The sequence below is a fragment of the Pseudomonas sp. GW456-L12 genome, assembly GCF_059424045.1.
In genome coordinates, this window is record NZ_JBWKZA010000018.1 from 1 (window position 1) to 56,560 (window position 56,560).

49 protein-coding genes and 1 pseudogene (1 of these 50 cut by a window edge) are annotated in these 56,560 nt (G+C 64.2%); 27 read left to right on the forward strand and 23 right to left on the reverse strand.

Annotation, left to right across the window (positions count from 1 at the left end; all coding sequences use genetic code 11):
• Positions 1–37 precede the first annotated feature (37 nt).
• A complete protein-coding gene (locus AC07Y9_RS20880; protein WP_053261951.1) occupies positions 38–889 on the reverse strand; it encodes a CAP domain-containing protein in 852 nt (283 codons plus the stop codon).
• Positions 890–1,114: 225 nt separating this feature from the next.
• On the opposite strand from AC07Y9_RS20880, the gene AC07Y9_RS20885 reads away from it, so the two are divergent.
• Positions 1,115–1,726, forward strand: coding sequence for a cell wall hydrolase (locus AC07Y9_RS20885; protein WP_053261950.1), 612 nt, complete (start codon positions 1,115–1,117; stop codon positions 1,724–1,726).
• Positions 1,727–1,911: 185 nt separating this feature from the next.
• A complete protein-coding gene (locus tag AC07Y9_RS20890) occupies positions 1,912–2,598 on the forward strand; it encodes a GNAT family N-acetyltransferase (RefSeq protein WP_102680708.1) in 687 nt (228 codons plus the stop codon).
• Positions 2,599–2,610: 12 nt separating this feature from the next.
• Here the strand turns inward: AC07Y9_RS20890 and AC07Y9_RS20895 are convergent, their stop codons facing one another.
• Together AC07Y9_RS20895 and AC07Y9_RS20900 are read right to left on the reverse strand one after the other, a co-directional pair.
• Positions 2,611–4,830 (reverse strand): DNA/RNA non-specific endonuclease, encoded by a 2,220-nt coding sequence (locus tag AC07Y9_RS20895; protein ID WP_102680709.1) that lies wholly within the window; start codon positions 4,828–4,830, stop codon positions 2,611–2,613.
• 111 nt (positions 4,831–4,941) lie between these two features.
• Positions 4,942–5,802 (reverse strand): type 1 glutamine amidotransferase domain-containing protein, encoded by an 861-nt coding sequence (locus tag AC07Y9_RS20900; protein WP_102680710.1) that lies wholly within the window; start codon positions 5,800–5,802, stop codon positions 4,942–4,944.
• Positions 5,803–5,923: 121 nt separating this feature from the next.
• Between AC07Y9_RS20900 and AC07Y9_RS20905 the strand changes: the two genes are divergently transcribed.
• The 5 genes from AC07Y9_RS20905 (at position 5,924) to AC07Y9_RS20925 (ending at position 11,660) form a co-directional block, all read left to right on the forward strand.
• Entirely contained in the window at positions 5,924–6,829 is a 906-nt protein-coding gene (locus AC07Y9_RS20905; protein WP_102680711.1) for a LysR family transcriptional regulator, read from the forward strand.
• A 150-nt stretch (positions 6,830–6,979) separates the two neighbouring features.
• Entirely contained in the window at positions 6,980–9,106 is a 2,127-nt protein-coding gene (locus AC07Y9_RS20910) for a TonB-dependent siderophore receptor (protein WP_102680712.1), read from the forward strand.
• 304 nt (positions 9,107–9,410) lie between these two features.
• Entirely contained in the window at positions 9,411–10,907 is a 1,497-nt protein-coding gene (locus tag AC07Y9_RS20915) for a methyl-accepting chemotaxis protein (protein ID WP_102680713.1), read from the forward strand.
• 230 nt (positions 10,908–11,137) lie between these two features.
• Positions 11,138–11,392 (forward strand): bacteriocin immunity protein, encoded by a 255-nt coding sequence (locus tag AC07Y9_RS20920; RefSeq protein WP_101338550.1) that lies wholly within the window; start codon positions 11,138–11,140, stop codon positions 11,390–11,392.
• Positions 11,393–11,399: 7 nt separating this feature from the next.
• Entirely contained in the window at positions 11,400–11,660 is a 261-nt protein-coding gene (locus AC07Y9_RS20925; RefSeq protein ID WP_101338549.1) for a bacteriocin immunity protein, read from the forward strand.
• 75 nt (positions 11,661–11,735) lie between these two features.
• Here the strand turns inward: AC07Y9_RS20925 and AC07Y9_RS20930 are convergent, their stop codons facing one another.
• Genes AC07Y9_RS20930 through AC07Y9_RS20940 form a run of 3 tightly spaced genes read right to left on the reverse strand, consistent with a single transcriptional unit; the run spans position 11,736 to position 15,792 of the window.
• Positions 11,736–13,031: a cytochrome c gene (locus tag AC07Y9_RS20930; protein ID WP_102680714.1), complete on the reverse strand. Its 1,296-nt coding sequence runs from the start codon at positions 13,029–13,031 to the stop codon at positions 11,736–11,738.
• A complete protein-coding gene (locus AC07Y9_RS20935) occupies positions 13,028–15,322 on the reverse strand; it encodes a xanthine dehydrogenase family protein molybdopterin-binding subunit (RefSeq protein WP_102680715.1) in 2,295 nt (764 codons plus the stop codon). Before AC07Y9_RS20935 ends, AC07Y9_RS20930 begins: the two co-directional genes overlap by 4 nt.
• Positions 15,319–15,792: a (2Fe-2S)-binding protein gene (locus AC07Y9_RS20940; RefSeq protein ID WP_102680716.1), complete on the reverse strand. Its 474-nt coding sequence runs from the start codon at positions 15,790–15,792 to the stop codon at positions 15,319–15,321. The genes AC07Y9_RS20935 and AC07Y9_RS20940 overlap by 4 nt, the downstream gene beginning before the upstream one ends.
• A 357-nt stretch (positions 15,793–16,149) precedes the next feature.
• On the opposite strand from AC07Y9_RS20940, the gene AC07Y9_RS20945 reads away from it, so the two are divergent.
• From AC07Y9_RS20945 to AC07Y9_RS20990, 10 genes are all read left to right on the forward strand, one after another.
• Complete coding sequence (locus tag AC07Y9_RS20945; RefSeq protein WP_102680717.1) at positions 16,150–17,562, forward strand: TolC family outer membrane protein; 1,413 nt, start codon at positions 16,150–16,152, stop codon at positions 17,560–17,562.
• A gap of 132 nt (positions 17,563–17,694) precedes the next feature.
• Positions 17,695–19,833: a type I secretion system permease/ATPase gene (locus AC07Y9_RS20950; RefSeq protein ID WP_102680718.1), complete on the forward strand. Its 2,139-nt coding sequence runs from the start codon at positions 17,695–17,697 to the stop codon at positions 19,831–19,833.
• Between the two features lie 92 nt (positions 19,834–19,925).
• Entirely contained in the window at positions 19,926–21,353 is a 1,428-nt protein-coding gene (locus AC07Y9_RS20955; RefSeq protein WP_102680719.1) for an HlyD family type I secretion periplasmic adaptor subunit, read from the forward strand.
• A gap of 126 nt (positions 21,354–21,479) precedes the next feature.
• Positions 21,480–22,040 (forward strand): hypothetical protein, encoded by a 561-nt coding sequence (locus AC07Y9_RS20960; protein WP_256580982.1) that lies wholly within the window; start codon positions 21,480–21,482, stop codon positions 22,038–22,040.
• Positions 22,041–22,051: 11 nt separating this feature from the next.
• A complete protein-coding gene (locus tag AC07Y9_RS20965; protein WP_102680721.1) occupies positions 22,052–22,648 on the forward strand; it encodes a DUF5625 family protein in 597 nt (198 codons plus the stop codon).
• 309 nt (positions 22,649–22,957) lie between these two features.
• Positions 22,958–23,296, forward strand: a complete 339-nt coding sequence (locus AC07Y9_RS20970) for a hypothetical protein (RefSeq protein WP_143481896.1) — start codon at positions 22,958–22,960, stop codon at positions 23,294–23,296.
• Between the two features lie 631 nt (positions 23,297–23,927).
• Complete coding sequence (locus AC07Y9_RS20975) at positions 23,928–30,005, forward strand: SPM autocatalytic domain-containing protein (RefSeq protein WP_494990231.1); 6,078 nt, start codon at positions 23,928–23,930, stop codon at positions 30,003–30,005.
• A 181-nt stretch (positions 30,006–30,186) separates the two neighbouring features.
• Positions 30,187–30,507, forward strand: a complete 321-nt coding sequence (locus AC07Y9_RS20980; protein WP_256580983.1) for a DUF6124 family protein — start codon at positions 30,187–30,189, stop codon at positions 30,505–30,507.
• Positions 30,508–30,681: 174 nt separating this feature from the next.
• On the forward strand, positions 30,682–31,182 hold the full coding sequence (locus AC07Y9_RS20985) for an Hcp family type VI secretion system effector (protein ID WP_087091693.1): 501 nt from the start codon (positions 30,682–30,684) through the stop codon (positions 31,180–31,182).
• Positions 31,175–31,873, forward strand: coding sequence for a DUF4225 domain-containing protein (locus AC07Y9_RS20990; RefSeq protein ID WP_256580984.1), 699 nt, complete (start codon positions 31,175–31,177; stop codon positions 31,871–31,873). The genes AC07Y9_RS20985 and AC07Y9_RS20990 overlap by 8 nt, the downstream gene beginning before the upstream one ends.
• Before the next feature lie 365 nt (positions 31,874–32,238).
• On the opposite strand, the pseudogene AC07Y9_RS20995 reads toward AC07Y9_RS20990, so the two are convergent.
• Positions 32,239–32,361: pseudogene (locus AC07Y9_RS20995) on the reverse strand (transposase); the annotation flags it as partial.
• 135 nt (positions 32,362–32,496) lie between these two features.
• Between AC07Y9_RS20995 and AC07Y9_RS21000 the strand changes: the two are divergent.
• The 3 genes from AC07Y9_RS21000 (at position 32,497) to AC07Y9_RS21010 (ending at position 36,565) form a co-directional block, all read left to right on the forward strand.
• Entirely contained in the window at positions 32,497–32,994 is a 498-nt protein-coding gene (locus AC07Y9_RS21000) for a sigma-70 family RNA polymerase sigma factor (protein WP_102680724.1), read from the forward strand.
• Positions 32,995–33,037: 43 nt separating this feature from the next.
• On the forward strand, positions 33,038–34,021 hold the full coding sequence (locus tag AC07Y9_RS21005) for a FecR family protein (protein ID WP_102680725.1): 984 nt from the start codon (positions 33,038–33,040) through the stop codon (positions 34,019–34,021).
• Positions 34,022–34,117: 96 nt separating this feature from the next.
• Entirely contained in the window at positions 34,118–36,565 is a 2,448-nt protein-coding gene (locus AC07Y9_RS21010) for a TonB-dependent siderophore receptor (RefSeq protein ID WP_173679805.1), read from the forward strand.
• 325 nt (positions 36,566–36,890) lie between these two features.
• On the opposite strand, the gene AC07Y9_RS21015 is transcribed toward AC07Y9_RS21010, so the two are convergent.
• Both AC07Y9_RS21015 and AC07Y9_RS21020 read right to left on the reverse strand, forming a co-directional pair.
• Positions 36,891–38,051, reverse strand: coding sequence for an MFS transporter (locus AC07Y9_RS21015; protein ID WP_053261926.1), 1,161 nt, complete (start codon positions 38,049–38,051; stop codon positions 36,891–36,893).
• Positions 38,048–38,410 carry a PALP domain-containing protein gene (locus tag AC07Y9_RS21020; RefSeq protein WP_102680726.1) on the reverse strand — a complete coding sequence of 121 codons (363 nt, stop codon included), beginning with the start codon at positions 38,408–38,410 and terminating at the stop codon, positions 38,048–38,050. Before AC07Y9_RS21020 ends, AC07Y9_RS21015 begins: the two co-directional genes overlap by 4 nt.
• Before the next feature lie 154 nt (positions 38,411–38,564).
• Between AC07Y9_RS21020 and AC07Y9_RS21025 the strand changes: the two genes are divergently transcribed.
• On the forward strand, positions 38,565–39,035 hold the full coding sequence (locus tag AC07Y9_RS21025) for an Lrp/AsnC family transcriptional regulator (RefSeq protein ID WP_062825261.1): 471 nt from the start codon (positions 38,565–38,567) through the stop codon (positions 39,033–39,035).
• Positions 39,036–39,226: 191 nt separating this feature from the next.
• On the opposite strand, the gene AC07Y9_RS21030 is transcribed toward AC07Y9_RS21025, so the two are convergent.
• Complete coding sequence (locus AC07Y9_RS21030; RefSeq protein WP_007932743.1) at positions 39,227–39,649, reverse strand: DoxX family protein; 423 nt, start codon at positions 39,647–39,649, stop codon at positions 39,227–39,229.
• Positions 39,650–39,796: 147 nt separating this feature from the next.
• Between AC07Y9_RS21030 and AC07Y9_RS21035 the strand changes: the two genes are divergently transcribed.
• Positions 39,797–40,702, forward strand: coding sequence for a LysR family transcriptional regulator (locus tag AC07Y9_RS21035; protein ID WP_102690484.1), 906 nt, complete (start codon positions 39,797–39,799; stop codon positions 40,700–40,702).
• Here AC07Y9_RS21035 and AC07Y9_RS21040 read toward each other — a convergent pair.
• On the reverse strand, positions 40,690–41,613 hold the full coding sequence (locus AC07Y9_RS21040) for a LysR family transcriptional regulator (RefSeq protein WP_102680728.1): 924 nt from the start codon (positions 41,611–41,613) through the stop codon (positions 40,690–40,692). The genes AC07Y9_RS21035 and AC07Y9_RS21040 overlap by 13 nt on opposite strands.
• Before the next feature lie 98 nt (positions 41,614–41,711).
• Here AC07Y9_RS21040 and AC07Y9_RS21045 point away from each other — a divergent pair, with 98 nt between their 5' ends.
• A complete protein-coding gene (locus AC07Y9_RS21045) occupies positions 41,712–42,704 on the forward strand; it encodes a cyclase family protein (RefSeq protein WP_007932749.1) in 993 nt (330 codons plus the stop codon).
• A 322-nt stretch (positions 42,705–43,026) separates the two neighbouring features.
• Here AC07Y9_RS21045 and AC07Y9_RS21050 read toward each other — a convergent pair whose 3' ends face one another.
• Complete coding sequence (locus AC07Y9_RS21050) at positions 43,027–43,278, reverse strand: hypothetical protein (protein WP_053261922.1); 252 nt, start codon at positions 43,276–43,278, stop codon at positions 43,027–43,029.
• Between the two features lie 92 nt (positions 43,279–43,370).
• Here AC07Y9_RS21050 and AC07Y9_RS21055 point away from each other — a divergent pair, with 92 nt between their 5' ends.
• A complete protein-coding gene (locus AC07Y9_RS21055; protein ID WP_102680729.1) occupies positions 43,371–44,156 on the forward strand; it encodes an AraC family transcriptional regulator in 786 nt (261 codons plus the stop codon).
• Positions 44,157–44,190: 34 nt separating this feature from the next.
• Here the strand turns inward: AC07Y9_RS21055 and AC07Y9_RS21060 are convergent, their stop codons facing one another.
• On the reverse strand, positions 44,191–44,907 hold the full coding sequence (locus tag AC07Y9_RS21060; protein WP_007930610.1) for a FadR/GntR family transcriptional regulator: 717 nt from the start codon (positions 44,905–44,907) through the stop codon (positions 44,191–44,193).
• A gap of 354 nt (positions 44,908–45,261) precedes the next feature.
• Between AC07Y9_RS21060 and AC07Y9_RS21065 the strand changes: the two genes are divergently transcribed.
• From AC07Y9_RS21065 to AC07Y9_RS21075, 3 genes are all read left to right on the forward strand, one after another.
• Positions 45,262–46,614 (forward strand): MFS transporter, encoded by a 1,353-nt coding sequence (locus AC07Y9_RS21065; protein WP_102680730.1) that lies wholly within the window; start codon positions 45,262–45,264, stop codon positions 46,612–46,614.
• A gap of 23 nt (positions 46,615–46,637) precedes the next feature.
• On the forward strand, positions 46,638–47,993 hold the full coding sequence (gudD, locus tag AC07Y9_RS21070; RefSeq protein WP_102680731.1) for a glucarate dehydratase: 1,356 nt from the start codon (positions 46,638–46,640) through the stop codon (positions 47,991–47,993).
• Between the two features lie 76 nt (positions 47,994–48,069).
• Complete coding sequence (locus tag AC07Y9_RS21075; protein ID WP_102680732.1) at positions 48,070–49,062, forward strand: diaminopimelate epimerase; 993 nt, start codon at positions 48,070–48,072, stop codon at positions 49,060–49,062.
• A gap of 221 nt (positions 49,063–49,283) precedes the next feature.
• Here the strand turns inward: AC07Y9_RS21075 and codA are convergent, their stop codons facing one another.
• From codA to AC07Y9_RS21125, 10 genes are all read right to left on the reverse strand, one after another.
• A complete protein-coding gene (gene codA / locus AC07Y9_RS21080; protein ID WP_007930597.1) occupies positions 49,284–50,537 on the reverse strand; it encodes a cytosine deaminase in 1,254 nt (417 codons plus the stop codon).
• Positions 50,538–50,615: 78 nt separating this feature from the next.
• Positions 50,616–51,887: a cytosine permease gene (codB, locus tag AC07Y9_RS21085; RefSeq protein WP_102680733.1), complete on the reverse strand. Its 1,272-nt coding sequence runs from the start codon at positions 51,885–51,887 to the stop codon at positions 50,616–50,618.
• 225 nt (positions 51,888–52,112) lie between these two features.
• Positions 52,113–52,310: a helix-turn-helix transcriptional regulator gene (locus tag AC07Y9_RS21090; RefSeq protein WP_009044678.1), complete on the reverse strand. Its 198-nt coding sequence runs from the start codon at positions 52,308–52,310 to the stop codon at positions 52,113–52,115.
• On the reverse strand, positions 52,307–52,681 hold the full coding sequence (locus AC07Y9_RS21095; RefSeq protein ID WP_009044677.1) for a hypothetical protein: 375 nt from the start codon (positions 52,679–52,681) through the stop codon (positions 52,307–52,309). Before AC07Y9_RS21095 ends, AC07Y9_RS21090 begins: the two co-directional genes overlap by 4 nt.
• 74 nt (positions 52,682–52,755) lie before the next feature.
• Positions 52,756–53,379: an NUDIX hydrolase gene (locus tag AC07Y9_RS21100; protein ID WP_053261915.1), complete on the reverse strand. Its 624-nt coding sequence runs from the start codon at positions 53,377–53,379 to the stop codon at positions 52,756–52,758.
• Between the two features lie 120 nt (positions 53,380–53,499).
• Positions 53,500–54,012 (reverse strand): nucleoside 2-deoxyribosyltransferase, encoded by a 513-nt coding sequence (locus AC07Y9_RS21105; protein ID WP_102680734.1) that lies wholly within the window; start codon positions 54,010–54,012, stop codon positions 53,500–53,502.
• Positions 54,009–54,845 (reverse strand): alpha/beta fold hydrolase, encoded by an 837-nt coding sequence (locus AC07Y9_RS21110; RefSeq protein WP_102680735.1) that lies wholly within the window; start codon positions 54,843–54,845, stop codon positions 54,009–54,011. The genes AC07Y9_RS21105 and AC07Y9_RS21110 overlap by 4 nt, the downstream gene beginning before the upstream one ends.
• 121 nt (positions 54,846–54,966) lie before the next feature.
• Positions 54,967–55,101, reverse strand: coding sequence for a hypothetical protein (locus AC07Y9_RS21115; RefSeq protein WP_256580985.1), 135 nt, complete (start codon positions 55,099–55,101; stop codon positions 54,967–54,969).
• Between the two features lie 97 nt (positions 55,102–55,198).
• Positions 55,199–55,555 carry a 6-carboxytetrahydropterin synthase QueD gene (queD, locus tag AC07Y9_RS21120; protein WP_007930577.1) on the reverse strand — a complete coding sequence of 119 codons (357 nt, stop codon included), beginning with the start codon at positions 55,553–55,555 and terminating at the stop codon, positions 55,199–55,201.
• Positions 55,556–55,652: 97 nt separating this feature from the next.
• Positions 55,653–56,560, reverse strand: the 3' portion of a protein-coding gene (locus tag AC07Y9_RS21125; protein ID WP_037035686.1) for a patatin-like phospholipase family protein. Its footprint extends 172 nt past the window's final position; 908 of the gene's 1,080 nt are visible here — the last part of the coding sequence; its start codon lies beyond the right edge, outside the window; it ends in the stop codon at positions 55,653–55,655.

Sequence of the window (56,560 nt, forward strand, 5' to 3'; positions counted from 1 at the left end):
CCGCTGACGGCGCCCTGGGGCAAGGTCGGTCAGGCCGTCAAGGCGTGCCGAACATCGCGGTCCAGTAGATGCCGGCATCGCTTTTCGGATCGACCGCATAGGACGCGCCCAGCTCGCGATACTGCGGGTTCATCAGGTTGGCGCAATGGCCGGGGCTGGCCAGCCAGCCATCGACCACCTTGCGCACGCTGTCCTGGCCGGCGGCGATGTTCTCGCCGATCTGCTGGCCGGCATAGCCCGCCAGTTCGGCGCGGTCGCCGGGGGTGCGACCGTCGCGGTCCTTGTGATCGAAGAAGTTGTGATTGGCCATGTCCCGGGTATGGTCCTGGGCCGCGCTGGCCAGGGTGGCGTTCCAGGCCAGCGGGGTGGCGGCGGCGAAGATCTGGTTGCCGCACTGGCGCGGCTGCGCGCGGGCGCTGTTGAGGCTTTCCAGAAGCTTCTGGCCTTCTGCCTGCCAGTCGCCGAGGCGCGCGGTCAGCAGTGGCCGGGCGAGGACGATGCGCCATTCCTGGCCGGTGCGGCTGACACCGATATCGACGAACTGCGGGTCCAGCACCACCTGGCAGAAACTTTCCTGCACCGCCTTCATGGCCGCCTGGGCATTGCGCGGTCCGGACAGGCTGATGGCCTGCACATTGACCATCGGGTAGGCGCTGCTGGCCAGGGCCTGTTGCAGATTGCCGATGCTGTTGGCCGGCAGCACCAGGCGCGGGTCGGCGGCCAGCGGCGGCAGTTCCTGGGACACCTGGCCGGCGCAGCGCTGGACCTGGCTGCGGTAGCTGTTGATCGATGTCACCAGTTGCGTCTCGTCGCTTGCCACGGCGGCGGTGGCGAACGCCATGCTCAGCGACAACAGGGTCAGCGGCAGAACGGAGGATAGGCAGCGCATGTAGGTCTCCCTTGAGCGAATTGCGCCCATGATGCGCGATTTTGCCCCGTTCGGCGCAAGGTCTTTTTGCCGAAAACCGGCGCCGTTATCCGTCCTTGCCGTTGCCGGCGCGGTGCAGGTTACGGGCAGACGGCGGCGAACTACACTCAAGTCCAGTCGCTGCCAGCCGGCAGGCTGGCGGCGGCTTTCCCGTGCCCGGATCGGGCTTTTGGCGAAGGTACGAGCATGCGCCCGACAGCGATTGCCGGCGGTTTTCTGATCCTCCTGTGCGGGGGGCTGGCAATGGCCGCGGGTGAAACAGCGGACCCCGAAGTGGCGCAGGACAAGGCCCAGGTCCTGGAACAGAAAGCCGCGGACCAGCAGCCGGCGCCACGCAGCGAAACCATTACCCCTCCCGAGGCCCAGGCGGTGGACCCGGCGGGCGCCGCGCCGCTGGACGACGCCATTACTTGCCTGGCGCGCTCCATCTACTGGGAAGCCAAGGGCGGGGCCGCCGCCGACATGGAGGCCGTGGCCAGCGTGGTGCTCAACCGGCTCGGCCATGAGGGGTTTCCCGATACGGTGTGCGCGGTGGTCAAGCAGGGTTCGGAGCAACGTGCCTGTCAGTTTTCCTGGTGGTGCGACGGGCGTGCGGATCAGGTGAAGGAAGATGAGCCCTACGTCGCGGCCAAGGAAATCGCGCGCAAGGCGCTCAACCAGCAACTCGCGGACCGCACCCACGGCGCCCTGTATTTCCATGACCGGCGCGTGCGGCCCGATTGGGCCAGGCAATACCGCAAGACCGCCGAGACCGGCAAGTTCCTGTTCTACAAGCCGCAAGGCGACAGCGCCCGTTAGCCCGGTTTACCCAGGCCATCTGTAGGAGCGAGCTTGCTCGCGATAGCGTCCGTGCTGACACGCCGCATCGCGAGCAAGCTCGCTCCTACAGGAACTGCGTCAAATTCGCGGGCGGAGTATCATGCCGGCCCGCCGCCGACGCCTGCTGTCCCAGGCGTGCCGCAACCTTTGGAGCCCACCGCGCAATGCCGATCATCAGCCACTTCCAGACCCCGTGCCCGGAAGCCGTCAACAGCCAGATCCTGCAAATGGTGGTCGACTACCTGACCGACATCAGCGCGGTAGCGATCCCGCCCAGCAACCTGCTGTACAACATCTACCAGTACGCCATCGGCTTTGAGGTGCATCTGTATCTGCAGGCCCTGGACGGCTCCCGGGGCATCGCCGTGGAACTGCTGGTGGCCACTGACGAGGACGACCCGCAGCAGGTGCTGGGTTTTGTGCTGTACCTGCCGGTCAAGGACGATCCCGAGGCGTGCGGCGTGGCCTATATGGCGGTGCGTGCCAGCCATCGCCGGCAGGGGATCGCGCGGGCGCTGCTGGCACGGATGCGCGAGCGCTACCCCCATGCCGAACTGACCTGCGCGGCGGGCAAGGTGGCCTGGTTCGAAGCGCTGGGCTTCCAGGTGCTGGGCGTGCGCGGCCCGCAGGTGCTGATGAACACCCGCGATCACGCCACCGACGGCTTGATGGGCTTGTTGGACACGGCGCCGATCTATCGATCCCTGGAGGTGCGGCAGATTCACAGCTACCTGCTGCAAAAGCATGGCAAGCGGGCGATGCTCGATGCCGAAAAACAGCGTGACCGCCACCTCGACCAGATGACCCGCAACGCCCAGGCCCTGGTCCGCGAGCGCCTGGGGCAGGGCTGAAGCCGCTCGGTTTCACCTGCCAGGTTTCAGCCGCCAGACCCCTGGTACCGGGCGGTCAGGCTGCTTGTACTGGTCGGCGGCCATGATCGACGGCGTCAGGGAAATCCCCGTGAGCAGGCAGATGGCCGTGAGCGGCACCTTCTGCTTCTGGAAGGTGTTGGCCAGGTCCTGGACGGCTTCCTTGACGTTGAGGCCGAACTCCTTGATGACCTCGCTCTGATCGAACAGGAATCCGTAGGCCAGCAGCTCCGGGGTGCGCGATTCGTCCTTGGGCACTATGACGATTTTCCAGAAGCGGGTCGGGTAGCGCACCGGGCCCTTGCCGAAGTCCTGTTCCACGCAGGAGGTCTGGTCCAGTACCGGGCCGGCGAAGATGATCGCCTGGCCGCCGCCCGTTTCGATCTGTTCGGCCAGCTCGTTTTCGAAGTAACCCCAGACCCCTTTGCGATTGCGGTATTCGGCACCGTCGGGCGATTCCTGGTTGAACAGCTCGTGCTGCGGCGTGCAGTTGGTCCAGTGGTAGGTGTCGGCGTTGGCGTACTCGGTATCGAGCCCCGGCTGCCCCCAGCAGCTGTCTTCGCGGCGCACGATATGGCCACGATCGAAGTTGCCGGCCGGCCCGTAGATATCGCCGTTGGTGAGCTGGTAGCGGCTCGGCACCCGGCGGTCGAGGCGCCAGCTTTCGCCACCGTACTTCTTGCGCGCGCGGGTATCGCCACGGACCTCGGGCCGGTAGTCGACATTGCAGGCGGTCCACATCGGCATGCGGTAATCCTTGTTCATCACCAGTGAATAGTGGTGGTAGGGCAGGGCCAGCGGCGCCTTGTCATCCAGGCCGGCAAGCGGCACTGGCGGTACGTTGCGGGCCGAGGCGAGGTGTTCGCGGTAGTCGCCGACCCGGTAGAGCTGGGCCAGCCGCATGCCCTCGATAGCGGGCGGCGGGACGGGCACCCCAAGAAAATCCGGGTCGTAGCCTTTGCGGGCGGCGTAGTCGAGGTCGAAGGTCAGGGTCTTTTCCAGCGCCGCGGCTGCCGGAGCCGGCGCGGCAGGCACCGGCTCGGCAGGCGCCAGGTTGAGGATGGGCATGACGCTGGCCGGGCTGTCCGCGGCGTGGCTGACGATGTTGATGGTGGTGGGGCCGGAGATATGAAAGATGTTCTGCGACATATCGGGCGCTCCTGGGCGGTGTGGTGCCGCGGGCAGGGTTTCGTTGGTGCTGAGCACGGCTAGCGGGTCGGGGGTCAGCTCCATGAGCTGGGCCAGCAGCTCGGCCGGCCTGCCACTCAGTTGCAGGGCCTTGAGCGCGCCAATGATGCTGCTGACCCGGGTGCCCTCGTTGGCCACCCAGTCCACCGTGCTTTCCTCGTCCCCTTCGGCGTTCCAGATGCTGTGGTCGATCTTGAGGATGTTGCCGGCTTCGTCGGTCCTGGGGATGCCGCAGTGGTGCAAGGCGATCAGCTCCCAGTTGTCGCTGAACACCGGGGAGCCGGAAGCGCCTTCGGCGGTGTCGGTTTCGTAGTGCAGGAAGCCCTGGTCGAGGATGTCCAGCAGCCGGTTGTGGGTGGTGGCGTACTGGCGCGGGCCGCCATCGGGGTGCTGGATGATGTTCATCGGCCGGCCACGCAGGGTCTTGCCGGTGGCTTCGATCAGGCGGATGCAGCCGTAGTCCGACAACGCCTCGCCGCGTGAGCCCTGCGTGGAGATGGCCACCAGGCAGAAGTCCAGCGCCTCGTCGGCGAAGTAGAACTGGTCCGGCTGCAGGTTGAAGTAGGTGCCTTCGTTGATGCCGCGCTCCTGCCTTTCGTAGAGAAAGTTGGCGGCGCAATCCACGGCATCCACATACCGAGGGAACACATGCTGGTTGGTCAGCAACAGGCTGGGCGAGACCAGGAAGCCTGTGGCGAAACCCTCGACCACCGTGCCCGGGCGTGGCGCATTCACCAACCGCGCCACCGGCCTTGCCGCCTGGCGGGCGGCCTCGCTGGGGGCGTAGAAGGTTGGGTCCCAGGTGCCGATCCGGCGTTCCAACCCGGCCCGGGTCAACAGGGCACGGGCGTTCTCGCGGGCGATCCACTTGGCCAATTGCTGCGGTGAGTCGCCGGCGCCCGGGCCCAGTTCGCGGATGCGCGACTGCGATTCGCTGCGTGCTCCGGCCTGCTGGTTCCAGCGTTGCAGGGCTTTGGCCATGTTGCTTCGGCGGGCAGTGGCAACGGCATCTGGCGTCTTGCTCATGGGCAGCTCCTGGCGAGTACGGGATTCCTTTCAGGCTAGCCATTTGAGCGTAGACAACCAGCGCGCTAGCAGACGGCTGGCGGCATGCCGGCTCGTCGGATCCACCGGCCTTTACGCGCCTTTGCCGGCGCGCTCCTGCAAGCGTTCCAGCAACACCTTGGCCACGCCCTGGGCCGAGCCCGGGTTCTGCCCGGTCACCAGCTCGCGGTCGATCACCACGTTCTCGCTCCATGGCGAGCGGTTGCTGCGGTACAGGCCGCCGGCCTGTTCCAGGGCGGTTTGCGGGTAGAAGCGCATGGCGCCGCCACCCAGCAGGCCCTTGGCCAATTCCTCTTCCTGGTTGCTGATCACCGTGAACCGGTAGCCGGCGTAGATCCAGCCCGGGGCGCTGGCCTTGCCGCCGCTGGCCAGTTGCCGGGTGAAGTCCTGCGCCTGGGGCAGGGTCGACAGCAGGGCGATCGGGCCGTGGCAGACCAGGGCGGTGGTCTTGTTGTTCTGATGGAAATTGCTCAGCAGCCGGCCCAGCTCGGGGCTGTGCAGCAGGTCCTGCATCGGCGCGTGGCCGCCGGGCACATACAGCGCATCGAAATGCTCGTAGCCGATCTGCTCGACCCGGGCCAGGCTGATCACCGGCGATTCGCCGGGGGAAGTGATTTTCAACTGGTCGAGCAGCGCCTGGTGCGCCTGCAGCGCGGCGACATCGTTGTTGAAATGCATCTTGTCGGTGGACGAGCGGTCCAGGGTCGGCGCCTTGCCCTGCGGGGTGGCGAAGGTCACCGAGTGGCCGGCGTCGAGCAGCTGTTTCACCGGCTGCATCAGTTCGTTGAGGTAGAAGCCGGTGGCAAACACCTTGCCGTCCTTGAGGTCGAGGTGGTCGGCGTCCGAGAGCACCACCAGGACGTTTGCGGCCTGGGCGTTGAAGGTGGCGGCGGTGATGCTCATGGCAAGAGCGAGGGTGCTGAGTGGGTGCATGGCGGTTTCCAAAGTGTGAGGTCAGGGAGCCGGCGGTGGCCGACGGGTGATTCACTGTATTCATGCCTTTGTGGGCGATAAACTCGCGCCACTGGAAATCACTTGTTCCCTGGAGATAAAGGTGAGCCGTCGATTCGATTATCTGGCTGACGTCGAGGTATTCGTCAGCGTGGTGGAAAAGGGCTCGTTGAGCGCCGGTGCGGTGGCCTTGGGCACCACGCCTTCAGTGGTCAGCCGGGCGATTTCCCGGCTGGAGGCGCGCCTGGGCGTGCAGTTGCTACGGCGTACCACCAGGCGCCTGAGCCTGACCGAAGCCGGCCTGTTGTACCTGGAGCAGTCGCGGGCGGCGTTCGAGCTGATCGACGGCGCGGAGCGCAGCATCCAGGGCCAGGACGGCGAGCTGAATGGGCGGGTGCGCCTGAGCGTGCCGACCACCTACGGCCATTACCGGCTGCCGGCGCTGCTCGGCGGCTTTGCCCGGCACTACCCGCAGGTGCGCATCGAGCTGAGCATCAGCAACCGCAATGTCGACCTGGTGGCCGAGGGTTACGACCTGGCGATCCGCCTCGGGCCACTGCCCGACAGCGGCCTGGTCGGGCGCAAGCTGGAGGACGCGCCGCTGTGCCTGGTGGCGTCCCCCGACTACCTGCGCCGCGCCGGCACGCCACGGCGCCTGGAGGACCTGGCGGCCCATGCCTGCCTGCCGTTCATCATGCCCAGTAGCGGCCGGGTCGGTGCCTGGCTGCTGCGCGAGCAGGGGCGGGACCTGGAGTGGACGCCCCAGGCGAATATCCAGGTGGCCGACGATGTGCTGGGCATCGTGTCCCTGGCCGAACACGGCATGGGCATTTGCCAGACCTACGAATTCATCGTCCGCGAGCGGATCGCCAGCGGCCGCCTGGTGGAACTGCTGCCGCAGGCGAACGGTCGTTCGCGGCCTTTCTCGGTGATCTACCCACCGCACCGCCAGCTGTCGGCGGCGGCGCGGGCCCTGATCGATCACCTGACCCAGGCTGTGGCGCAGTGACAGGCCGGCTGGCCATCAGTCCCGCCGTTGCTCGGGAGAAGGATTAAAAAAGCGCCAACTCCCGTGGGGTAGGGGATTTACTGAGAATCAGGCGCTGATTACAATGATAATCATTGCTATTCATGTCCTTCCCTCCCTTGAGTGCACACCTTGAAGTCATCCTGTCCGCGTGCCCGCCGTAAAACCCTGATCAAACGCCTGTTGCCGACACTGTCCTGTTGTCTGGTCGCCAGCCCGCTGTGGGCACAGGAGGCGGTCGAACTGCCGACCACCGATATCCAGGCCGATCGCCTCAGCCAGGACACCGGCTACACCACCTCGCAAGCCAGCACGGCGAGCAAAAGCAATGTGCCGATCAAGGAGGAGGCGCAGTCGATCAACGTGGTGACCCAGCAGACCCTGGCCGACTATCAGGTGCACTCGCTGAGCGACGCGATGAAGTTCGTCAGCGGCGTCAGCCAGGGCAACACCCTGGGCGGCTCCCGGGACTCGCTGGTCAAGCGCGGTTTCGGCACCAACGACGACGGCTCGATCCTGCGCGATGGCGTGCGTTCCAACCTGGGGCAGAACTTCAGCGCCACCACCGAGCGGGTCGAGGTGCTCAAGGGCCCGGCGTCGATGCTCTACGGCGCCCTGGAACCCGGCGGCCTGGTGAACATCATCAGCAAGCAGCCGCAGTATTCCCAGAGCACTACCCTCAGCGGCTCGGCCTACAGCGAAGGCGGCGGCAGCATGGCCCTGGACACCACCGGGCCGCTGGGCGATACCGGCCTGGCCTACCGCCTGATCGCCGAGCGCGGCCATGAGGACTACTGGCGCAACTATGGAGTCAACGAGCACACCCTGGTGGCGCCATCGCTGACCTGGACCGGCGAGCGCGCCAGCCTGACCCTGAACTACGAATACAACGACTACTCCAGCCCCTTCGACCGCGGCACCGTGTTCACCAACGGGCACCCGGCGGACATCGACTACGACAAGCGCCTGGACGAACGCTGGGCGAAAAGCGTGGGCATTCGCGAAGTGGCCAGCGCGCGCTTCGAGTACCAGTTGAGCGACGCCTGGAAAACCCGCGTCACCTACGGCTGGAACAACGACCGCTACAGCCTGTCGATCGCCCAGCCCAACAGCCTGACCGGCAACACCCTGCGCCGGGCCGCCAACGGTGCCCACTACGACGATGAAACCCGCTACGCCAGTTGGGACTTCATCGGCCAGCAGGAGCTGTTCGGCCAGCGCCACGACCTGCTGGTGGGCGTCGACAGCGAGCACTCCGACCAGTACCGCGGCAAGACCTACCGCAACACCGTCCAGGGCGGTTTCAACATTACCGCGCCGGTCTACGGCAATCTGGCCGAGCCGAGCCTGGTCAGCGCCGCCCAGAGCAACCTGCGCAACCAGCTGACTTCGAGCTCGCTGTACTTCAAGGACAACTGGCATTTAAGTGAACAGTGGATCCTGGTGTTCGGCGGTCGCCAGCAGCATTACGACCAGTACAGCGACCAGGGCCTGGGCAAGAGCTACAAGGTCAACCGCGACAGCAACGGCGACACCTTCGTGCCATTCCTCGGCCTGGTGTTCAAGGCCACCGACAGCCTGTCGCTGTACGGCAACTACAGCCGTTCGTTCAAGCCCAACACCGACGTCGACGACGCCGGCAACACCTTCGATCCGGAAGAGGGCCGCAGCTACGAGGTGGGCGCCAAGTACGATCCGCTGCCGGGCCTGAACATCAACCTGGCGCTGTACGACATCGAGAAGAAGAACGTGGTGACCACCACCACGGTCAATGGCGTGAGCCTCTCGGAAGCCGCCGGCAAGGTCGGCTCCCAAGGCGTGGAACTGGATGTCACCGGGCGCATCGCCGAGCGTTGGGACCTGATCGGCACCTACGCCTACAACCACACCGAGATCCTCGACGACCCGAGCAATGAAGGCCACCGCCTGGCCAACGCGCCCAAGCACACCGCCAGCCTGTACCTCAGTCATCACCTGAACGTACCTGCGGAATTTGGTGCCTGGCATGCGGGCGGCGGTGCCCGTTATGTCGGCGAGCGCGCGGCCAACAACGCCAACGACTTCTGGCTCAGCAGCTACACCGTGGCCGATGCCTTCGTGCGCTGGGAATCGCCGCTGTTCGGCTACCAGACCAGTTTGCAGTTCAACGTCGACAACCTGTTCGACAAGCAGTACTACCCGTCGTCCACCGGCAGCCAGCTGCAGGTCAACGTCGGCGAGCCACGCACCGCACGCCTGAGCGCCAGCGTGACCTTCTGACAACCCCCGGACCGCTGCGCGTCGCCCTGCGGGGTGGCGCGTCGGCGGCACTCGTTTTGCCGCTGCCTTTATTCCCCCCGAACATTTCACTCTTCATGGCATTCCCGCCAATCTCCCGGCTTTGCCCACCCGCGGCCCGACTCCCCGCGGCCCGGCGTCAAGAAAGCCCTGGCCCGGTCGATAGTTGAAAGGCGAATTGGGCTATTTGCCACTATCGTTGCTGACTGAACCGCTCGCCGAAAGCGGTCACCCCGTTTTGCCCTCTGCCGTTTTTCTTCCCGCCCCGTACATGGAGTAAGAGTGCATGGCTTTCCCCCCACGTTTTCTCGAGCATTACCGTAAAGCCGACCGCATCATGATGGGCCTGATCTGGCTGATGTTCGCCTATGCGCTGGGCCTGGCGTTCTGGCACGACACCTTCACCCAGGCGCTGCTGGTGGGCGGTGGCACCACCCTGGTCCTGAGCCTGCTGTACCGCGCCATCAGCGGCACGCGCCTGATGCGCTGCTGCATCGCCATCGGCTTCATGCTCATGGCGGCGCTGCACATCAACCAGGCCAAGGGCCTGATCGAAGCGCACTTCGGCATTTTTGTGCTGCTGGCGGTGCTGACCTTCTATCGCGACTGGCTGCCGATCCTGCTGGCAGCGGTGACCATCGCCCTGCATCACGTGCTGTTCCATGTGTTGCAGCACCAGGGCTTTCCTGTCTACGTCATGGCCCATCACGGCGGTTTCGGCATGGTGGCGGTGCACGCCTTCTATGTGGTGGTGGAGACGGTGATCCTGCTGTACCTGGCCCTGCACAGCCATGCCGACGCGGTGGAGAGCCAGGACATGCTGGACAAGATGCTCGCCGCCACCTCCCAGCTGACCGTCGAGGTTCATCAGGGCGAAAGCGCCAAGGTGCATGTGTCGCTGGCCCAGCGTTTCGACCACTTTATGCAGCAGATCACCGCCCTGGTGGATGGCGTGGTGCGCGACACCCACGGCTTGCGCGAACTGGGCCAGGACCTGGCGAAAACCAGCCAGACCCTGGAGCAGGGGGCCCAGCACCAGTTGACGGAAATCACCCAGATGACCGGCTCCATGCAGCGCATGGGCGATGCCATGGGCGACATCGCCGTGCATGTCGAGCAAGCGGTCGAGCGCGCCGGCCAGGCCAGCGCGCAAATCAGCCGCGGCCAGCAGAGCGTCGATCGTGCCCAGGCGGAAATCACCCAGTTGGCGTCACGCATCAACGGCACCAATGAAACCGTGCAACGCCTGGCGGGGCAGGCGCAGCAGATCGGCAACGTGCTGGAAGTGATCGGCAGCATCGCCGCCCAGACCAACCTGCTGGCCCTCAACGCCGCCATCGAGGCCGCCCGCGCAGGCGAAGCCGGCCGTGGTTTCGCCGTGGTCGCCGATGAGGTGCGTAACCTGGCCCAGCGCACCGCGCTGTCCACCCAGGAAATCAAGACCATCATCGAAGCCCTGCAACAGGGCAGCCGCCAGGCCGCCGAAGCCATGCACGACAGCCACGAAGGCGCCCAGCGCTGTGTCGAAGACAGCCGCCAGGCCTCGGCGATGTTCCAGGCCGTTGGTGCCGACATCTCCCATATCGACCAACTCAACGGCCGCATCGTCAGCACCACCCGCGAACAATCCAGCGCCAGCCTCGACATCGTCGGCCGCCTGCACTCGGTCCAGGCCATCGCCCAGAACACCGCCGACGACATGGGCAACCTGGCCCTGAGCAGCCAGCGCCTGCCACCGATCGCGATCCGGTTGGAGGCGTTGGGGCAGACGTTTCACAAGTAACGGGGGAGGGACGCCTGTTTGCCGATAGGCAGCGGGCGCCATCACTGCTGCTGGTTCGCAGGCCCTGACTGGAGTCCGGACTACAGGTCATTCAGACCGGTCAACGTCAATCTCAGAGTTCTCCAAGTTTCCAAGGGCGAGCCGTTTCGCCAACTTGAGATATCGACAACCTGAGTGTCGTTACACCGAAACATCACATCGACATTCACGGAGATGGATGACGTTTATCAATGAAGAACAACATCACTGACTTTACCGAAGACGAATTTGTCAGCTATCTGAAAGAACTGCTCACCGCTAACAAGACCGCAACCGACGATGTACTTGACGACCTTCTAGAGAAGTTCTGCGAGATTACCGGTCATCCAGACGGCACCGATTTGATTTACTACCCGGAGGACGGTTCAAGGGGAACCGCTGAAGACATCACGCGCGTTGTGAAAGCATGGCGTGCCGCGCATGGTTTGCCGGGCTTCAAGGGTTAAGGTGCTTATGAAAAACAACTTCTCTGATTACACAGAGTCCGAGTTCATCAAGCTTTTGGAGGAGCTTCGTAGAGCAGACGAGGAAGATGAAACAGACGCTCGTGCGGACGTGCTTTTGTTGCACTTCAAGAAAGTCAGCCAGCACCCGGCAGGCTCCGACCTCATCTACTACCCCGAAGAGGGTGCAGATAACTCGCCCGAAGGTGTCACGCAAATTGTAAAAGCATGGCGTGCCGCGCATGGTTTGCCGGGCTTCAAGGCGGGATGACTTAGCTGGTTGAGCACCAAGTAGAAACGAAAAAAAGCCCCGCTCATGCGGGGCTTTTTCATGGCCGGGAACGGGTCAGCCCGGAGGCAGGCTGGCGCGTATCTGGCTGACGCGTTGTTTCACGTCTTTCCAGGGCGCCTGGCCCGCCAGATCCTGGCGCAGGAAGCGCAGCAGGTCGGCGATCTGCTGGTCGTCGAGGCTGTGGCGGAAGGCGGGCATGTAGCCCAGTGCCGGGTTGGCCGGTTGGGCGATGCCTTCGAGGATCACGCGGATCGCGTTGTCGGGGCTGTCGGCGTAGAGGTTGCTGTTGAGGGCCAGGGAAGGGCGCACGCCGGTCAGGGTCGGGCCTTTTTCCTGGGCGTGGCAGGCCATGCAGGCCCCCGAGAACAGGCGGGCGCCGGGGGAGCTTAGGGGGTCGGTGCGTTGCTCGGCCTGGTGGTTCAGGGTGGTGGCGCTGGCTTGCGGGGCGCTGTCCGGCTGCAGGCTGGACAGGTAATGGGCGATGGCCTGCAGGTCGGTGTCCGGCAGTTGCGCCAGGCCTTTGTGGATCACCGGCGCCATCGGGCCGGCGGCGACGCCATGGCGCTGGCTGTAGCCGTGGCGCAGGAAGTCCAGCAGGTCCTGTTCGGTCCAGGCTAGCGGGGCATTGCCGCCGACCAGGGCATGGGCGCTCCAGTCTTCGGCAACGCCGCCGCTCAGGTGGCGCCGGCCGCCGCGTTCGCCAAACAGCGGGTCGCGGGGCGAGTGGCAGGCGCTGCAATGCCCCAGGCCCTCGCTCAGGTAGGCGCCACGGTTCCACTGGGCGCTGCGCCCGGGATCGTCGGCCATGGCGCCGGGCCTGAGGTAGAGCCAGTTCCAGGCGAGGATGCCTGGGCGGATATTGAAGGGGAAATGCAGGTCGGTCGGCGGTGGCTGGTGGCGGACTGGCGGCTGGCTCATCAGGTAGGCGTAGAGCGCCTTGAGGTCTTCGTCGCGGGTCTTGGTGAAGGCGGTGTAGGGGAACGCCGGGTACAGGTAGCGCCCGCTGCGGTCGATGCCGTGGCGCATGGCGCGCTCGAAGGCCGGATAGGACCAGCTGCCGATCCCCGTCTCGGGATCGGGGGTGATATTGGTGCTGTACAGGGTGCCGAACGGGATGCGCATAGCCAGGCCGCCCGCGTTGCGTGCCCCGCCCGGCGCGGTATGGCAGACCGCGCAATCGCCCACGGCCGCCAGTTGCTCGCCCCGGGCGACTTGCTCATGGCTGAAGTACTGGGTGTCGTGATTGTCCAGCGGCGCGATAGCTGGCTGCCAGCTGAGAAAGGCGCCTGCGGTGGCAACCAGGCTCAAGGCGGTCAGGCTCCAGCCGGCGATGCTCTTGAATTTGCTCATGGGCGGGCCTCCTGGCCAGGGCGGTCAGTCTCGGGAGCTCGCTGCAAGGCTTGCAACACCCGCTCCGGGGTAAAGGGCACTTGCCGCAGGCGCACGCCGACTGCGTCGAAGATCGCGTTGGCGATGGCCGCCGCGCTGGGTACCGAGGCCGACTCGCCGGCGCCCATGGACGGTTCTTCCGGGCGGTCCAGCAGTTGCACATCGACCTCGGGCAATTCGTCGAAGCGCAGGATCGGATAGCCGCCCCATTCCAGGGAGGTGCTGCCGGAGCGGTCGAAGCTGACGTATTCCTTGAGCACCCGGCTGCACGACTGGACGATATTGCCGTGCACCTGGTGACGCACGCCGGCCGGGTTGACCATGCGCCCGCAGTCGTGGCTGACGAAGATCTTGTTCAGGCGAATCTGCCCGGTGCGCCGGTTGACGCTCAGGTCGCAGACCCACGCGGCCCAGGCGGCGCCGAAGCCGGGGAACTTGCTGTGGAAATACCGGGCATAGGCAAAACCCCGGCCCTTGACCCATTCCTGCGAGGCCGGCGCGGGGTGGCGGTGGGCGCTGCTGTCCTGCCAGTCGGCCTGTTTTTTCAGCGCCTCGATCAGCGCCAGGGCGCGCGGGTCATCCAGGTAGCGCAGGCGGAAGGCGATCGGGTCCTGCTGGGCGATGTAGGCCAGCTCGTCGATCCAGGACTCATGAGCGAAGACATTGGGCAGCGCGGAGACCCCGCGCATCCACGAGGCGCGAACGATCGGCGCGGCGTCCTGGCAGACGATGCGCATCTGTGGGAAGCGGTATTGCGGGATCGCCGTGCGGTCGCCCATCTGCTGGATGTCGGGGCGGTTGGCGACGGTGCCGGTGAGCAACAGCGCCAGGGTGCGGGCGTTGTTCGAGGGGTAGCAGGTTTTCAACTCGTAGGCGGCCACCTCGCGTTTGCCGTCGAGGCCACCGCGGACCTGCATCAGCTGCGCGGTGCCCTTGGGTTCCCAGCCGGCCTCCTGCTCGCGCATCAGTTGCACCCGTACCGGGCGCCCGACCGCCTGGGAGAGCAAGGCGGCGTCGGCGGCCACGTCGTCGGCGCAGTTGCGTCCGTAACAACCGGAGGCTTCCATGCGATTGATCTGCACCTGTTGCGGTGTACGCCCCAGCAGCAGGGCGATGTCCTTGCGCAGGTCATGGGGGTTCTGGCTACCGGTCCAGACCTCGGCGCGCTCGGCGTCGATCATCGCCACCGCGCAGGACGGGCCGATGGAGGCATGCAGGTGATAGGGCCAGACATAGTCGACATTGAGCGGGCTGTTGAGCGTGCCCAGGCTGCTGTCGATGCCGGGATCGTCGTGCAGCACGCGGTCCTGCTTGGGGTGGGCCTGGAGCGTTTCATGCAGGATGTCCGGCCGCAGGTCGGGCAGCGCGTCCCAGGGTTTCCACTGGACCTTGAGCTGGCGCATGGCGTCGATGGCCTGCTCCTCACGCTCGGCGACGATGCCGACAAAGTCACCGATCACCACCAGTTTGACGATGCCCGGCAAGTGCGCGATGGACGCCGCGTCCACCGCGATCAGTGCGTGGCCCAAGGGCGCGCTGGCGTCGGCACCGGGGTAGGGCGGGCGTACCACGCGGCCGTGGAGCATGCCGTCCAGGCGCAGGTCGTGGACATAGGTCAGCTGGCCGGTGACCTTGGCCGGGATGTCCACGCGCGGGGTGGACTGGCCGACATAACGACCGGCGCCGACCGCCTTGAGTTCGACGCGTGGGTCCAGGGGCAGGTGCAGGTCCTGCCCGCGGGCCAGTTCGGCGTAGCTCAGGCGTCGTGTAGGGCGAGCGCTGACGTAGATCTGTCCGCGCTCGACCCGCAACCCGGCAATCGGCTGGTCGAGGATTTCCGCCGCGCCTTCCAGCAGCCACTGGCGCAACTGGGCGGCGGCCTGGCGCAGGGGCAGGGCGCTGACCTGCAGGGTCGCGCTGGCGATGGTCGGGCCCTGGTCCGGGGTTCTGGCGGTGTCGCCGAGGATCATCCGCACTTGCTCGAAGTCGACATCCAGTTCGTCGGCGACGATCTGTGCCAGCGCGGTGCGTACCCCGGTGCCGAGATCGACATGACCGCAGAACGCGGTGACGTGGCCGTCGGCGTCCAGGGCGATAAAGCTGTCGACGTGGTCCGGCGTCGGGTCCGCTGGCAATGCGCTCGAGTTAAGAATCTCGGCCGTGGCCAGCAAGGGTTTGGGCAGCAGGGTGCTGATCATGATCAGGCCGCCGGCCTGGAGCAGGCGGCGACGGGTCAACGGCAGGTCGTTCATGGCCGACCCCGCTCTGCCAGCAGCTGGCGGGCTCGTGCCGCCGCTTGCAGGATCTCGAAGTGCGCGCCGCAGCGGCAGAGGTTGTAGGCCAGCTCGTTCTTGATTCGTTGCTCGTCGGCCTCGGGTTCGCGCTCGAACAGCGCCACCAGGGTCATGATCATGCCGTTGCTGCAGTAGCCGCATTGCGCGGCCTGCTCATCGATGAATGCCTGTTGCACCGGATGCGGGCGCTCTTCCTGCACCAGGCCTTCCAGGGTGGTGACCTGTTTGCCTTGCACGCTGGACAGCGGCAGGGTGCAGGAGCGGGCGGCGATGCCGTCCACCAGCACCGTGCAGGCGCCGCATTGGCCCAGGCCGCAGCCGTACTTGGGGCCATTGAGGCCGAAGTCGTTGCGCAGGGCATACAGCAATGGGGTGTTCGGCGGCAGCTGATCCAATAAAAGGTGGCGGCCGTTGAGGGTAAAAGTCATGGCAGCTGGGGTCCTGTGGGTGAGTGGCGTGGCGCGCGACATGCGCGACAGCGGTCAGGGCAGGTTTGAGCCGGCAACGGGCTTATTGTCAGGGGCTGGACAACAAGGTGGCGCTCAGGTGCTGTGCAGATTGGCGGGGGCGAAGCATGCGGGGTTTATGGTGGGTCGATAAATAAGACGATTCTGGTTTTTTGTAGGCCTAAGCCAGGGAGTAATTCGGTTTTATCTGAGCAGATTCCTGAGAAAATGATGGCTAGTAGCCATAATTGTCGCTTGTGACAGCCTTGGTCACGGCGTAGGATGCGCGCCCTGATCAGCCTGGCTGAACCGTTTTACCCGAATGCGACATGGATTGTTATGACCCACTCCCCCCGTTTTTTCTCGCCGTTGCTCATCCTGGCACTGGCGACGATGCCGGCTTTCGCCGATCCCGGTGCCCAGCGTGCCGAGCTGCTGCAGGTTTACCGCCAGGCCGTCGAGCATGACGCCCAGCTGTCCGCGGCGCGCCACGAGTACCAGGCCCAGCGCGAAAGCGTCCCCCAGGCCCGGGCCGGTTTGCTCCCCACACTCAATGCCGGCAGCACCCTGGAGTCGGTGCGCCTGGAGCGCGATGAGCCCGGTTTGACCCGCACGCGCAGCACCAGGGTATTCCAGGCCAATCTCAACCAGCCGCTGTTTCGTGCCGATCGCTGGTTTCAACTGGAAGCCGCCCATGCCAGCACCGCCCAGGCCGAGCTTGAATTGAGCGCGAAGGAGCAGGGGCTGGTGCTGACCACGGCCCAGGCCTATTTCGAAACCTTGCGCGCCCTGGACCTGCTCGCCGCCTCCAAGGCCGAGGAAGCGGCGCTCAAGCGCCAGCAGCAACAGGCCCAGGCCCGCCTGGAAAACGGTGCATCGAGCATCACCGATGTGCTCGACGCCCAGGCCGCCCATGACAACGCCGGGGCCAATCGCAAACTCGCCGAGCGCAAGGTCGACGATGCCTTCGAGGCCTTGTCCCGCCTGACCCGCCAGGACTATTCGACGATCGAGGGCATTCAGCATCAGCTGCCGGTGGAACTGCCGGTGCCCAACGATGCCAACGAATGGGTCAGCCGCGCGGTGCGCCAGAACCTGGCGTTGCAGGCCAGCAGCTACGCGGTGCTGGCCGCCGAACAGACCAACCGCCAGCGCAAGGCCGGTTATGCGCCGACCGTCGATGCGGTGGCGTCCTGGCGCAAAGGTGAAAACGACAGCTTCGGCTACAGCAACCCCACTGATTTCGGACGCGATGGCTATCGGGGCAATGTCACGCAAAGCAGCATCGGCCTGGAGCTGAATATTCCGTTGTACTCCGGCGGCATGACCCGCTCGCAGGTACGCGAGGCGACCGAGCGGCTGGCCCAGAGTGAAGACGAGCGCGAGGACCGTCGCCGTGAAGTGGTGCAGAACACGCGCAATTTCTACCGCGCGGTGAATTCCGATATCGAGCAGGTCATTGCCCGGCGGCAGACGATTCGTTCCGGCCAGGCCTCGGTCAAGGCCAACCAGGTAGGGCGGGACCTGGGCTCGCGTAACACCGCGGATGTGCTCAATGCCCAGCGTCAGCTGTACAACGCGGTGCGTGAGTACAACAACGCGCGCTACGACTACATCATCGACACCCTCAAGCTCAAGCAGGCGGCGGGAACCCTGAGCCCGAAGGACCTGAGCGACCTGGCGATGTACCTGACGAAAGACTACGACGCCGATCGGGATTTCCTGCCACCGCAGGAGCGCAAGGCGCTCTGACGGGTGACTCATACAAATGAGTGAAATAAATCTCAATCAATGATGTCGTATTGATACTAATTGTTTCTTGTTTGATATAACATCTTGAAATATTAGGACTTTACGGCCGTAACGCGGCATGCATGGAAGCTTATGAGCGAACAAGGAAGGGGCGCCGAGTCGCCCACGCCAGACACTGGCCTGGTCTGTCTGGTGATGCTGGCCCGGTTTCATTCGGTGGCGGCGTCCGCCGAGCAACTGGCCCACGAATTCGCTCCAGAGAACCAGCCGTTCACCCAGCGCGAACTGCTGCTCGCCGCCCGCAAGCTGGGGCTCAGGGCCAAGTCGGTCAGCACCTCCATCGCACGCCTGGAGCGCACGCCATTGCCGGCGATCGCGGCCGATGGCGACGGCAGGTTTTTCATCATTGCCAAGCTGGACCAGGGCCAGGCGCTGATCCAGGACCCGCGTGCGGATCGGCCTGAGGTGATCTCCTTCGAGTCCCTGGCCGCGCGCTGGACCGGCAAGCTGGTGCTGCTGCGCTCCGAAGCCGGGTTGCCGGGGGAAACCTCGCGGTTCGACTTCACCTGGTTCATTCCCGCTATCGTCAAATACCGCAAGTTGCTCGGCGAAGTGCTGCTGGTGTCCTTTGCCCTGCAGCTGTTTGCCCTGGTGACGCCATTGTTTTTCCAGGTGGTGATGGACAAGGTGCTGGTGCACCACGGGCTGACCACCCTGGATGTCATCGCCGCCGGGTTGCTCGGCATCATGCTGTTCGAGTCGGCCTTGAGCGGCTTGCGCAGCTACGTATTCGCCCATACCGCCAGCCGGATCGATGTGGAGCTGGGCTCGCGCTTGTTCCGCCATCTGATCAACCTGCCGCTGGCGTATTTCCAGGCGCGCCGGGTCGGCGATTCGGTGGCCAGGGTGCGTGAGCTGGAGAACATCCGCAGCTTCCTGACCGGCAACGCCATTACCTTGTTGCTGGACGTGCTGTTCTCGCTGGTGTTCATCCTGGTGATGTTCTACTACAGCGGCTGGCTGACCCTGGTGGTGCTGTTGTCGCTACCCCTGTACGTGCTGGTCTCGCTGTTTGTCACCCCGCTGCTGCGCGCCCGCCTGCAGGACAGTTTCACCCGCGGCGCGGAGAACCAGGCATTCCTGGTGGAGACGGTGAACGGCATCGACACGGTGAAATCCATGGCCGTCGAGCCCCAGGCGATTCGCAAGTGGGACAACCAGATGGCCGCTTATGTCGCGGCCGGGTTCAAGACCCAGACCTTGTCCACCATCGCCAACGAGAGCGTGTCGCTGATCGGCAAGCTGGTCACGGTGGCGACCCTCTGGCTGGGCGCGCGGCTGGTGATCGACGGACAGCTTTCGGTGGGCGAGCTGATCGCCTTCAACATGCTGGCCGGCCGGGTCAGCGGCCCGATCATGCGCCTGGCGCAGTTGTGGACCAGCTTCCAGCAGACCGGCGTTTCGGTGCAGCGCCTGGGCGATATCCTCAACACCCGTACCGAGCTTTCCCAGGCCACCCGCAGCGCCTTGCCGCCGCTCAGGGGGCAGATCGAATTCGACCAGGTGCATTTCCGTTATCGCGCCGACGGCTCGGAGATCCTGCGTGGGATCAACCTGCAGATCGCCGCCGGCGAGGTGATTGGCGTGGTGGGGCGTTCCGGCTCGGGCAAAAGCACGCTGACACGCCTGCTCCAGCGCCTGTACGTGCCCGAGCGTGGGCGGGTGCTGGTGGACGGCATGGACCTGGCGCTGGCGGACGTGTCCTCGCTGCGCCGGCAGATCGGCGTGGTGTTGCAGGACAACATGCTGTTCAACCGCAGCATCCGCGAAAACATCGCCCTGAGCGATCCGGGCGCGCCGCTGGAAACGGTGATGCATGCCGCCAGCATGGCCGGGGCCCACGAATTCATCCTGGAGTTACCCGAAGGCTACGACACCATGGTCGGGGAGCATGGCACCTCGCTGTCCGGCGGCCAGCGGCAACGTATCGCCATCGCCCGGGCCTTGATCGGCAACCCGCGGATCCTGATTTTCGACGAGGCCACCAGTGCGCTGGACTACGAGTCCGAACGGATCATCCAGCAGAACATGCAAAGCATCTGCGCCGGGCGCACGGTGATCATCATCGCTCACCGGTTGTCGGCGGTACGCGACGCCAATCGCATCCTGGTGGTCGACCGCGGGCAGATCGTCGAGCAGGGCAACCATGCCGAACTGCTGGCGCACCAGGCTGGCCACTATTCGCGCCTGCACCGCATGCAGCAGGGCTGAACACCGCCCGATTCACAGGTTATTTGTTCGGCCAACGCCCTCGCCGCAGGGGGCGGGGCTGGATGCCATCCGGATTCAAGGACCGATTGCCCATGAGCGCCACTCCTTCGTTATTGCAGCGCTACCGCGACGCCTGGCAGCACGCCTGGCGCCAGCGCAAAAGCATGGACAGCGTGCAGCGCCTGCCCCATGAGGCGCAGTTTTTGCCCGCCGCCCTGGAGTTGCAGGACACCCCCGTGCACCCGGCGCCGCGGATCTTTATCTGGAGCATCCTCGGCTTTGCCGTGCTGGCCTTGCTGTGGGCCTTTATCGGCAAGATCGAAGTGGTGGCGGTGGCGCCGGGCAAGATCGTGCCCAATGGCAAGACCAAGCTGATTCAGTCCAGCGAAACCGCGGTGGTCAGGGCGATCCATGTCAGTGACGGCCAGGCGGTGAAAGTCGGCGAACTGCTGGTGGAACTCGACCCGACGGCGGCGGATGCCGACGTCAGGCGGATCCAGAGCGAGCTGCTGGCGGCCCGCGTCGACAGCGCCCGGGGCGCGGCCATGCTCGATGCGATCAACCAGCAACAGCCGCCGGCCTCGCTGCTCGGCCCGCTTGCCAACGCCGGCGCCAACGCCAACCCGGAGCAGGTGCAGAGCGCCCAGCGCTGGTTGCAGGGGCAGTACCAGGAATACCGCAGCAACCTGGAACTGGTGGACGCGGAAATCCTCCAGCGCAGCGCCGAAATCCAGTCGGCCCAGGCCCAGGTGGCCAGCCTGCGGCAAACCGTGCCGATCGCCACGCAATTGGCCGAGGACTACCGGCGGTTGCTGGAGCAACAGTACGTGGCGCGCCACGAGTACCTGGAAAAGGAGCAGGCGCGCCTCGACCTGCTGCGCCAGCTGAGCGTGCAGCAGGCCAGTGTCTTGCAGTCCACCGCCGCCCAGGCTGAAGCGCGGCGCCGGCGCGAAGGCGTGGTCGCGCAGAACCGCCGGGCCATGCTCGACCTGCAACAGGAAGCCAATCAGAAAGCCGCGAGCCTGGTCCAGGAACTGGCCAAGGCCCGTTACCAGGAAACCCTGACCAGCCTCAAGGCCCCGGTGGACGGCACCGTGCAACAACTGGCGATCCACACCGTCGGCGGCGTGGTCACCCCGGCCCAGTCGCTGATGGTCATAGTGCCCGCCGACCAACCGGTCGAAGTCGAAGCGATGCTGGAAAACAAGGACGTGGGCTTCGTCCGCGCCGGCCAGCCGGTCACGGTGAAAGTGGAAACCTTCACCTTCACCAAGTACGGCACCGTCGACGGCGAAGTGCTGAATGTCTCGAACGACGCCATCGAAGATGAGAAGCGCGGGCCGATCTACAGCAGCCGCATTCGCCTGAAGTCCGACCACCTGATGGTCAATGGCCAACGCGTGGCACTGTCGCCGGGCATGTCGATCACCGCGGAAGTGAAGACCGACCAGCGCCGGGTGATCGACTACTTCCTGAGCCCCTTGCAACAGCATGTGGATGAGAGTTTGCGCGAGCGCTAGGACGGTTGAAGTGAAGTTCCCGGCGTATCGCCAGGCATCAATGATTTTTTCAGTGTGTGGGGAATAACCGGTATGGCCAGATCCGTAAGTCGAAGTCTGTATTGGCTGGGTGCGGGAGCGGCAGTCGTGCTGCTTCTGTACTCCTTGCTGCCAACCACGCAAGACAGCCCCTATATGAAACTTCACTCAACGGGGGAGGGCAGTGTTTTTACCGGGTGTGAGTTTTCATCCATCCAGCACGACGTGCCTGCCTTTCGATTCTCCATGAGCCCGCAGGCCTGTCGCCTGGTGCGTTATGACGGCAGCAGCGGCATCGAATTCACCCTCGAGTATCCAACGGCAGAGGTGGTCAGCGACGACGCCAAGGGCAGCCGTTACCCGATAGCCTTGTTTATCCAACGTATCTCCATGGAAGGCTTCGACGCCGATAGGCACCTGCGCGGCAAGCATCCCGTGGCGCTGTCGGACGGGGTCGAGGGTTATGAGGTCGGTGGTTTCCAGGAGCGCAAGTTCACAGGGAAAGATGGTGTCTCGGTGTATGTCTCGGACTATGTGGCGACGGTCCGGGCGAACCGCCTGTATGGCAGCGGATTATGGGTTTTCTACCAATACCCAAAGGAACTTACGGATGTAAGGGTCGTGGACGATTTTGTTCTCGGTACCCTCGGTAAGGTATTGGCTGGATAAGGAGGTGGTGTGTGGAATTGATCGCATTTAATGACGACCAGCTACAAGGGCCTTCGCGTTTTTTGGATAAAAAATATTATTCGGTTGGCAAGGTTCTTAATGTTGCTTCAAGGGTCGAGGTCTGGCTCAAGTTCTTGATTTTTTTCAGTTGTATCTGGCTGTCGGCATGCTCCGCACCGGTATGGGTGGTCAAGCCCATTGATATTTCACAGGTCGAACAAAGAGTCACAGCAGACTTTGTAGTCAGCAAGTCGGCTGACTATAGATTCGCTTTGCTGTTTATTCAGGGAAACACCTTGGCTGAAATAATCAGCCGGGAAGAAATCTGGGGCACCAGCCACAAGGAAGGTGTCGCGATTCCTGTGCATCTTCGGGTCTTGAAAGATGGAACACCGGTGTTTGACGAGGACATAGTGACCACAGGGATTTACTGGGGGCAGACGTTTGATTATCAGGGGCAGCGAATCAACACGACGGTGCGTTTGATCAAGACATTGGAATTGTCGCCTGGGAGATATTCGGTCGAAGTCGGTACTCTTGGGGAAGTACAGGCATTTCGCAGTATTGAGAGCTACGTAGAGTTTAGTTATTACAATCCCAAACATTGAATCGTTTTTGTAAGTTGGTAACGCACTGAAGGGACAGATTTTTTTTAGGTGAATCCAGCTCTGAAAAATAAATCTATCCCCATTGACTAATTATTAAGGGATCAGGAGATGTTATCGATAATCCACGTTCAACGCAGTTTGCTGATCGCTGTAATCCTGTTGTTTTCTGCTTCGGTTACTGCGTCCTGCAGGTTTGAGGGGGGAAGGGATGGTCGTCACTCATATGAGCTGAATCTTCCTGAGTCCGAATGTCGCTGGGTGGACAATGGGGGCGGTGAAGTCATGACGCTTTCAATCGAGTACCCCAGCATGAAAGTCGTAAAGCCGCGAGTAGGGAACTCAGTTATCACGATTCGAATGTTCCCGATTTTACGACCATCTTTTCGGGAAGGGGCATTTTTAGACGGGGTGAAACCGTTCAAGGTTGTTGAGGGAGTCGAATTCTACGACTACGGGGGATTTATTACCCGCACATTTGACGGAGGTGAAGGCGAGACTGTATTTGCCACTGATCATGAGCGCTTCTGGCTGGCTAAGCGTTTGTTTAAAGATTTGCGGGTGTCTTATCAGTATGCGCGTAACTATGAAGACATAAAGTTTATGGACAGGTTTGTAATGAGTTTTCTTGAGCAGGTAATAGTTAGGTAAGGGTTTAGGGATGAATGTTGTTAACTTTAGTTCGGATGAGCTGGTAAAATTGCAGCAATTGCAGCAGCAGAAAAATTATCCTGCTGTGTACGGATATATGCATGAGATTGTGACTCGAGAGATAAAAAGTTCGCAGGATCCCACAGCCCTTGCGGAAATGAAGTCCATTGCCACATGGCTGGATGCAGCTAAGTCGATCAACTCGAACGACCGAACCTTTCAAAGCGATGTGGTTCGCGGCTCCATGAAATTTGCAGTGGCGACGACAGGGCGACTCTTAACGGATGCCGACTTCCAAAAGGCCTCGGACGGATTGGCACTTGAAGTGTCTGCGCATGTGCTGAGTGCCAAAGGAATGCCGCCGATCCAGCAGATTATTAACGCAGACGTCAATTCAGCTGTGCAGGGGCTGGATCTGAACCGCTGGAACTGGGCGGGGACTATTGGCGACGTTCTTTGGCCAATGTTTGGCGGGCTGGGGCATGATTATGTGCAGATAACCGGCGACTCCAAGGCCGAATACAGCAAGCATCTTGTTATCGCTGTTCTGCAGAACTCTGCAGGTATCAACCGGTTTCTGGATAGGGATACGCCACTCGATTCTTATCCGAAATGGAAGTTTGCCCGCGAAATGGGCAAGTTGCTTCCAGATGTTCTTTACCGTCTTTTTGAGGGGACGGGGGACGCGTCTGTCAGTGTGCCTGTAAATCCGACACCCACAGACCTGATTCATATTGACATCAACCCTTCCCCCCAACCCCAACAACACATTCAGGGCGAAAGCAAAGCCCAGCAGGACGTCGCCAACGGTTATATCCAGAACGCCGCGACGCACAATATCTTTGCCGTTGGCGGCATCCTCAACAAAACCGACTTCACCTCGACCCAGATGGCCAGCCTGGCCTCGGGCGGTATTCGTCCCGGTGAGATGCAGCTCGACCTCAACGCCCGGCCTAACACCTACCTGTCGAATTTCTACCAGGCCCCGGACAGCACCAAGCCGGACTTCAGCCTGCGCAATGCCGTGACCCTGAACGGTCTGTCGGCCATGACCACCTTCAACACCTACGTCGATCCGCTGCTGCTGGACCTGACCGGCAACGGCGTGCACATGACCGACATCCGTGACGGCGTGCTGTTCGACACCGACCACAGCGGCACGCTCAAGCGCAGCGGCTGGGCCGATCGCAGCACCGGCATGCTGGTGATCGACGATGGCAGCGGCCAGATCAAGGACGTCAGCCGGATGTTCTCCGAGTACTACGGCGGCAAGGCCGGCGTGAACGGCGCGGCGGGCGAGGTGAAGTTCAAGGACGGGTTCGCCGCCCTGGCCAGCGAGGATGGCAACAAGGACGGCGTGATCGATCAGCGCGATCCGATCTGGAGCAAGCTGCGGGTCTGGGTCGATGGCACCCATGACGCGAAAGTCGATGCCGGCGAACTCAAGACCCTGGCCGAGCTGGGTATCACCCAGATCAACGTGCGGGCCGCGGCGTCCACTCAAACCGAAGTGCGGGACGGCAATCGGGTGCTCGCCACCGGTTCGTTCACCATCAATGGCAAGAGCCAGGAAGCGCTGGCGGTGGATTTCCTCGGTGACCCGGTCAGCAACACCTTGAGCGCCCAGGGCGCGGGCACCAAGGTGACCTCGACCAGCAACGGTATCACCACCACCGCCTATGCCAGCCAGAGCACCACGGGCGAAACCCTGGACGCGGCGCAGCTGGGCGTGGGCAACCTGTACGGCGGCAGCGGCAACGACACGCTGATTGCCGCGCCGGCCGGTGGCTGGCTGGTGGGTGGTGGCGGCAGCAACACCTATGTCGGCGGCAAGGGCGACGACGTGTTTGTGGTCAGCGCCTCGGACGACATGAAGAACCTCCACGGCAACGGCGGCCACGATACGGCGATCGTCGTCGGCGACAAAGGCGTGGTGCTGAACATGGCCCAGGCCGGCCTGACCATTGCCCAGGGCGGCAGCGGTGACGACACGATCATGAGCGGCGGCAACGGCAGCGCCTTCATCAAGGGCGGTTCCGGCAATTCGACCCTGGTGGGCGGTGGCGGCAGCGACGTGCTGGTCGGTGGCAGCGGCCACAACACCATCATCGGCGGCAGCGGCAAGGCGGTGATCTACGCCGGGCCCCAGGGCGACGTGATCTACGCCGCCGAAGGCGGCAGCATCATTCACGCCGGTGGCGGCGCCGACCGGATTTTCGGCGGCGCGGGCAATGACGTGATCGAAGTCGGCCACGGCAACGCAACCATCGACGGCGACGGCGGGATCAACCTGGTGACCCTGCACGGCAACCATGGCGACTACCGCATCACCCGCACCGCCAGCGGCTATGAGGTGGCCGACAAGGTCGCCGGGCGCGACGGTACGGTGACCCTGAAAAATATCCAGAAGCTGAATTTCTCGGATATCTCGGCGGTCGATCTACAAACGCCTAATGCCATGCCGGTGGCCGACGTGCTGAGCCTCGACCAGGACGGCAAGGCCTTCAACCGGACCCAGCCTCACCGGATTGCCGCGCAGAGCCTGCTGGCCAACGATCAACACCTCAACAGCCAGGGCGCGCTGCGTATCGCCAACGTCGGCGACGCGGTCGGCGGCACTGTCAGCCTCACGGCCCAGGGCGATGTGCTCTTCACTCCGGATGCCCACTACACCGGCCTGCTCAGCTTCAAGTACGGCGTAGTCGATGCCGCCGGCAACCTGTCGGCTTCGGTGGTGGACCTGAGCAGCGGGCAGACCGCGCCGATGCGCGCCGGGGTGACCTTGCTGACCCCGGAAGTGCCGCTGGACCCCTTGGCGGCCCAGGAGTGGTACCTCAGCGATACCAACGTGCTGCCGGTCTGGCAGGACTACACCGGCAAGGGTGTACGCATCGGCCAGTTCGAGCCGGGCGGCCAGTTCGCCACCGCGCCCGAGATCTTCGACATCGCCCACCCGGACCTGGCCGCCAACGTCGATAAGGCCTGGCTGCAGACCCAGCAGAGCAACGGCAGCTTGCCGGGCCTGGTGTCCAACCACGCCACCATGGTGGCGGGGGTGATGGTCGCGGCCAAGAATGGCACGGGCGGAGTAGGGGTGGCCTACGGCGCGACGCTGGGCGGCTACTACCTGGCCAACAGCGGCGCCGACCTCGCCGGGCTGGGGCATATGGTCAGCTTCGACATTGCCAACAACAGCTGGGGCTTCACCAACGATTTCGCCCTCAGCAGCTTCCAGGACGGTTTCGTCAACACCGCCACGGCGCTGAGCATGAATGCCCAGTACGCCGCGAGTAACGGTCGCGGTGGCCTGGGCACGATCATTGTCGCGGCCGGCGGCAACAGCCGCGCGACCGGCGGCAATGCCCAGGGCTCCTTGACCAACAACAACCGCTTCTCGGTGGAAGTCGGCGCGATCAATGCCCAGGGCGACTTGTCGACCCTGCAGATCGGCTCCTCGCCGTTCTCCAACCCGGGCGCCAGCCTGCTGGTGTCGGCGCCGGGCAGCAACGTGGTGTCCACCAGCCATATGCTGGAAACCGACCGTGGCTCGACCTTCGGCAACGACTACACCAGCATGCAGGGCACCAGTTTTGCCGCGCCGATCGTCTCCGGCATCGTCGCGCTGATGCTCGAGGCCAACCCGAACCTGGGCTACCGCGACGTGCAGCAGATCCTCGCGTTGTCGGCGCGCCAGATCAACGACCCGTCCACGCAGTGGAGCGACAACGCCGCCCACAACTGGAACGGCGGCGGCATGCATACCAGCAACGACTACGGCTTCGGCGAGGTCGACGCGCGGGCCGCGGTGCGCTTGTCCGAAGCCTGGATGACCCAGAGCACCGGCGCCAACGAGTATGTCTACAGCGCCTCCAGCGGCGCCCTGGGCAAGAACCTGGCGGCGGGGGGCACGCTGAGCACGTCCATCGCCATGAATGCCGGCCTCAATGTGGAGCACGTCGAGATCGATTTCGACGCCCAGGTGGGCCGCCTTGGCGACCTGACGCTCAAGCTGATCTCGCCCGACGGTACCCAGAGCGTCCTGCTCAACCGCCAGGGCAAGGTGCCGGACGGCATGCCGGGGGCGAGCGCCACGGACCTTGGCAGCACGCAGTCGGGGTCGTTCAAATACACCTTCATGACGACCCATGATTTCGGCGAGCGCTCGGCGGGCAACTGGACCTTGCAGGTGAGCGATTCGGCTTCCGGCCTGCCGGTCACGCTCAATGCCTGGTCGCTGCGCTTGTACGGCAGCAAGAGCACCCCGGACGACACCTATTTCTACACCGACGAATACCTCAAGTCAGTGGTCGGGCATGCCAACCGTGGCGTCCTGGACGACGCGGTCAACGGTGTCGCGGGCGGGCGCAATACCCTCAACGCGGCGGCGGTGTCGGGAGATAGCTCGGTCAACCTGCTGACCGGTGTCGCCAGCCTCGGCGGCGCGGCGTTGACGGTGAAAAATCCGGCGAGCATTCAGAACATCGTCACCGGCGACGGCAACGATGTGCTGGTGGCTGGCAATGCCGATGCCTTGCTCGACGGCGGGCGTGGCAACAACAGCCTGACGGGGGGCGCGGGCAAGGACTTCTTCGTGGTCCATCGCCGCGATGGCGGCAGCGATGTCATCAACCACTTCGAGGCCGCCCGTGGCGAGATCATCGACCTGGTGGGTTTTGCCGGGAAGAAGTTCACCGACCTGGTGCTCAGCCAGCAAGGCGCGGACGTCAAGATCGACCTGGCCAAGGGCCAGAGCATTGTCCTGAAGAACCAGCTGCTGGCCGGGATCGGCGCGGCGAACTTCAAGTTCCAGGACACCTTTGTCGCCCCGACGGCCTACGTCAACAGCGACGCCTCGGCGGTCAAGCCGCAGGAAGGCCTGGGTACCGTGCTGCTCAACGGCGGCGGCAAGGGCGTGATGTACAGCAGCGACGCCCAGGGCAAGATGGTCGCTTCGCTGAGCGGCACTATCTACAGCCATGACAGCGCGACTTCGGATGTGTTCGTGGTGGCGGCCCAGTCGGGCGTCAAGGACTACAACAACGCCCTGCGCGGCTTCCGCCATGGCATCGACAAGATCGACCTGCGCCAGACCGGGGTGACCGATTTCAGCCAGCTGACCCTCGAGCACAAGAATCGCGCGACCCTCAACGGCCTGACGCAGATTCATGGGGTGTATGTGACACGTAACGGCACCCAGGGCGCCGACTCGAACGTCAACCTGCTGTACCTGGATGCGCTGGATGTGGCGCAGGTCAGCGCCTCGGACTTCATCTTCGCCGAGCATGCGCCGCAGGTGGTGGCGCCAGTCGGCCCGGTGGTGGCTCCGGTGGAACAGCCGACGGTGACTGTACCGGGTACGCTGACGCCGATTGTCGAGCGTCCTGGTGTCGACAAGCCTGTCGTGGTGCCGCCGCTGCCGCCTGTCGATCTGCATCCGACCGTCAGCGTTCCAGTGGTCGATCCGGTGCTGAAACCTTCGGTGACGATCCCGGACATCACCCTGCCGGAACACAAGACGATCGAGCAGATCCTCGCCGAACGGGGTATCGACCTGAACCCGAAAGTGCCGGAACACAAGACCATCGACCAGATCCTGGCCGAGCGTGGCGGCAACCAGGGGCCGACGGTTCCCGAGCACAAGACCATCGAGCAGATTCTCGCCGAGCGCGGCATCGGTTCGCTGCAGCCGTCGAAGCTGCCGGATATCGGCCCGGTTGGGCGCGATCAAGGGGGACGCACGCCGGTGGATGTGCCGAGCCCGCGGCCGATTGTGATTCCCGATATCCCGGTGGTCGATACGAGCCATCGCGACCTGGATATTGTGAGTCGTCCGCGGGTTACTGTGCCCGATATCCCGACGGCGTCGAACCCGTGGCTCAAGTTCGATGACCCGGTGCCATCGGTGACTGACACCGAGGATTTCTCGTACGCTTCGATCCGCGACAGAATCCGTTCGCGTCCAACGCCCACCACCGTGGATCCGGTGACCAGCTCGTCGCGCGACCCGCTCACGCTGAGCCCGTTGCCGAGCGTCGATCCCGCGCCCGTGGCCAGCGATCCCAACACCATGACGGTCAAGGGCTTCTTCGCCAACGTCAGCCTGGGCGACGAAAGCAAGACCATCAACGTCGAGGCGTCGAGCGCCAAGCTGGTGGCCGGCAACGGTGACAACAAGGTCAACGTGACGGGCAGCCGCGCCGAGATCACCCTGGGCAACGGCAACAACGTGATCGCCGGCGACATCAACAAGCTCACGGTCGGCCATGGCAACAACAGCATCACCGACAGCGGTTCCTTCGCCACGGTGAAGCTGGGCGATGGCAACAACAAGGTGCTGGTCAGCGGCAGCATGCCCACCGTGGAAGTCGGGCACGGGGTCAACGACCTCGAGTTCAGCGGCAGCATGGGCCAGCTGGTGTTCGGCCAGGACATCAGCCCCGAGCGCCTGTGGTTCCAGCACGAAGGGCAGGACCTGCAGATCTCGGTGATCGGCAGCCAGCAGGAGGTCACGCTGCATAACTGGTACGCCGCGACCCCCGAGCGTCCACGGGACATCATGGCCGGCGACCGTCATCGGTTGCTGGAGCGCAATGTGGAGAACCTGGTCCAGGCCATGGCGGCGTTCGCGCCGGCAGCACCGGCGACCATGACCTTCGGCGCTGCCGAGCAACAGGCCTTGCAACCTGTGCTGGCGGCCAACTGGACGTGACCGCGTAACGTGACTCACTAACAGGGCCCGCGATGGAGATCGCGGGCCCTTTTTTGTTTTTGGTTGGGAATGGGCGGGTAGGTAAGCCGTCATTAATCCCTGGATACAAACAGGCGCCGTTTGCAACGAGGCGCCTTTTTTCGGCCTACGCTTCCAGGGCGGTCGTGCGTAGGGCGCATTCGTGCGCGCCGGGTTCCTGCTGCACCGGTCTACCAACCTGCATACGGTCACCTTCTTTTCGTTTGGTCGCGAGGGTGACGTCCCCGTTTCTCGCAACCGCCCGGGAAAGCTGTTCCGAGTGAACCCCAACCTGAGTACCGAAGAAGCATTGAGCAACGCTTGCGAAATCCTCGAGTCGCCAGCAAGCGCCACTTATCAATCTACCGAAGACATGCCCGCGACCAGCCACAAGGTGGTATTGGCAGGCGTGCGCTTGATTGAGATGGCGCAGGTGCTGGTGGAGGCGGTGTTGGAGTGGGAGGAGGGGAGAAGTTGTAGGTAGTCGTGAAAGAGCCCCGCGGATATGGAGCTCTTTTTTGTTCGTGGTCAGACAATGGCATAGCCTCCGTTTTCTTTTTGTAAATGAGATGGAGCTCCGATTTATTAGGACTTCTCTGATAGCAGGCTTGGTGCTTTCTTCATCAGTCTAGCCCTCCGAAGATAAGGAGTGGTACGGATGGCAAGTCATAGCTACATGAGTATTTCCGGTAAACGACAAGGATTGATTTCTTTCGGTTGCTCGGGTCCAAGCTCTATCGGTAACAAATGCCAGATCGGTCACCAAGACGAAATCATGGTGCTGGCTTACACACACGACATGATGACGGGCAATGATGGCAGCGTGGCAGGTGGTCGTGGTCAGCATATGCCTATTGTAATAACCAAGGGTATAGATAAAGCATCGCCACTATTGGCGAGTGCGCTACATGAGCGAGAAGAAGTGGAGTGCACGATCAATCTTTACCGAACTACGCCGACTGGGGGGCAGGAAAAATACTATTCAATACACCTTGCAGGTGCGCGTATTGCGCATATCAGCCAACAGGTCCCTCACGCTATTCATATGAATGATGCGGAACCGCAAGAAAGGGTGTCCATTCGGTATAGAGACATTACTTGGGTGCACATTCCAGGGGGCACAAGCGCGCAAAGTACATGGGGGAGTGAGCGTGAATGAGACTTCATGCGACATTCACGACGTGATCAAGGCTGCATCCGATCTAGTTTCAGTCGGATGCGATATAGGTATGACGCATTTCCTTGACGGGTTTACGCGACTTCAATTTGGCTCGATTATTTCAGACTATGCCAATGAGATTATCCGTGCTGTTGATAATGAAGTAATCAGTGCGTGGCAGGGACTACAAGAGATCAGAGCCGAGTATGCAGAACTATCGTCCACGGCGCTTTTTTATGCTCAAAACGGCGTAGGGGTCTTGGCTGGGGGGATGCAAATTGAAGCAGGTATCGCGATTACAGGAGCATCAGGCGGGATTGGGATTGTGCCCGGAGCGCTTCTAGTCGGTCATGGGGCTAACAACATTGCCGAAGGTGTGGCGAATATCTATAACGGCCCCAATATGCTAGGCGCACAAGGGCCTATGAGGCGCGTCTATCAAACCCTTTTCAGGGATACGTATAAAGGTGATAAGGCGTACTACTCTACAGACTTGTTTTTGTCGGGGTACGGCATGTTCAGATCGGTACGAGCGCCAGGATCGGTACAACTATTTAGATACGACCCAGTCAGCAATGAAAAAGCCTACCAACAAGCCGGAAAGCTGGCCTTGTTTTTCGAGGGGTTGGTTGATGCGATAACGTTGAACTCTATGGTCAAAGAAGAAAGACCAATGTTGGGAGACAAGTGATATTGTGCGGCATAACAAATATTATGCCGTGCCACGTAGTCTTGGGATATAGAAGCGTAAACCAAATGTAACGACAAGAATGTATGTGATTGCGTATGTAATCTTTAATGCGCTTCCATCTAGCGGGATTATTTCTGTGATAGCCCAAACAATTACTCCCATAATTGGGATTGAGCAGCCGAAAACCAAAAGGGATACAGATAAATAGTAACGAATGTTTTCTAGGCTCATGACTGTCATATTTCTGGGGTGTGAACTTAGATTAGTATAGTTTTTCGAAATAATGCAACTCCCCTCCTTTTTAGCGACGAGAGCTTTTCAGTGGAAGGTAGGTAGCAATACCCATTGTTACCCAACTTTCTTTCCTCGCTGTCCCGGTAACCGTACGCCATCCGCTTGATGACCTTTATTCGATTGTCTATGCCTTCCATATGCCCCGTGTACATCGGCCAGCGTACGCTGCTAATGATGCCCCGCCAGTAACCCTTCCACGACGAGTGCTCCTGTCACCAGCCCACCCACCGACAACCATCTAACCCCCTTCAACTCCCAGCACCCGAATCCATTGCCGCCTTTAACAAGAAGCATTACCATTTATGCCTCCCCACCCTCAGCACAGCGCAATGACCCCCAAGCCTCCCCGCCGACCAGGCTTTTTCGAGCACTACGAAGAGTTGATCGGCACCTGGACGCGTCGGCTGAAGAACCGTTCGCAGGCGGAAGACCTGGCCCATGACACCTTTGTCCGGGTGCTGGAGTCGGATGCGGCGGCGGTGCAGCAGCCGCGGGCGTATCTGCACCAGACGGCGCGCAATATCGCGGTGGATGCCTATCGCCGCGAGGATCGGCGCGGCGCCATGGAGGCGGAGGCGATGTATCCAGTTGCGTCGCCCGGCGGCGACCCGGAGCATTTCATGCATGCGATCCAGCTGGCTGACTCCATCGAACGGGCCCTTGGCGAGTTGCCGTTGAACTGCCGCAAGGTGTTCGTCTGGCAGAGGCTCGAAGGCCTGACCCAGGCCGAGATTGCCGAGCGCCTGGGGCTGTCAAAAAACATGGTGGAAAAGTATATGATCCGCACCCTGCGGCATCTGCGCGAGCGTGTGGACGGGCCGCGGTGATGAATGCCATGACTTTTTCACCCCCAGCCCAACAGGATGTTCCATGACGCAGACTCGTGAGTGCGCGTGCGGGCAGGCGACGGTTCGCGATGAGGCGGCGCTGTGGTTTGTGCGCCTGCAAGAACCGGCGATCGATGCCGAGGAGCGGCAGCGTTTCGACGCCTGGCTGGCGCAGCACGACGCGCATCGGGATGAATTCCAGCTGCTGCACACCCTGTGGGCGGCCACGGATCTGGTGCCCAAGGCGCGTTTGCAGGCGTTATGCGCAACCCCGAACCCGAGCATCCGGCGCCGCCCGCTGTTGCGTTATGCGGTGGCGGCCAGTGTGCTGGCGGTGGCCGTGGGCCTGGGATTGTTCAGCGGTTTGAACCCGCCTGCGCTGTACAGCGCCGAGTTCGCCACGGCCCTCGGCGAGCGCCGCCATGTGGCCTTGCCCGATGGTTCCCAGGTCGATCTGAACAGCCGCAGCCGCTTGTTGGTGCGTTATGAACAAGGCCTGCGCAGCGTCGAGTTGAGCGAAGGCGAGGCAATGTTCAGTGTCGAGCACGACAGCAGCCGGCCCTTTGTGGTGGCGGCCGGGCCCGGCAAGGTCACGGTCACCGGCACGCGCTTCGATGTGCGCCGCGATGCTGCCCAGACCCGGATCGCGGTGGAGCAGGGCACGGTGCGGGTGCAGGGGCGCGACGCCGCCGACAGCGACTTCGTCAACCTGACCGCGGGCCTGGGCACCGCGGTCGATGCCCGGGGCCAAGTGGCCGCGGCCTACGCGGTGGATCCCCAGGCGCTGACCGCCTGGCGCAGTGGCAAGCTGGTGTTCAACAACGCCAGCCTCAACGAGGTGGCCGCCGAGGTGTCGCGTTATCGCGAGCAGCCGCTGCGGGTCGGCAGCGAGGCGGTGGGCAGGCTGCGCCTGACCAGCGTGTTCAAGGCCGACGACACCGACGCGCTGCTCAAGGCCTTGCCGAGCATCCTGCCGGTGGCGGTGAAGACCCACGCCGACGGTAGCCAGGAAATAATTGCGCGATAGATTCAGGTTTTTTTCGAGTTCTTCGTCTTCTTGTCCAACTGCAACTGGTTTGCATTAACAGACGCATCTTCTTGCGATCAACAGGACTGCTCGAACTTGAAACGCCTCGACCTGAATAACAACAATCCTTGCTCGCCTTCCACCCGCTGGCTGCCGCTGGCCCTGGCCCTGGCGGTCAGTGCCGCGCTGCCCCAGGCCCATGCCGAGCAGGCGCCGAGCGCTATCCACATCCAGGCCCAGCCGTTGGGCCAGGCCCTGAGCCAGCTGGGGCTGCAAACCTCGCTGCAGGTGTTTTTCAGCCCTGAGCTGGTGGCCGGCAAGCAGGCCCCGGCGGTGGACGGCAAGCTGTCGCCGGAGCAGGCGCTGCGCCAGCTGCTGCAAGGCAGCGGCCTGCAATACCAGATCGACGGCGGTTCGGTGACCCTTAGCCCGGCGCCGTCGGCGGCGGGTGACGGCCCTTTGGAACTGGGCGCCACCAGCATCAGTGTGGTGGGTGACTGGCTGGGCGACGCCAACGCGGCGGTGGTGCAGAACCACCCCGGTGCGCGTACGGTGATCCGCCGTGAAGCCATGCTCGAGCAGGGCGCGATGAACGTCGGCGACGTGCTGCGTCGGGTCCCGGGCGTGCAGGTGCAGGACGCCAACGGCACCGGCGGCAGCGATATTTCCCTCAACGTTGGCGTGCGCGGCCTGACGTCGCGCCTGTCGCCGCGTTCCACGGTGTTGATCGACGGCGTGCCGGCGGCCTTCGCGCCTTATGGCCAGCCCCAGTTGTCGATGGCGCCGATCTCCTCGGGCAACCTCGACAGCATCGACGTGGTACGCGGCGCCGGTTCCGTGCGTTATGGGCCGCAGAACGTCGGCGGGGTGATCAACTTCGTGACCCGGGCCATCCCGGAAAAAGCCACCGGGGAAATCGGCACCACCCTGGAAACCTCCCAGCGCGGCGGCTGGAAGCACATCGACACGGCCTTTCTCGGCGGCACCGCGGACAACGGCATCGGCGCCGCGCTGCTGTACTCCGGGGTCAACGGCAACGGTTATCGCGCCAGCAACAACGGCAACGACATCGACGACGTGATCCTCAAGACCCATTGGGCGCCCACCGACCAGGACGATTTCAGCCTCAACTTCCACTACTACGACGCCAAGGCCGACATGCCCGGCGGCCTGACGCAAAAGCAGTACGACGCCGACCCCTACCAGTCGGACCGCGACTGGGACAACTTCAGCGGCCGCCGCAAGGATGTGTCGTTCAAGTACCTGCGCCAGATCGACGACCGCACCCAGTTCGAAGTGCTGACCTACTACTCCGACAGCTTCCGTGGCAGCACCATCGCCGCCCGCGACCAGAAGACCCTGGTGTCCTATCCGCGCACCTACTACACCTTCGGCATCGAGCCGCGGGTGTCCCATGTGTTCGACCTCGGCCCGACCACCCAGGAAGCCAGCGTCGGCATGCGCTACCTGAAAGAAGGCATGCACGAACAGGCCAGCCGCCTGGCCCTGGTCAACAACCAGCCGGTGGTGCGTCCGGGCTCCGACGGCCATGTGTACCAGGACCGCACCGGCGGCACCGAGGCCACGGCCTTCTACATCGACGACAAGATCGACGTCGGCAACTGGACCATCACCCCGGGGATCCGCTTCGAGAACATCCGTACCGAATGGCACGACCGCCCGGTGGCCGGCACCAATGGCGTGCCGGTGCAGGAGAAGCGCCGCGAGATCAACAGCAACGAGCCGCTGCCGGCGCTGAGCGTGATGTACCACCTCTCCGATGCGTGGAAACTGTTCGCCAACTACGAGACGTCGTTCGGCAGCCTGCAGTACTTCCAGCTGGGCCAGGGCGGGGTGGGCGACCAGACCGCCAACGGCCTGAACCCGGAGAAGGCCAAGACCTACGAGATCGGTACGCGCTACAACGATGAGGTGTGGGGCGGTGAGCTGACGGCGTTCTACATCGATTTTTCGGACGAGCTGCAATACATCAGTAACGATGTCGGCTGGACCAACCTCGGCGCGACCAAGCACCAGGGGATCGAGGCGTCGGTGCACTACGACCTGGCCGCGCTGGACCCGCGCCTCGACGGCCTGACCGCCAATGCCGGTTTCACCTACACCCGCGCGACCTATGAAGGGGGCAGCTCGGCGTTCAAGGATCGCGACCTGCCGTTCTACTCGCGCCAGGTGGCGACGCTCGGCCTGCGTTACGACATCAACCGCTGGACCTACAACATCGATGCCTTCGCCCAGTCCAAGCAGCGCTCGCCAGGCAGCATGGTCAACGCCGACGGCAGCTTCAACGACAACTACATCACCGAAGGCAGCGCCGACGGCCAGTACGGCGATATGCCGGGCTACGTCACCTGGAATGTGCGTGGCGGTTATGACTTCGGTTCGCAGCTGTCGAACCTCAAGCTCGGCGCCGGGGTGAAGAACCTCTTCGACAAGCAGTACTTCACCCGCTCCAGCGACAACAACTCCGGCATCTATGTCGGCGCGCCACGGACCTTCTTCGTCCAGGCCAGCGTCGGCTTCTGACCGACCGCGTCGCGCCCATCGCGGGCAATCGAGCGTCGACCGGCCGCTCCTACAGAAGCGAGGCTTGCCCGCGATTTTTATGCCCGGCGCAAACCCCTGTAGCCGCTGCCGCAGGCTGCGATCGAGCGGCACGCTCGTGGGGATCTTGCGGGCGCTGGAGACCCTGCGGGTCTATCGCAGCCTCGCGGGCTCGGCAGCGGCTACAGGAGGGGGGACACCCTCGATATTCCGCTCAGGCCCGATGTTTGTGTAGCCGCTGCCGCAGGCTGCGCAAAGGCCCGCAGGGCCTTCCTGCGATCTCGAAAACGATTGCCCGCGAAGGGGCTCAGACCTTCAACACTTTCCCACTGGCCGCCACGCCAATCAGCATCACCGCGATCAGGCCGAAGGCGATGCTCAGGCTGCTGCCGTGGGCGATAAAGCCGATCAGCGCCGGGCCGGCGAGGATGCCGGCGTAACCCAGGGTGGTGATGGCCGGCACGGCGATGGCTTCGGGCATGACGGTCTGTTTGCCCACCGCGGTGTACAGCACCGGCACGATGTTCGAGCAGCCGACACCCACCAGCGCGTAACCCACCAGAGCGGCTTCCCAGGCCGGCGCCAGGGTCGCCAGCAGCAGGCCCGCGGCGGCCACCGAGCCGCCCATGACGATCACCCGCGTGGCCCCCAGCTTGTGCACGATGGCATCGCCGGTCAGGCGGCCGACGGTCATGGTCAGGGCGAAGGCCGCGTAACCCAGGCCGGCATAGGCGGCATCCACCTGGCGCTCGGCGCTGAGGAACACCGCGCTCCAGTCCAGCACCGCGCCTTCGGCGAGGAACACCACGAAGCACAGGCAGCCAATGAACAGCACCACGCCGTGGGGCACGGCAAAGGCCGGGCCCGAGCTCTGGCTGCCGTACGGCAACATGTGCGGCGCGGCCTTGAGCAGGGCGACGACCAGCAAGGCCACCACCACCAGGGTCGCGCCCAGCGGCGACAGGCCCAGGCCGAGCATGGCGCTGACCCCGGCCGCGCCGACGATGCCGCCGAGGCTGAACAGGCCATGGAAGCCCGACATCATCGGCCGGCCGCTGGCCCGTTCGACGATCACCGCCTGCAGGTTCACCGTGGAATCCACCGTGCCCAGCCCGGCGCCGAACATGAACAGCCCGGCGATCAGCAGCGGCACCGTGCTCACCGTGGCCAGCAGCGGCAGGGCCAGGCAGATCAGCAGGCTGCCGGCGGCCATCACCCGCCGGCAACCGAAGCGCCCGGCCAGCACCCCGGCGATCGGCATCGCCAGGATCGAACCCACGCCCAGGCACAGCAGCAACAGGCCCAATGTGCCTTCATCGAGCCCGGCCCGGGCCTTGGCGTAGGGCACCAGCGGCGCCCAGGCGGCGATGCCGAAACCGGCGATGAAAAAAGCGATGCGCGTGGCCATCTGTTCCAGGCGGCCGGGGCTGATCTGTTGCTCTGAGGTGTGGGTGTTGAGGGCTGTCATAAAAATCCTTGGCGGTCAGCTCCAGGCGCCTGTCGGGCAATCGGCGGTTGCCGCTGGAGGACCGGGCCGGCCGTTTCACCGACCCGTTGTTGATACACCGCCGGCGACATGGCGCCTTCGGTGTGGATAAGCAGGACGCACGAGTGGGCGTCGAGGTGCGCGACTTTGCGCCGCGCGCCATCCTTGCACATCAGGCTCGGTCCCGCGAGACCCGCGGCGGCGGATTCGCCGGCCAGCAGGGGAATGTCCCGGGCGCTGCCGGTGGCCAGCTGGCACATGGCGCCGGCGGTGAGCGCGTCGGGGAGTGTGACCAGGCAATCGTTCGAAGGTTGCAGGAAGCGCCAGGCCGGGCCAGCCATCGACGAGTCCAGCGCGCCACTGGCCAGGCCCCGGCTCGCAGCCCTGGAAATAATATTGCGTGGCTGGCGAATTTGTTTCGCATAATCGCCAGCCTTTGCACAATTTCATTCCATTGATTGCCCACCACTGATTGCCCGCCCATGGATTGCCCGCATGACCACCAGCCTGGATGCCTACGACCTGAAACTGCTCGCCGAACTGCAACGCGATGCGCGCACCCCGCAAAGCGAGTTGGGGTTGCGGGTGAACCTGTCCACCGCGGCGGTCAACCGGCGCCTCAAGCGCCTGAGCGATGAAGGGGTGATCGAACGCTACAGCGCGGTCATCGCTCCCGAGGCCCTGGGCTATGAGCTGAGCATCATTGTCGAGGTGGAGGTGGAGAGCGAACGCATCGATCAGCTCGATGCGCTCAAGCGCAGCTTCCAGGCCTGCCCGCAGGTGCAGCAGTGCTACTACGTGGCGGGCGAGTGCGATTTTGTGCTGATCTTCGCCGTGCGCAATATGGCCCAGTACAACGAACTGACTCGTGAGCTGTTCTTCGAGAACAACAACGTCAAGCGCTTCAAGACCCTGGTGGCCATGAGTCGGGTCAAGGTCGGGCTGGATGTGCCGACCACCCCTTGAAACACCTTAATTCCCTGTAGGAGCGAGCTTGCTCGCGATCAGCCGCCAGGCTGAAAGACATGGCGGTGCATGCGGGATTTTTATCGCGAGCAAGCTCGCTTGTATGTCTTAAGGTGGGCAAGGGGGCTCTTATCACGAAACAAAACGACAACGCGGCGCCCTTGGGCGCCGCGTTGTCGTGGGGCGGCCGATCAGCCCTGGCGGCGGGCATCCAGGCTGAAGCGACCGGCGCCGAAGGCCACCACTTGCAGCAGGCCACCGGCCATGGCGATGTTCTTGAAGAAGTGGATGAACTGGTTCTGGTCGCCCAGGTTGTTGTGGAAGGCCAGGGCGGTGGCCACGCTGAACACGGCCAGGCCCAGGGCTACCAGGCGGGTGCGGTAGCCGGCGATCAGCAGCAGGCCGCCACCCAGTTCCACGGCGATGGCGATGCCCAGGGCCAGTTGCGGGAAGGGCAGGCCGACCGATTGGATGTAGCCGACCATGGCGGCCGGCGCGGCGATTTTCGAGAAGCCGGAAAGGATGAAAATGGCGCTGAGCAGGACGCGCCCGATCAGGCTGATGCTGGCGTTGCTGTTCGAGGTAGTGGACAGGCTGTTGGTCAGTGTGGACATGCTGGATTCTCTCAGTGGGTTCGGCCTCACCACCTTGGTGCGCCGCGATGGAGAGAAGTTTGCCACTGGCGTTATGAACGTAATAGCCGAATAATTTCGAGTGTCAGATTCGATTTTTTAGAACGTAGCCTTTGCGAGAACAGCCCCATGTCCAGCAACCCCGGTACGCCCACCCTCGATCAATTGCGCATCTTCCTCACCATCGTCGAGGTCGGCAGCTTTGCCGGCGCGGCGCGCAAGCTGCATCGCGCTACCTCGGTGATCAGCTATTCCATGGCCAACCTGGAGCTGCAACTGGGGGTCAGCCTGTTCGACCGCAAGACCACCCGCAAACCCCAGCTCACCGAGGCCGGGCGCACGGTGCTGGCCGAGGCGCGGAGCATCTATAACGGCATCGACGGCCTGCGGGCCAAGGTCAAGGGGCTGCTGCAAGGCCTGGAAGCAGAGGTTCACCTGGTGATCGACGTGATGTTCCCGGCGGCGCGCATCGTCGATGCGCTGAAAAACTTCCGCCGCGAGTTCCCCACGGTTCAGCTGCACTTGCACATGGAGGCCCTGGGCGCAGTGGCCGAGATGGTGCTGGCGGGACGCGCCGCGGTGGGTGTCAGCGGCATGGTGCACCGCGATCTGGGCGGTATCGAGCGGGTGCAGGTGGGGTTCGTCCAGCTGATTCCGGTGGCGGCTCCGGAGCATCCGCTGGCGCAAGCATCGGTCAACCTGCCGGGGGCTGGTCGCGAACATGTGCAGCTGGTGCTGTCGGACCGTTCCGAGCTGACGCGCAACCAGGATTTCGGCGTGGTCGGCACCCACAGCTGGCGCCTGGCGGACCTGGGCTCCAAGCATATGCTGCTCAGGGAAGGCATCGGCTGGGGCAACATGCCGGCGCCGATGGTCGAGGAGGACCTGGCCAGCGGGCGCCTGGTGCAACTCGATCTGCCGGGCAGCCAGGGCCTGCCTTATGGCTTCGACGCCATCTACCGCCTCGACACGCCACCGGGGCCGGCGGCGTCCTGGCTGATCGATTGGCTGGTGGCCCAGGCTCAGTCCGCCTGAGGCATTGCCTGATCGGCTTCCTGGAGTGGGCCGAGGGCCTGGGCCAGGAAGTCGACGAAGAAGCGGATCTTCTGCGACACATGGCGATTGCTGGCATACACCGCGTAGATCGTCCGGCGCGGCATGGAGTGACAGGGCAGGACCCGCTGCAACTGGCCGCTGTCGAGCAGCGGCTGGGCGATGAACGAGGGCAGGGCGCCAATGCCCAGCCCGGCCTGGAGCATGTCGCTGAGCATCAGGCTGTTGTCCACGGCAAAGCGCACCGGCAGTTCCAGGCGGCTGCTGCCTTGCGGGCCTTCCAACTGCCAGTGGCCGGGGTGTTCGGCCAGGCGATAGGCCAGGCAGCTGTGCTCGCGCAGCTCATCGACCGTCTGTGGGCTGCCCTTGGCCTGCAGGTAGGCCGGGGCGGCGCAGATCACCTGTTCGATTTCCCCCAGGCGCCGGGCGATCAGCGACGAGTCGCTCAACTGTCGGCGTATCCGCAGCGACACGTCGAAGCCTTCGCTCACCACATCCAGCAGGCGGTCGTCGAGGGTCAGGTCGATGCGAAATTGCGGGTAGCGTTGCATGAAGTCGGCCAGGATCGGCGACAGCACCTTGAGGCCGAACGACAGCGGCGCGTTGACCCGCAGGCGACCGCCGGGCTCGCGGGTGCCGGCTCGGGTCGCGCATTCCAGGGCCGTTAGTTCGTCGAGCAGGTGGCAGCACTCGCTGAAGTAGGCCTGGCCGGCGTCCGACAGGCTCATGCGGCGCGTGGTACGCAGCAGCAACAGGCTGCCCAGGTGTTCCTCCAGCTGGCGCACCTGCTTGCTGACCGCGGCGGTGGATTGCCCCAGGTCGTTGGCCGCGAGGCTGAAGCTGGCGCGCTCCACCACGCGGCGAAAGGTGCGCATGGCTGCCAGCACATCCATATTGTTTCTCCTGGGTTGAATATGTCTTAACGAAACGCCTGATTATCGCCGAATTGTTAATCCATACCATGGGCACTTCATTTCACAGGAGTGTCGTCATGGCTGTTTCCCGTTTGTTGCCTGTCATCCCCGGCCTGGCCGCCTTGTCGCTGTTCAGTGCGCTGTGCGGCGCCGCGCCCCAGGCCGAAGTCGGCGTCAGCCCCTGGGGGCCGAAGGATGAGATCGGCCGCCTGAACCTGATCACCGAGCAGTCGCGGGCGGCGATCATGGCCCGGGTCAGCGGCAGCCAGGCCTACGACCTGGCGGTCGAGTACTTCGTCGGCATGCCCAGCTGGCAGGCGGCGGGCGATCCGCCGTACCAGATGTGGATGACCCACACCCCCCACGGCAATGTGATCGCCGACCCGATGCAGGTCGGCGAACCGATGAACCGGCATGTCAGTTACACCGGCTCGGCGGTGTCGATGTATGCCCACATGGGCACCCATATCGATGCGCTCAACCACTTCGGCCTGGACGGCAAGATCTGGAACGGCTTTCGCGCCGACCAGCACCTGGGCGACCGCGGTTGGAACGTCACCGGTGCGGAAAAACTGCCGCCGATCGTTGCCCGCGGGGTGCTGATCGACGTCGCCGCGGCCAAGGGCGTGGACATGCTGGCGGACAATTACCGGGTGACCCGCGCCGACCTGCAACAGGCGCTGAAGGCGCAGAAGGTCAGCCTGGAAAAGGGCGACGTGGTGCTGATCCGCACCGGGCGCATGCGCGACTATGAAAAGGCCCAGGCCTATATGGCCAACCCGCCGGGCATGAGCCTGGACGCGGCGAAGTTCCTGGTGGAGGAGGGCGGTGCCATGGTGGTGGGCGCCGATAACCTCAGTTTCGAGACCTTCCCGTCGGAGGTGGAAGGCAACTACTTGCCGTTGCATACCTACCTGCTGGCGATGCAGGGCGCGCCGATCCTGGAGCTGGTCAACCTCGAAGGCCTGTCGCGGGACCGGGTGTACCAGTTCGCCTTTATCGGCGCGTCGTTGAAGTTGCGCGGTGCCGATGCCGCGCCGATTCGGCCGATTGCCTTGCCGATTCGCTAGCCGCCTGCCGTGCGACCTGTAGCCGCTGCCGCCCGCTCAGCCCCGATGCTTGTGTAGCCGCTGCCGCAGGCTGCGATCGAGCGGTACGCTCGCGGGGATCTTGCGGGCGCTGGAGACCCTGCGGGTCTGTCGCAGCCTCGCGGGCTCGGCAGCGGCTACAGGGATGGGGATATCCTTATATTCCGGTCAGGCCCGATGCTTGTGTAGCCGCTGCCGCAGGCTGCGATCGAGCGGCACGCTCGCGGGGATCTTGCGGGCGCCGAGACCCTGCGGGTCTGTCGCAGCCTCGCAGGCTCGGCAGCGGCTACAGGGGCTGTCGGCGTTAGTCTTGCTCGCATAACGCCCGCAGGGCCGGGTCGCGCACTTGCATCAGTTCGAACAGCCCCAGGGCCCTGAGCGCCGGCAGGGCGGCCAGTAGATCTTCCTCGGCCACGCGGCGCTGCTGCGCCGAGGTGTCCGGGTCGCTCCACAGCCGGGCATTGATCAGAAAGGCCCCCACCGTCCCCTTGCGTACCCGAGTGCCGTTGAAGTCGCCATGGTTGAGTTGATCGGGTAACAGGTCTTCGGCGCGCATGGATCGATACTCGTGTGAATGAGCGCTCAGTCTGCGGCCTGGGGATTGGCTAAACTGCCTGGTTCTTGCCATTGAATAACGTGAAACAGCCAATGTCCCAACCTTTGGTTTCCCCCTTGCTCGCTCAAGCCCAGGGCGGCCCGCTGCTGGTCGCGGCGTGGCAACACAGCCCGATCGAACGGCAGACCGCCGCCCACAGTCACGCTCGCGGCCAACTGCTTGGCGCCCGGCGCGGCCTGTTGTCGGTGACGGCGGCCGACAGCCAGTGGGTGGTGCCGGCGACCCATGCGGTATGGGTGCCGCCGCGCTGCGAACACGCCCTGCGTTCCCATGGCCCGTTCGACGGCTGGAGTGTCTACATCGAGCCCGAGGCCTGCCACGAACTGCCGGCGCAACCACGGATCATTGCCACCTCCGGCCTGTTGCGGGAGGCGGTGATGCGTGCGGCGAGCTGGCCACAAGGCGCGCTGGATGAGCCGCAATTGCGCATCGCCCGGGTGATCCTCGATGAACTGGGCAGCCTGCCGGTGGAACCGTTTGGCCTGCCATTGCCTGTGGACCCGCGGTTGCGGCGGATCTGCCAGGCGCTGGCCGACGACCTGGCGGACAGCCGCGGCCTGGAGGCCTGGGCGCAGTGGGCGGGGATCTCGCCACGAACCCTGGCCCGGCGTTTTGTCGCCGAGACCGGCTTTGCCTTCAGCCAGTGGCGGCAGCGCGCGCGATTGCTGCGGGCCCTGGAGCGCCTGGCGGCGGGCGATGCGGTGACCCGGGTGGCGCTGGACCTGGGCTACGACAATGTCAGCGCCTTTATCGCCATGTTCCGCCGTCAGTTCGGGGTGACGCCGGGGCGCTATTTCGCCCGGCACGGAAAAGGCTGAGCGCCGCTACCCCGGTAGACGCGGGCGCATGCCCTCACCCCGCCGAAAACCGCTCCCGGCTGTTGCTCAGGTGGGTCCACATCGCCGCCCGCGCGGCATCCGGGTCCTGGCGGCGGATGGCGGCGTAGAGGGTTTCGTGTTCCTGGTTGGCCAGGGTCGCCAGTTGCGCCAGGTCGACATCGCCGCGCTCGGCGTCGCGCACCCGGGTCCGGGGGATCAGGGCGTTGCCCAACGATTGCAGGATCTGCACGAAATAGGGGTTGCCGGTGGCTTCGGCGATCAGCAGGTGGAAACGCTGGTCGGCCTCCACGCAACTGTCGTTGTTGGCCAGCAGTTGCTGGTAGTCGTCCAGCGCCTGGCGCATCTGCGCCAGTTGCTCGGCGCTGCGCCGGCGGGCGGCGAGAGCCACCGCCTGGGTTTCCAGGCCCAGGCGCAATTCGAGGATGTCGCGCACGCTCAGGGCGGTATCGACGTTCAAGCGCAGGCCGTGGGTGTCCTGGCGCTCCAGGACAAAACTGCCGACGCCATGGTGGGTTTCCACCCAGCCGGCGGCCTGCAGTTTGGAGATGGCTTCGCGCACCACGGTGCGGCTGACGCCATGGGCGCGGACGATGGTGCTTTCCGACGGCAGCTTGTCACCGGGCTTGAGCAGGCCGCGCATGATCTGTTGGGTCAGGTCGCTGACCAGGTCATGGGCCAGGTTGGTGGAAGGGCGACGGCGGCCCGGGGCGATATCGGATTCGGTGCTCATGGCAAGGTCGCGCGGGGAGGAAGCAAAAAGCTTATCACCGAAGTGGCCGGGCAGGGCTCAACTTGTCTGACATGTATGACAAGTTGTCGGATAAGTCACTTCAGGGTTCAGTGCAGGTTCTCAGCGCGAGCGCAGCCTGAAAAATATTTCTGTGCCTGTGTTTTTTATTTATATGAATTAAATCAATCAGTTAAATTTATTTCTCAACATTCTCTTCGATCAGTAGAGCCTCGCGTACTGACTTCTGCGACGAGTCTGCGCTTGTGACGCTATTTTTCTACTTGTATGATGACTGTCAACTAGGGCGCTCGCCCAGTCACCCGCACACAACAACAAACAAGTGGGAGAGGCATCGTGAATACCACCCTCAATCCGGCCGGCGACGATTCCCTGCTGGCCATCGCCGTGGCGAAGGTCAAGCGCCATGTGCTGCCGCTGTTCGTCATCATGTTCATCGTCAACTACATCGACCGGGTCAACATCGGCTTCGTCCGCACCCACCTGGAACATGACCTGGGCATCGGTGCCGCGGCCTACGGTTTTGGCGCCGGGCTGTTCTTCATCGGTTACGCGCTGTTCGAAGTGCCGTCCAACATGCTGTTGCAGCGGGTCGGCGCTCGGATCTGGCTGACCCGCATCATGTTCACCTGGGGGCTGGTGGCCACGGCCATGGCCTTCGTGCAGAACGAAACCCAGTTCTATGTACTGCGCTTCCTGCTGGGGGTGGCCGAGGCCGGGTTCTTCCCCGGGGTGATCTACTACTTCACCCGCTGGTTGCCCGGGGTGGAGCGGGGCAAGGCGATCGCCATTTTCCTAAGCGGTTCGGCCGTGGCTTCGCTGGTCTCCGGCCCATTGTCCGGAGCGCTGTTGCAGATCGAGGGCCTGGGCTGGCACGGCTGGCAGTGGATGTTCATCGTCGAGGGCATGGCCTCGGTGCTGCTCTGCGGTTTTGTCTGGTTCTGGCTCGACTCCACGCCCCGCGACGCCAAGTGGCTGAGCGCCGCCGAGCAAGAGGCGCTGGTGCAGGTGATCGACAGCGAACAGCGCGAGCGCGAAGCGGCGATGCCGGTCAAGCCGTCGCTCTGGACCCTGCTCAAGGACCGGCAGATCCTGCTGTTCTGCCTGATCTACTTCTGCATCCAGCTGACCATTTACGCCGCGACCTTCTGGCTGCCGAGCATCATCAAGAAGATGGGCGACCTCAGCGACCTGCAGGTGGGGTTCTTCAATTCCATTCCCTGGCTGATCTCGATCATCGCCATGTATGCCTTCGCCGCGGCGTCCGGCAAATGGAAGTTCCAGCAGGCCTGGGTCGCCAGCGCCTTGCTGGTGGCGGCCGCGGGGATGTTCCTGTCCACCACCGGCGGGCCGGTGTTCGCCTTCGTCGCCGTGTGCTTCGCCGCTATCGGCTTCAAGTCGGCATCCGCGCTGTTCTGGCCGATTCCCCAGGCCTACCTGGATGCGCGCATCGCCGCCGCGGTGATCGCCCTGATCAACTCCATCGGCAACCTCGGCGGCTTCGTCGCCCCGGCCACCTTCGGCCTGCTGGAGCAGCGCACCGGGTCGATCCAGGGTGGCCTGTACGGCCTGGCGGCGACCTCGATCATCGCCGCGATCATCGTGTTTTTCGCCCGCACCCGGCCCAAGGCCCATGTCATGCCGACGCCCTTGGACGATGCACGCCCGCTGCTGGACAAAACCCACTGACCTTTGCCGACAGGAACCGACCCATGACTCTCGACACCACCCTCAATCAGCCCGCCCAGACACCGCTTGTCACCCGACTGCAAGTGGTGCCGGTGGCCGGGCATGACAGCATGCTGCTCAACCTCAGCGGGGCCCACGGCCCGTTTTTCACCCGCAATATCGTGATCCTTACCGACAGCGCCGGTAACACCGGGGTCGGTGAAGTGCCGGGGGGCGAGCGGATTCGCGCGACCCTCGAGGAGGCCCGGGAACTGCTGGTCGGCCAGCCCATCGGCCATTACCAGAAGCTGCTCAACCAGGTGCGCCAGCGCTTTGCCGAGCGCGATGCCGGCGGGCGGGGCCAGCAGACTTTCGACCTGCGCATCGCCATCCATGCGGTGACCGCGCTGGAAGCGGCGCTGCTCGACCTGCTCGGCCAGTTCCTCGGGGTGCCGGTGGCGGCGCTGCTCGGCGAAGGCCAGCAACGCGAATCGGTGAAGATGCTCGGCTACCTGTTCTACATCGGCGACCGGCACCAGGCCGACCTGGCCTACCGCAACGAAGCCGAGGCCGACGATGCCTGGCTGCGCCTGCGCCATGAACCGGCGCTGAATGCCGAGAGCATCGTGCGCCTGGCCGAGGCGGCCAAGGCGCGGTATGGCTTCAACGACTTCAAGCTCAAGGGCGGCGTGCTGCGCGGCGAAGAGGAAATGGAGGCGGTCACCGCCCTGGCCGAATGCTTTCCCAAGGCGCGCATCACCCTTGACCCCAACGGTGCCTGGTCGCTGAAGCAGGCGATCGCCCTGTGCCGCGATCAACACCGGGTGCTGGCCTATGCCGAAGACCCCTGCGGCGCGGAAAACGGTTACTCCGGGCGCGAGGTGATGGCCGAATTCCGCCGCGCCACCGGGCTGCCCACGGCGACCAACATGATCGCCACCGACTGGCGGGAAATGGGCCACGCGATCCAGTTGCAAGCGGTGGACATTCCCCTGGCCGATCCGCATTTCTGGACGATGCAGGGTTCGGTGCGGGTGGCGCAGATGTGCCATGAATGGGGCCTGACCTGGGGCTCGCATTCCAACAACCACTTCGACATTTCCCTGGCCATGTTCACCCATGTGGCGGCCGCGGCGCCGGGCGAGATCACCGCCATCGACACCCACTGGATCTGGCAGGACGGCCAGCACCTGACCCGCAATCCGCTGCAGATCGTCGAGGGCTGCGTGGCGGTGCCGCAGACGCCGGGGCTGGGCGTCGAACTGGACCTGGACGCGCTGGCCCGCGCCCATGAGCTGTACAACAGCCGGGGCCTGGGCGCGCGGGACGACAGTGTGGCCATGCAGTTCCTGATCCCGGGCTGGCGCTTCGACAACAAGCAGCCGTGCCTGGTGCGCTGAGCCAGGCAGGAGGGGCTTGGCCGGGCCGCTGCATTCACAGTAATGTCAGCGGCCCGTCTGCTTTTGGAGCCCTGCAATGACTGCTTTCTACGATGCCCGCGGCAATCTTTACGGTGTGGTGGCGCCCGAGGCGGTACGCCGGTTGGGGATCGCCTTGCCGGCCAGCGCGGCCGAGGCGGCGCTGGCCCGGGCCAATTGGAGCGAGCAGGCCGTCGAAGCCCTGTGCAGTTGGCCCTCCGGTACCCGGCCGGAAAGGGCCAAGGCCCATCGCAGCGACGGTTTGCTGGTCGGGCCGTTCCAGGACGCGCCGCCGTTCGACCTGCTGATCGTCAACACCGACGGCACCCTGGCCGAGCGCAGCGGCAACGGCCTGACCATCTTTTCCCAGGCCTTGACCGAGCAAGGGCTGCTGCCGGCCCAGGGGCCTGCGCAGCTGCGGGTGCATCACGACAAGCCGGACGGGGTGTCGCCGCTGGCGACCCTGGTCGAGCCGGCACAGGTCGCCGGGGTGTCCGGTTTCTGGCTGGACCTCGGGCAACCGGCGTTCGGCCCACACGCCGTGGGTGCGCAACACGGGGTCGAGAATGACGATTCGAGCTGCGTCGACCTGAGCCGGGTGCGCGGGCTGGCGCGGTTGCACCCGCAATGGAGTCGTAGCCAGTTCGTGCGTATCGGCAACCCCCATTGCGTGACCCTGGTCAGTGACGCCAGCGTCTTGCCGGGCAACCGGCAGATGAGCGAAGCGCCCCTGGCCGAGGCCCTGACCCGCATCGCCTACGCCTTGCCCACCGGCAGCGGCGAACCCTGCCCGGCCGGGGTGAACCTGCAATGGGCGTGGCTGGAGGGCCCGCAGCGCATCGCCGCGCGGGTGTTCGAACGCGGCGAAGGCCCCACCGCATCCTCCGGCACCAGCGCCAGCGCGGTGGCCAGCGCGGCGTGGCGGGTCGGTTGGGTCAAGGCTGGCGAAGTCGCGGTGGTGATGCCCGGCGGCACCGCGCCGCTGCGCCTGGAAGCGCGGGGTGGGGAGTTGGTGCGGGTGAGCCTGTTCGGTACCGCCCGCGCCCTGTAGCCGCTGCCGCAGGCTGCGATCGACCGGCACGGTCGCAGCGATCTCAGGGACGCCGGAAGATCCTGCGGATCTTTGCGCAGCCTGCGGCAGCGGCTACAGGGAAGGGCTGGAGTGCGATGGATGCTGGTGGATCGCCTTCGCGGGCAAGCCTTGCTCCTACAGAGGAATACGCAACCTGCTTCTGTAGGCGCGAGGCTTGCCCGCGATGATGTCAGCGGTCGTTACACAAAACCTGCGTCGCCCGGCAGCTCGACCTGGGCCATCTGCCGTTTCATCAGCACCTTGCCGTCGCGGATTGAGTACAGCGGCAGGCCTTGGCTGCGGATCATTTCGTAGTCGCTGTCGGCCGACAGGATCAGCAGGTTGGCCGGCCGGCCTTCTTCCAGGCCGTAGCGCTCGCCCAGGGCCAGGGCCTTGGCGCTGTTGTCGGTGACCAGGTCGAGGGCGCTCTGCAGGTTGCGGTAGCCGAGCATGTGGCAGATATGCAGGCCGGCCTCCAGCACCCGCAGGATGTTGCCGTTACCCAGGGGGTACCAGGGATCGACGATCGAGTCCTGGCCGAAACACACGTTCATCCCGGCTTCCAGCAGCTCGTTGACCCGGGTCACGCCGCGGCGTTTCGGGAAGCTGTCGAAGCGCCCCTGCAGGTGGATGCTTTCGGTGGGGCAGGAAACGAAGCTGATGCCCGAGTGGCCGAGCAGACGGAACAGCTTGGCGCAGTAGGCGTTGTCGTAGGAGCCCATGGCGGTGGTGTGGCTGGCGGTCACCCGCGAACCCATGTCGCGGCTGCGGGCTTCCTCGGCCAGCACTTCGAGAAAACGCGAGTGCGGGTCGTCGGTCTCGTCGCAATGCACGTCCACCAGGCAGCCGGTGCGTTCGGCCAGGTCCATGAGGAACTTCACCGAGCTGACGCCCTGGTCGCGGGTGTACTCGAAATGCGGAATACCGCCCACCACATCGGCGCCCAGACGGATGGCCTCTTCCATCAGTTCGCGACCGTTGCGGTAGCTTTCGATGCCTTCCTGGGGGAAGGCGACGATCTGCATGTCCACCAGGTGCGCGCTTTGCTCGCGCACTTCGAGCATGGCCTTGAGCGCGGTCAGCTCCGGGTCGGTGACATCGACATGGGTGCGCACGTGCTGGATGCCGTGGGCGGCGAGGGCGCGCAGGGTTTTCCGGGCGCGGGCCTTGGTGTCTTCCTGGGTGATGGTGACCTTGCGCTCGCCCCAGCATTCGATGCCTTCGAACAGGGTGCCGCTCATGTTCCAGCGCGGCTCGCCCGCGGTGAGGGTGGCGTCCAGGTGAATGTGCGGCTCGACGAAGGGCGGCACCACCAGGTTGCCGCCGGCGTCGAGGTCGTCGGGGCCCAGGGTCGGGGCTTCGGTCTGCCGGGCGATGCTGGCGATGCGACCGTTCTCCAGGTGCAGTTCGTGCAGGCCTTCGCGGTTGCGCAGGCGGGCGTTGATGATGAGCATCGGAGCGATTCCTTTTTCAATCCAGGCGGTCAGGGTACGGCGCTCGGGCCGGCGGCCGCAACGTCGCGTGGCCCGGGCTCATGCCTGGATGTCCGCGGCGGTGGTGGCGCGTGCGCCGAGCAGGCTGCTCAGCAGCATGTAGCTCAGGGCGGCGGCCGCGATGCCTACCAGCGGCGCGACCCAGGGCGAGCCGAAGGCCGCCACGGTGCCGATGGCATAGGCGCCCAGGCCGGCCCAGTTGAACGCCGGCAATTTGCTGTCGGCCAGGCGCGGGTACTGGCCGCGGTAGCGATAGAAGAAGTCGGCCATGATCACCCCGCCAATCGGCGGGATCACCGTGCCCAGCAGAATCAGGTAGGGCACCAGCATGTCGTACATGCCCAGCAGCGCCAGCAGGGTGCCGATCACCGCGCCAGCCAGGGTCACGGTCTTGCGTCGGCCAGTGCGCAGCAGGTTGCAGCCGGCGACGGCGAAGTTGTAGATGGTGTTGTCCTGGGTGCTCCAGATATTCAGCAGGAGCATGGCCATGGCGGCCATGGCGAAGCCCTGCAACAGCAGCACTTCGACCACGTCCGGCTGCTGGTAGACGATGGCGCCGTAGGCACCGATCAGCACCATCAGGCCGTTGCCGATAAAAAATCCGATCAGGCTGGCCAGCACCGCGACCCTGGCCGAGCGGGAAAAACGCGTCCAGTTGGTGGCCTGGGTGGCGCCGCTGACGAAGGTACCGAATACCAGGGTGATGGCGGTGGACAGGTCGAGGCTGGCGCTCGGCACCACGGCCAGCAACCCCTTGAGGCCGCCGACCTTGACCGTGGCCACCCACATCGACAGCAACAGCAGTAGGGCCATGGCCGGCACCGCGATCCAGGAGAGGATTTCCAGCCCGCGATAACCGACGTAGGCGGTGGCGCAGAACATCAGGCCGAACAGCACCATCAGCCCCAGCACAGTGTCCTGGCCCAACTCGAAATACTTGCCCAGCACCACCGCGGCGGTGGCGGTGCCCCAGGCGTACCAGCCGATCTGGGTGAAGCCGAGGATCAGGTCGCTGAGCTTGCTGCCCACCTCGCCGAAACAGAAGCGCCCCATCAGCACCGAGTTCAGGCCGCTCTTGAAGGCGATATAGCCCAGGCCCGCCGCATACAGGCCCAGCAGCAGGTTGCCGAGGACGATCACCCCGAGCATCTGGCCAAAGCTGAAGGCCACGCCGAGCTTGCCGCCGGCGAACATGGTGGCGGTGAAAAAGGTGAAGCCCAGCAGCACCATGGCCGTGGAGGCCAGGCCCTTGCGCGCGTGCATCGGCACTTCGCTGAGCGGGTAGTCGTTACCTGGATCGTTCTGCGTCATTTGCCTTCCCCTGATTGGCCCAGGCGTGGCCTGGTGCGTAAGCGACGCAGGCATCTGCTGCAGTCGCCGTGCCAACGCCCCCAGGGTCAGGGGCGCCCGGCCGACGCTGTGCAACCTGCAGGAGATTTATAGACAAGCAGGGGATTTTTGCTTTCCGGCGCGGCCGATTGGCCGGCTTTGGCGCGAAAGCGGTGCGCCGGTGAGACAAATTGGATCACTGGCCGCTCAGTCCTCGGGGGCCTCGAAAATGCCCTCGATGGGCAGGCCGAAGGCCTTCGCAATCTTGAAGGCCAGGGGCAGGCTGGGGTCGTAGCGACCGGTCTCGATGGCGTTTACGGTCTGCCGCGAAACCTCCAGGCGCGCGGCCAGTTCCGCCTGGGACCAGCCTTGCGCGGCGCGCAGCTCACGCAGGCGGTTGTTCACTGGTAGCGCCTGTTGCCGAGGAGCGTGGCCACCAGCCACACCGAGCCCATGATCGGCCAGACGGCGAACATCGACAGTCGCGGCAGGCCCGCTATTTCCAGGAAACCGTAACTGAAGGTGATCAGCGCGGTGCAGACAAAGGCGATGCCCAGGGCGTTGAGCTGGATGCGCTGGCTGAGTTCATCCAGGCGCCGCAGCTGGCGGATGACCACCAGCGCCATGGCGATCATCGGGATCACGGGAATCAGCGACACCGCGATGCGCCCGGCGCTGCTGTCCATGCCCGGCAGCAGGTAAGTGCTGAGCACCACGGCGACAAGGTACGCCAGCAGGACGAGGGTGAATTCCACGAGGTAACGTTTGCCGCACATGGCCGGCTCCTGAAGTAAAGGGTGCTTTACATTATGCAGGCGATCCAGCGGTGTCAAGGACGCTTTACATTGACTCAATCGAACAGGGTCAGGCGGGTTTCGCCGCGGTGGAAGGCAAAGGCGGCTTCGATATCGCTTTCCACGGTGCGGCCGCGGGACAGTTCGGGCAGGGCGTCGAGGGCGAAGAACCCGGCGTCGCTGACTTCCGAGCCGGCCACCGGGGCGCTGCGCTCACTGCGCTCGCAGAGAAAATACAGCTTGTAGAAGTCCCGGGTGTCGGGGGTGAAGGGGCCCTTGGCCTTGTGTCGGACGCTGTAGAGGGCGCGGGCCGAGACGCTGAGCCCGGCCTCTTCGTGGATCTCCTTGACGATGTTTTCGGCGGCCGACAGGCCGATATCGGCATACCCGCCGGGCATGGCCCAGCGCCCGTCGGTCTGTTCGCGGACCAGGAGGATGCGCTGGTCTTCGATCAAGGCGCCGCGTACATCCACCAGGGGTGTCGAGTAGCGTTTGGCGAAGTCCGACACCAGGCCGGCGATACGTTCCAGGGGCACGTCGGCCAGTTGCGCGAGCATGCTGTGGGCGATGTCGGCGACTTCCTGGTAACGCTCGCGATCGAACGGGTCCTTGCAGAAATGCAGCCCGGTGGAGGCCAGGGCCTGCAAGCGTTTGGCGTGGGTGAGCCAGGTGTTTTCCATGGTGCGTGTCCTCAGGTAATCGCTAGGGGCCAAATCCGTCACTGTAGGAGCGAGCTTGCTCGCGATGAGGCCCTTGAGTATTGCATCGGCCTTGAAGACTTATCGCGAGCAAGCTCGCTCCTACAGGGGGCGTGCCGGTGGTTGCTGGGCGAGGTAGGCGGCCAGGCGCGGAAGGGCTTCTTCGGCGCTGCGGCTGTGGCCGGCCCAGGTGCAGGCCAGCATCAGGTTGCGTGGCAGGTGGAAGTCCTCCACCAGGAAACCTTCGGCGTCGCGGCCGTCGGCGTCATGGGGCACCTGTTCGCGCAGGGTCGCGGGCACCTCGAACCAGGCCCACACCGGTTTGCCCAGGGCGATGGCCATGCCCACCTCGAAGGCGGTGCCGGAGTCCGGCTCCAGGCCGCGAAAGTCGTTGAGGTTGGCCAGCACTGCGTCGCAGTCGCGGATCATCTGCATGTTCTGCTGGCAGATCAGTTGCGCGGTCTGCTCCGGCGTCGGCTGGGCCGGCACCTGCTGGTCGAAGGGGTAGAGGCCTTGCAGGCCCTGGGCCTGGCACAGGTGCTTGAGGTATTCGCCGCGGGCGATGGCATCGCGGCGAAACAGGTCGAAGCCGGCGAGGTAGATACGTGGGTTCATGCCTGGCTCCCGGCCTCGGGCAGAAAGCGCAGCAGCGCGGCGATGATGGCTTCCGGGGCGTCTTCCTGCAGCAGGTGGCCGGCGTTGGGCACCGCCTGGAAGCGCGAGCCGGGGATCAGCCGGTGCAACTGGCGCCCGCGTTCGATGGGAATCCACTGATCGTCCTCGCCCCAGAGGATCTGGGTCGGGCAGCGAATGCCGGGATAAAGCCCGGCCACCTCCGTGGTGTAGCGCTCGTCCATTTGCGCGATCTGCCGGTAGAAGGCGGCCTGGCCGCTGGCGCCGAGCCAGGGCTGGACGTAGGGCGCCAGTTCCCGGTCGGGGATCTCGCGCTGGATCGCCCCACGAATGTAGGCCGGCACTATGGCGCGCTGGATATAGTCCGGCACGCCGCTGAAGGCCTGTTCATGCTGGCGCACGTGCTGCACGAACGGCGAGCCCCAGGGCGACAGCGCCACCGGGTCGAGCAGGGTCAGGCTGCGATAGTCCTTGCCGTTGAGCAGGTGAGCGCGCAGGGCGGTGGCGCCGCCGAAGTCGTGGGCCACCACGTCCGGGCGCTCCAGGCCCCAGTGTTCCAGCAGTTCGGCCAGCAGCTGGTTCTGCACGCCGAGGGACACATCCTGGCCGGCGGCCTGTTCCGATTGGCCGTAGCCCAGCAGGTCGAAATAGTGCACCCGGTGGCTGGCGCTGAAATGCGGGGCGATGCGGTGCCAGACGTAGGAAGAAAACGGCGTGCCATGCACGAACACCAGCGGCGGCCCATCGCCGTGAATGGCGTAGCGCACCTTTTGTCCGTTGAAGCTGTAGGTTCGATCCAGCGGCCAGTCACTCATGTTGTGGTCCTCTGTGGGTGATCGGTCCGGCGCCTTGCTCATGCAGGCCCGGCGCAGCCCATGCTCCTTGGCGCGCTGAGTCTCGGTGTCAGCGCGGCGCGAGCACAGGCGATGTTTTCGCTCATGGCTGGGTTGGTGTAAAGCCGGATGTGGCTATGACCGGCGGCGAGCGCCTGTCGTTCAGCGAAGTCCAGCCATTGCCGGCCTCGATCAGGCTCAGGTCGGCCACGGTGGCCGGGCGAATGGTCGAGGGCATGAGGGGGAGTTCTCCGCTCAAGGCGCGAGGGCCGAGCGGGCAAGCATAGGCATAAAAAAACCACCGCGGCGGTGGTTTTTTTCAGGCGGGCGACGGTTTATTCGCCGCGATAGATGCAGCCGCTGGTGCAGGTCTCGTGAATGCGGATCGCACTCAGCTCCGGCAGCAGGGGTTTGAGCTCGTTCCAGATCCACTTGGCCAGCACTTCACTGGTGGGGTTTTCCAGGCCGGGGATGTCATTCAGGTAGTTGTGGTCCAGGCGCTCGTAGAGCGGCTTGAAGATCTCCTTGATTTCGGAGAAGTCGCGAATCCAGCCGGTATGCGGATCGAGGTCGCCGCTCAGGTGGATGGCCACCTTGAACGAGTGGCCGTGCAGGCGCCCGCACTTGTGGCCTGCAGGCACGTGGGGCAGGCGGTGGGCGGATTCGAAGGTAAATTCTTTGAAGATTTCCACAGTGTCGGTCAGCTCGGTCAGGTGGCTATCGCCGCGGGCGATGTAAGGCAGGCGGCGAGTTTACCAGCTTGGTTATACGGTTGCGGGAAAACACTGACTAAAGGGTCAATAGCTGTTCGCCGAGACGACCGCTACCGGCCAGCTCAAGGAACTCGTCGCCCAGGCGCCGGCTTTCGTCCATCGCGCTGCGCCAGTATTTCTGGCGGCTGGCGTCGTCGCCCATGAAGCGCTTGAAGTCGTTGCGGTCCGGCAGTTTGCCGTAGGGCAGGCGCGCCAGGTATTCCTTCGACGGTGCCAGCAGCAATACGTCCTGCAAACGGCCCGGGTTGCCGCGGCGCCAGGGCAGGGTCTTGTCGAACCAGCCGGGAATTACCCGGTCGGTGAAGTGCGGGTAGAGCACGATATCGTCGCCGCTGTAGGGCAGGTCGAGGTGGTAGTCCAGCAGGCCGCCGTCGCGGAAGGTGCCGGCCCCGGCCCCGGGCAGGTCGCGCACGCCTTGCATGACCATCGGGATCGAACCCGAGGCCAGCAGGGCCTGGCGCAGGTTGCCGGTGTCCAGCGGCACGAAGCGCGAGGGGAAGTCGTCGAGGGCATGCAGCGGCGGCGCCAGGCGCGGGTCATGCAGCACCAGGCGTTCGAAGTGCCGCGCCAGGCGCGCGCGGCCACGCAGGTTGTCGGCGATCACCGAGGACAGCCCCAGGCCCAGCCGTCCGCGATGGTCGTCGGCGAGCAGGCCGTGGCTTTTCACCACCATGATGTTCAGCCGGTAGTGCGGGTTGTCGAGAATGCTCGCGTCGCGGCCGTCGAGCAGCTCGTGCAGCATGCGCTGCGAGCTCTGGCTGATCTGCGCCATGCTCACGCCCTTGGCGAAACTCTGGGCGTTGTACAGCTGGCCCAGGCGCCGGATGCCTTCGGCGGCGTCCGGCAGGCAGGCGCTGGCGAAGCGCCAGGAACCCACCGAGGCGCCAATCAGCGAGCGTTCCCGTGGCGCCGCTGGCAGCCATT

Bases quoted from the DNA above. Each gene is read 5' to 3' on its own strand.
- AC07Y9_RS20880 (WP_053261951.1), bottom strand. From the start codon at position 889: ATGCGCTGCCTATCCTCCGTTCTGCCGCTGACCCTGTTGTCGCTGAGC.
- AC07Y9_RS20885 (WP_053261950.1), top strand. From the start codon at position 1,115: ATGCGCCCGACAGCGATTGCCGGCGGTTTTCTGATCCTCCTGTGCGGG.
- AC07Y9_RS20890 (WP_102680708.1), top strand. From the start codon at position 1,912: ATGCCGATCATCAGCCACTTCCAGACCCCGTGCCCGGAAGCCGTCAAC.
- AC07Y9_RS20895 (WP_102680709.1), bottom strand. From the start codon at position 4,830: ATGAGCAAGACGCCAGATGCCGTTGCCACTGCCCGCCGAAGCAACATG.
- AC07Y9_RS20900 (WP_102680710.1), bottom strand. From the start codon at position 5,802: ATGCACCCACTCAGCACCCTCGCTCTTGCCATGAGCATCACCGCCGCC.
- AC07Y9_RS20915 (WP_102680713.1), top strand. From the start codon at position 9,411: ATGGCTTTCCCCCCACGTTTTCTCGAGCATTACCGTAAAGCCGACCGC.
- AC07Y9_RS20920 (WP_101338550.1), top strand. From the start codon at position 11,138: ATGAAGAACAACATCACTGACTTTACCGAAGACGAATTTGTCAGCTAT.
- AC07Y9_RS20925 (WP_101338549.1), top strand. From the start codon at position 11,400: ATGAAAAACAACTTCTCTGATTACACAGAGTCCGAGTTCATCAAGCTT.
- AC07Y9_RS20930 (WP_102680714.1), bottom strand. From the start codon at position 13,031: ATGAGCAAATTCAAGAGCATCGCCGGCTGGAGCCTGACCGCCTTGAGC.
- AC07Y9_RS20935 (WP_102680715.1), bottom strand. From the start codon at position 15,322: ATGAACGACCTGCCGTTGACCCGTCGCCGCCTGCTCCAGGCCGGCGGC.
- AC07Y9_RS20940 (WP_102680716.1), bottom strand. From the start codon at position 15,792: ATGACTTTTACCCTCAACGGCCGCCACCTTTTATTGGATCAGCTGCCG.
- AC07Y9_RS20945 (WP_102680717.1), top strand. From the start codon at position 16,150: ATGACCCACTCCCCCCGTTTTTTCTCGCCGTTGCTCATCCTGGCACTG.
- AC07Y9_RS20950 (WP_102680718.1), top strand. From the start codon at position 17,695: ATGAGCGAACAAGGAAGGGGCGCCGAGTCGCCCACGCCAGACACTGGC.
- AC07Y9_RS20955 (WP_102680719.1), top strand. From the start codon at position 19,926: ATGAGCGCCACTCCTTCGTTATTGCAGCGCTACCGCGACGCCTGGCAG.
- AC07Y9_RS20970 (WP_143481896.1), top strand. From the start codon at position 22,958: ATGAAAGTCGTAAAGCCGCGAGTAGGGAACTCAGTTATCACGATTCGA.
- AC07Y9_RS20975 (WP_494990231.1), top strand. From the start codon at position 23,928: ATGGGCAAGTTGCTTCCAGATGTTCTTTACCGTCTTTTTGAGGGGACG.
- AC07Y9_RS20985 (WP_087091693.1), top strand. From the start codon at position 30,682: ATGGCAAGTCATAGCTACATGAGTATTTCCGGTAAACGACAAGGATTG.
- AC07Y9_RS21000 (WP_102680724.1), top strand. From the start codon at position 32,497: ATGACCCCCAAGCCTCCCCGCCGACCAGGCTTTTTCGAGCACTACGAA.
- AC07Y9_RS21005 (WP_102680725.1), top strand. From the start codon at position 33,038: ATGACGCAGACTCGTGAGTGCGCGTGCGGGCAGGCGACGGTTCGCGAT.
- AC07Y9_RS21015 (WP_053261926.1), bottom strand. From the start codon at position 38,051: ATGACAGCCCTCAACACCCACACCTCAGAGCAACAGATCAGCCCCGGC.
- AC07Y9_RS21020 (WP_102680726.1), bottom strand. From the start codon at position 38,410: ATGGCTGGCCCGGCCTGGCGCTTCCTGCAACCTTCGAACGATTGCCTG.
- AC07Y9_RS21025 (WP_062825261.1), top strand. From the start codon at position 38,565: ATGACCACCAGCCTGGATGCCTACGACCTGAAACTGCTCGCCGAACTG.
- AC07Y9_RS21030 (WP_007932743.1), bottom strand. From the start codon at position 39,649: ATGTCCACACTGACCAACAGCCTGTCCACTACCTCGAACAGCAACGCC.
- AC07Y9_RS21035 (WP_102690484.1), top strand. From the start codon at position 39,797: ATGTCCAGCAACCCCGGTACGCCCACCCTCGATCAATTGCGCATCTTC.
- AC07Y9_RS21040 (WP_102680728.1), bottom strand. From the start codon at position 41,613: ATGGATGTGCTGGCAGCCATGCGCACCTTTCGCCGCGTGGTGGAGCGC.
- AC07Y9_RS21045 (WP_007932749.1), top strand. From the start codon at position 41,712: ATGGCTGTTTCCCGTTTGTTGCCTGTCATCCCCGGCCTGGCCGCCTTG.
- AC07Y9_RS21050 (WP_053261922.1), bottom strand. From the start codon at position 43,278: ATGCGCGCCGAAGACCTGTTACCCGATCAACTCAACCATGGCGACTTC.
- AC07Y9_RS21055 (WP_102680729.1), top strand. From the start codon at position 43,371: ATGTCCCAACCTTTGGTTTCCCCCTTGCTCGCTCAAGCCCAGGGCGGC.
- AC07Y9_RS21060 (WP_007930610.1), bottom strand. From the start codon at position 44,907: ATGAGCACCGAATCCGATATCGCCCCGGGCCGCCGTCGCCCTTCCACC.
- gudD (WP_102680731.1), top strand. From the start codon at position 46,638: ATGACTCTCGACACCACCCTCAATCAGCCCGCCCAGACACCGCTTGTC.
- AC07Y9_RS21075 (WP_102680732.1), top strand. From the start codon at position 48,070: ATGACTGCTTTCTACGATGCCCGCGGCAATCTTTACGGTGTGGTGGCG.
- codA (WP_007930597.1), bottom strand. From the start codon at position 50,537: ATGCTCATCATCAACGCCCGCCTGCGCAACCGCGAAGGCCTGCACGAA.
- codB (WP_102680733.1), bottom strand. From the start codon at position 51,887: ATGACGCAGAACGATCCAGGTAACGACTACCCGCTCAGCGAAGTGCCG.
- AC07Y9_RS21095 (WP_009044677.1), bottom strand. From the start codon at position 52,681: ATGTGCGGCAAACGTTACCTCGTGGAATTCACCCTCGTCCTGCTGGCG.
- AC07Y9_RS21100 (WP_053261915.1), bottom strand. From the start codon at position 53,379: ATGGAAAACACCTGGCTCACCCACGCCAAACGCTTGCAGGCCCTGGCC.
- AC07Y9_RS21105 (WP_102680734.1), bottom strand. From the start codon at position 54,012: ATGAACCCACGTATCTACCTCGCCGGCTTCGACCTGTTTCGCCGCGAT.
- AC07Y9_RS21110 (WP_102680735.1), bottom strand. From the start codon at position 54,845: ATGAGTGACTGGCCGCTGGATCGAACCTACAGCTTCAACGGACAAAAG.
- AC07Y9_RS21115 (WP_256580985.1), bottom strand. From the start codon at position 55,101: ATGCCCTCGACCATTCGCCCGGCCACCGTGGCCGACCTGAGCCTGATC.